Consider the following 57,671-nt stretch of genomic DNA (forward strand, 5'->3'; position numbering starts at 1 on the left):
GCTGCATGAAGGCCCCCAGCGGCCACTGGGGGTGGGCCTCAATTTACCCAAACACGGCAGAAATTATCCATACAAGTCGCGTCACTCGGACGGCCTTGTCAGGCCGCCGGTGCGCTCAGCGTTAACTTCACTGTGAACATTGCAGAACTTCACAAGATCCTTCACTCGAAGCTCTGGCCTTACGCTGGGGACGGTGAAAATTACAGGCACAGGCTTTCCGCAGATATGGATGTCACAATCACAAAATCTGGTCCATCCAAATGGGTAGTGAAAGTCCACGAAAGAGGTCAAGTAAACGAAGAGCGAAGCTTCTCGTCAGAGTCAGCCGCATGTGAAGAGGCATTGAAAATTGCAAGATCACAGTGAGAGCCGCAAAGCTAACAAGGCCAGGCACAGCGACGGCTTTTCCATTGCGGCTTCGCCTACATTCCAAAGCCGCGCGTGCTGGCGGCGTTAAAAGCCTTGCTCCGGTGTTCTTAGGTTTGGTGTTTGCCCTCTGCTCCGCCGGTTGCCGGCAGGCAGAAAACAGCCGTCAGTTGTTCAGCGGTGAAGATCGGTAATTCGGTTTTCTGGTTGCAGGGCAATCCGGCGTATCCATCGGGCAGTTTCCGCCCATTCAGTGTCCTGGTTCCTGGCGCCATGGGTCTTGCTGGTCCACAGTATCGGGAGTTGGCATTCGGGTTGGGTGCCGAAATGAATTACCGGGTAACCGGCATTTAACCAGTCGCATCAGGACGCGGCCTACGGCCGCTGGACGCCCATGACTGGGCGCCCCTGTGCTCAGCGTTATACGAGGAGATAGATGGGAACGATAGCTGAAGATATTGAGGCTCACGGGTGGCATTGTCTCTATGTTTTTGACCCGGAGGGAAAGCATTCTGATTTCGCCTACTCTATCGGCTTTGAGGAAAGCTATCGCCATCCTGAGATAATGATTTTTGGCCTAGGCAGAGACGTGTCTCACTCAATCCTCGCCGACATAGCGATGGATATTCAAAATGGCACAGTGTTTGAGCCCGGGACGAGAGTTCCAGATGTCATTGGCGGCGACTTCGACGTTTGCTTTCAATCGGTAAGGCCAGAAGCATTCGATGAGTATCTTGGAACTGCCGCGAATTACTATCAAAGACCGTTTCGAGCTCTGGTTATGTTCTGGCCAGACCAATTCAATGTTCTTCCTCAGGAAGACGGCTGGCAAGAAAATGATCAAGTTGAGGCTACGAAAATCGTATAACCAGGCCATGCACCGGATACCAAAACCTCTGCTTCGCGCCGGTTTTGTCACCGGTGATGGCGGGCGTTAAATGCCTAGAGGGATCTATGTCAGAGATAGCCAAAACTCCTGAGCCGCCGTATTACGCGGTCATTTTCAGTAGCCATCGCACCGAGGGTGACAACGGTTACGGGGAAATGGCAGACAGGATGGTCGAGTTGGCGGCATCCCAACCAGGTTTCTTGGGTATAGAGTCTGTGCGGGAGAATTTGGGTATCACGGTCTCTTACTGGGAAAGCCTGGAATCCATCACTAATTGGAAAAAGAACGCAGAGCATCGAGAAGCTCAGCGACTTGGCCATCAGAAATGGTACTCCAGCTTTCGGGTTCGTGTGGCAAGGGTGGAGCGTGAGTACGGCATTTAACCAAGCCAGGCACGGCGACGCCTACTACATTGCGGCTTCGCCTCCATTCCGTAGCCGCGCATGCTGGCGGCGTTAAGTGTCCGAGTTACCCACGAACAGTAGACACCTTCTATAGTTAGGGTGGCCCCTAGCACGGAGGTGCTCCATGAGCCGCAAGAAGACCCAAGCCTATACCGAAGAGTTCCGTCGGGAAGCCGTTCGCAGATCCGATCAACCTGGCAATACAGCAGCGTCGGTTGCCCGAGAGCTGGGTATTCATCCGGGCCAGATCTACAACTGGCGGCGTCAGTTCACTCGTTTATCCGACAAGCAGTTTAACAGCGTTGATGGCGTCGATTACTCCAAGGCCGAGAGCGAAGCCATACGCAAACTCCGGCGCGAGAACGACACTCTGAAAAAGGAAAATGAATTTCTAAAAAAGGTGTCTGCGTACTTCGCGAAGTCCCAAGAGTGAAGTACGCGCTGATTGCGCAATTCTGTCGGTGTTACACAGTGCGCCTGATGTGCCGGGTGATGGGCGTGTCAGCCAGCGGCTATTATCGCTGGAAACAGCGGCCGATCAGTCTCCGGGAGCAACGCCGGGCAGAGACGGAAGCAGCCATTATGGAGACCTACGAGAGTTTCAAGGCGCGTTATGGTGCCCCACGCATTGCCAGGGAGTTAACCGCCAGTGGCACACCCTGTTCGGTCAACTACGTTGCCGGGATCATGCGGGCAAAGGACATACGTGCCCGGAACGGCAAGGCGTTCAAGTACAGCGGCTCCTCAGAGGCAATGACCAACGTCGCAGACAACCTGTTGTGGCGTCAGTTTGCCGCTGAACGACCGAACCAGAAGTGGACGACAGACATCACCTATATCTGGGTGAGAGACCGCTGGCTGTATCTGGCCACCGTGATGGACCTGCACTCTCGCTACATCGTCGGGTGGTCACTGGACGTGAGTATGACCGAGACGCTGATCACCGATGCCCTGAGCATGGCCTATGGTCGCCGAGAGGTGAGCCCAGGGCTGATTGTGCATTCGGACCGCGGTGTGCAGTATCGCTCAACCGGTTATCAGGATTACCTGCGCTCAAAGGATTGTGTGCCCAGCATGAGTCGAAAAGGTAACTGCTGGGACAACGCGCCGATGGAATCGTTTTTCAGCCGACTGAAGGTGGAACTGGTCTACGCCGAGTGCTTCGATTCGATCACTGCGGCCAAATCCGCTATCTTCGAGTACATCGAAGTGTTTTATAACCGAAAGAGAAGGCACTCCGCTTTGGGCTATCTCAGCCCGGTGGAATATGAGCGCAGATGCACGTAACCGGGTGTCTATTTTTCGTGGGTAGGACCAAAATCAAGGCGAGAAATGAAAAATAGCCGAGCAATATTAGGTAAGTGTCGAATTATATTTTTTGACCTTGAATTCTACGTTCCGAAAAATAGCCGATCTAAAACAGGGCTCTGCTACAACCCATGGGACAAGAGTTGCAAAATATTGGGTGGCTCTTTTTTACTGGCAAACCCCGAGAAGGACTTCGGCATAACAGAGTCAGAGGTATACAAAAAAACAAAGTCTCTATGGCTTTGGGAGCACCGCTCCGAGAAAGAACTGTTGCAAAGAATACACAATATCCTCAAAGGCGCACATGAAATCGTGTGGAATGCCCATAATGGCGCAATCTCGCCAGTTCTTTGCGGCATCGGAATAACATCATCAGATATACCAATACTATTTGAGCTCTTTAAAAGATTTGGCATCCTAACTAATTCGGAAGCATTTACCTTTCAAAACAGCTTTAGAGTTATAGATCTATCCCAATTGTCAATTGCAACATTCAAAAACCAAAATAGCTTTCTTTATCCAAAAACTAAAAGCCATATTCTAAACAAATACATATCCGGCCTTAAATTTGCTTCCGGGAAAAGCGTATGGGAGCTTTACGAGTCTAAAGACTTTAAAAAAATTAAAGAAAGAGTTCTAAGCGAGGTCTACGCAACCCACCGTTGCTATGAATTGATCAAGTCAAATTTAGATAAATTCAAAACTCTAGAGCTAAGCCAAAAGAAACGTGAGAAGATTTTAAGAAAAATTCAAGCGGAAAATAGTGCTATTGATTGCTAACAATGCGCTCAACGCCTTTCGCCTCGCTCACTGGGCTTGCCAAAGCTATGGTTTTGGTCGCTTGTAAGCTTAATTGTTAGGTGTCATCTACATGGGATTAGAAATGAATATTGAAGATAGAGAATTTCTAGAAATAGTATCTAGCTCAACGTCTCGGTTCGAGCTGTGGCGGAAAGTACTAAACGCTACCAAGGTGAAAACATTGGTAGAAGTAGGCATATGGAAAGGGGATTTCGCCAAGGAAATTCTTGAGCAGTGTAAAAACATAGAAAAATATTACATGATTGATCCTTGGGCCACGCTGCCAGACTGGAATAAGCCATTTAATGTCGACACTAAAACTTTTGACGATGTTTATATGGAAGCCATGAGAAAAATAGATTTTGCGTCTGATAAAGTATTTGTGCTTAGAGGTAGGACCAAAGAAGTTATTGAAAAAATCCCTGATGAATCTCTCGATTTTGCATACATCGACGGTGACCATACTTTGAGGGGCATAACCATTGATTTAATTAAGTTATTCCCAAAAATAAAAAATGGCGGCTTTATCGCGGGTGACGACTTCGCCCCCAGCCCATGGCAGCACGATATTCGTTTTGAACCTACGCTTGTTTGCCCATTCAGCATCTATTTCGCGGAGGCGATGGATCTCCCCATTGTCGCTTTACCATTTAATCAATTTTTAATCCAGAAAAGTTCAAAGTCCTCATTTTGTTTTAAGGACATAACTGGGCAATACGATGATATATCTTTAAATAAGCTACCCCCACATTACAAATGGTCAGGAGTCAAAACAAGATTAAGTAAAGCCCTAAATACAATCGGCCTGATGAAAAAAGGTACCACCTCATAAAAGTCTCTAGCAGACGCGCCAAAGGCGCGCACAGCTGAGACTCAGCGTTGGGCACCAGGCATGGACACTGATCAGACAGCTCGAATAGCTCTTGAGGAACTGCGAAGGAGGGCCGCAGCTAGTGACGATGGTTTAAGGTACGCTGAGCGAGATCGGGCGATCCAAAATATGGATCTCTTGCTCAGTAACCCGCCAACTGATGGCGTAATGCGCCTGTCGTTGCCGACTGCCAACCTTCAAGAATTGGCGTTGGAGAATGGCTGGGGTGATGAGTATAACGAGCTGGCCTGTAAACTAGAGTCAGTGTTGGGTACTTCTTGGGGTGTAGGACTCTAGTCTCTAAATAAAGCATGAAAAATCAATCACATACGTTCCGGCCTTAGGGTCTTCCACCGGCCCCCTTTTCCGCTGCGCTCCAAGGCGGCCGCTTATCTTCGACGTTAGGCATATCCATGGATAGGTTCGCATTAAAGAAGAGTCGTTGGTACGCCGCTGAAATAATTGGCGAGGAGTTTGGCGCGGAAATCAGATCTTATTCCCCGATTCGGGTGGATGAAATCACGCCGAGAGGCAACCGCAGGTTCGAGGTGCAGTTTTATCATGCAAATTACCCTGAAGGCGTTCGCAATAAAGTTTACGAGCTTCAGACTCTTGAGCGTAGCAAGAATTTTGTTTTGGCGCGGTCGTCTCCTCATCAACCGACGCGTTGGCTACTCATTTATGCAATCACGGCCGAATGGCTCAACAAGCACTTTGGCGTTGCCAAGGACGAGGTGCTAGATGTCGAAACGTGGCTTGAGAGAAATGCCTAATCATTTGTTCCAGTTCGTTATGGGCTTAACGCGCCTCCACGGACGCCATAGTCGGGCACCGTTGTAAATCATCAGTGATATTGGAGCTAGGCAATAAGCACAGCGTCATCCGTAACTTTGTAAGCTACTCAGTGTTCTTCGTTGATTCGGCGAGACCAGTACCCGGCGAGGCTCTGTTTGAGGGGCTCTGGTTTGCCAACACCTTCGGACGGTTCTTCAAAGGATTTAATAATCGGCTGCACGGCAACCTATTTCCCACCGCTTCGCCGCTCCAGACCGGTGCGTGGGCCAGGCCTTGGCTAACCGTCAAACGGTCCGATGTTCCGGGATGCCTGTCGGAGCCGAAAGCCTCCGAACCCGCTCAAAATCCTCCTCCGTAAACACCCCGTTCACCCCGGAAATGGCCGCCAGTCTCATGCCGTGTTTCAGGCCCAATTTGTAGATGTCCCGAACCTTCTCCCACTCGATGTGGCGGCCGAGGGTGTAGTTCTCGAAGCGGCCTTCCAGCGCGAGCACGATGGTTTCGGCCAGGCAGGCGTAGGCGATGCCGGGCGGCAGGCCGATGTCCTTCATTTGGACCTGCCCGGGCAGTTCGATCTCGCCGGACTCGATGACGAGCACATCCGGGCGTTTGGCGACGTCTTCGGCGGGAATGTCCAGGGGCCGGGCCACGTCCGTGATCACGCACCCCGGTTTGACTTTCATGATGTCCAGAATGCGCTTGCCGGCGCCGGAGGTGGCGGTGACGACCATGTCCATGTCGGCGATGTCCCGGTCCGCCGAGGCGGCCAGATGCACCCGGGCGCCCGGGGTTTCCCGTTCGATGGTTTCCTTGAGCGTCAGCAGCTTGGCGGGCTCGGGCGAGGCGAGGTACAGGTTCTCTACGGCTTTCGCCAGTAACCGGGCACACACCGAACCAATGGCGCCGGTTGCGCCGACAACCATGGCGTTGCCGGCAAGCCGGCCGCTGTCACCGATACGCACCCGGCCGATACGCCTGGCGGCTTCGTGCGCGGCCCAGAGGGCGCCAGACGCGCTGTAGCTGTTGCCGGTGGTGATGGGTAAGGGCGCGCGTCGGGCGACGGTCACGCCGGCATCGCCCACCACTTTGGTGAACGCACCCAGCCCCATGATCTGCGCGCCCAGCGTCCTGGCCAGTCGGGCCGCGGCGAGCAGGCGTTCGTAGGTGAACTCCGGACGATGGGCCATGATTTCATGGGGCGTGCCGCCGACGGTAATCAGCCAGCCCTCGGCTTCGTCGCCGGTGGGCGAGCGGATGCCGGCGACTTTGGAGTAGACGAAGGGTGGGGTGTAGGCCACGGCTTTTTCCACCAGGTTCATGATTGGCCTGGGGGAAATCTCCGCAATCCAGTCCAACGGATGCGTCTTGGCGAGGTATTCCTGGGACAGGGGGTGAATCACAAAGGCGAACCGGTTGATCCGGCGATAGCCGTCCGGGTAGAGAATCCGGGGCTCGATGCCGGTGGCGTAGATGGCCAGAAGGTAGTCGTCGGCGCTCAATTGTTCCGGGCTTCGGGATCGTGTCGCGCAGATCAGCGCCTCGAGAACGTTCACGCCGACGGGGCGGCCGGCCAGCCACGGGCTGTCGTCCACCACCATGGCGACTTTGCGGGCTTTCAGCCAGGCCAGTGTGTCCCCGGTGACCCGGGAGGTCAGGACGGTCTTGCCGTCCAGGTCGAACTCCTTGAGGGCCTGCAACAGGTTCGGGGTGGCCACGATAACGTGAGATTCAGCGACGGCATGCCGTATAGCGCCGTCGGTCCATGGTTTGCCAAGGGTTCCCAGTAGGCTCTGCGAGAGTGTGTGGCGAATCCACTGAGTGGCGGGGCGTTCAAGCAGTTTGCCGGCAAACCGGGAATAGGTGTCCATCTGCCCGGGTGATGTGAGCAGCCGGGGGAGGCGGAAATCCAGCCAGGGGTTGGCGAAGGTCAGGTTGTCGGTGTATTCACTGAGCGCGCGGGCGATCGGTCCGCTGCTGCGGCCGTCCAGGATCAGTACCCGGGCGTTATCGAAGAAATGCCCCAGGGCGGTCTGCACGTGTCGGACCGCCCATTCCTGCAGCAGGCCGCGCAGGGCTTCTCCGGTGCCAATGCAGGCTTCCGGCGCCCGCTGTTTCAGGTAGGCGATGTTGGCGCTTCGGGTAGCAGGAAGGGTGCTGTTGGCGGTGTCCGGAATGCTCAGGCCGATGGCGTCCGCCTGGGCGCGCACGGTGTCCAGCAGTTGGCCGGCTTTTTCCAGGTCTCCGTCGGCGCCAAGGCAAATCACCTTGACGGCTTCACCGAGAAAGTCGGCTTCGAAGGAGTAATCCTCCCCGGACGATCCGAGACTGATGCTGGCGATGGTTTTCACGATAGTGCTCCGCCTATCGCAATTGGCTGACGGAGGCGAGCCGATAACCGCAGGGAGCGTTCATCTCCAAATGGCGTCGTCCTCTATGCGCCATGGAACCACCAAACGCCTGGTGGCGCGTTAATCTGGATCAAGTCGGCGACGACTTGTGGAACAACCTGGTGACGCTGAGAGGTGATTCGGGACAGGGGTCGTCGGCATACGTACAATGGGCTCGCCACCCTTCCAACCGGCGATTGGACCGCCATCATCTGGGCCGTGGGTGATGATTGCCGGCCCGGCATAGACTGTTGAAAAGGAAGAACTCATGGATGACTTCTGGAAGCCCAAGGCCTGGATTGCCGTTGTGTTGGGCGTGCTGCTCCAGCCGTTCACGTTCCTGTACGTGAATCGTTTGATGCTGTTCTGGATCTATTTTGCCGCGGTTGTGGTGACGGCGTTCATTGACTGGTCACTCGGCAGTTTTTGGGGACTGGCTTTCAGTGTGATTTGCCCTGTCCACGCGTATTTTTCGATCAGGCATTACGACCCATCGGCGCCACGACGCTGGTATTCCCGATGGTGGGGAATACCGGCCATCTATGGCGTTATCTTCTGTGCAATATTCCCGATCAGGGCCTTCCTGTACGAGCCCTTCACCATTCCTGCCAGCTCGATGGCCCCCACACTGAAGCCCGGTGACCGGATCATTGTCAGCAAGATGGGATACGGCCATTACGGGACGTTCGGCATAGAACTGACCGATGACGAATCCCGGGGCGGTCCACGCCTTGAGCGAGGAGGGGTGTACGCGTTCTATCCACCCCATAAATCCACGCCTTATGTGAAGCGACTGGTGGGGCTGCCTGGTGACCGGCTTAGGGTTGTCGACGGGCGTATCTCGATCAATGGCCAGGCGGTACGTGAGGAACTGGCCTATCACAACCGTCTGGGTAACGTTTTCCGGGAATCACTGGGCGATGAGTCCTATTTCGTCCAAAGGCTGGATTTCGGTGGTTCGCTGCCTCCGGTCCAGGTGGTTGTGCCGCCGGGGCGCTACTTCTTTCTGGGAGACAGCCGGGACAATTCGGCGGACAGCCGGATCTGGGGCTTTGTGCCAGCTGCGGACATCCTCGGTGAAGTGGTCTACGTGTTCTAGTATCGGATGTCTGTTCTCGTACATTGCAATGGTGCCTACGGCGCACATCTTCTCATCCTGCAAAGCCGTTTGGGATGCGCGGTTGGAGGAAGCGCCAACCAGGATTGGCTATTGAACCAACGGCGCACGGGCACCGTAGAAAATAAGCATCAGAAAGATACGATTTGTGCGGCGGCCAATGGTGATCAACCCGTGGCGCCGCGAAATTCAGCGTGACAAAGGCACTCCGAGATGACGATTTTTGAGGAACTTCGGGCCGACCATGACCGGCAGCGGGCGCTGGTTGATCAACTGCTGGCAACCAGCGGCGCGTCTGATGAGCGTGATCGCCTGTTTCTGAACCTGAAGAAGGCGCTTGAAGACCACGCGCTGGCGGAAGAGCGGTATTTCTACGTGCCGCTGATGCAGTTTGACGCCACGCAGGAAAAGGCCCGGCACAGTGTGGCCGAGCATCACGAGCTTGATGAGCTGATGGACGCGGTGTCCGACACCCGGCAGGATTCGTCCGCGTGGCTCGCGCACGCGAAAAACCTTGCCCACAAGCTACGGCATCATCTGGAGGAAGAAGAGCGAGAAGTGTTCCCCAGCGCCGGTAAGGTGCTGGGAGAGCACGAGAAAACGTCGCTGGGGTCGGATTACCGGAGCGAGATGGAGAAACGAACAGCGCCCTGACGCCGCAAAAGCCCGAGGCGTAACGCGTGCCAGCCGGACGCGCCATCGTGGCGCTCCGGTGCAGGGCTGTTATGCCGGTATCAGGGTGCTATCAGCCTGGATAGCGTGAAACCCACAACGATGTAGCCCCCCAGGCCCCAGAGTAATCGGGGCGAGAGCTTCCTGAAAAAGGCGCGGAACCATCGGCCGATGCTGTAGCGCTTCTGGTGGCCGCGAATGTCCCAGTACGCCGCATCCAGCGGGTCGGTGAATGTGTTCCTGGGGTCTTCGTACCGGCTGTGTTCTTTGGGCGAGCCCAGAATGAAAAACAGCAGCGCGCCGGGGAAGATGCAGCTGATGATCAGCATCGCGGTGGGCGTCACGCCCGCGTCGACACTGCGCTTCGTGGTAAAGGCGAAGAAGGAAACGATCGCCAGCAACATGGCGATGATGAAGATTGACGAATGGTAGCGGTTTCCGTGAAAGGCGTTCATGACGCCCTGAACGATGCCCAGGGTCGCCACCGTTCCGGACACAAGCACCAGAAAGGCAAACAACCATTCCAGGCGGGAGATACGGCCTTTGGACCTGGCCATCAGGCGGCCCAGCCACTTCCATCCCAGGCGATTGCTGCGCTCGATCTCGCTGGTATGGGCGGCGTCCAGCAGCAGGTAGAGGTTATCCATGGGCAGGCGAGGCACGTCCCGGAAGCCGGAACTCCAGCCGAAAACGCCATCCAGGGTGAGGAGAACCTGCCGGTCCACCGGGCAGGATTTCGGAGGCGCTGCCGAGACCATCCGCCAGATTACGGTAAGAACGTGGTCACCAATGGCATCCCGCACGTTCATGAATTCAAGGAGCGGATGATTCAGGAGCGCTTCGGCCGATTTGAACGCTGACGCGCTCCCAGCGGTTTGCTCGACGCAGGCGGCGAGTTCCTCGGCCAGCCGACGGACCTCCCTGCCATCCACCGGCTTGCGCTCCGCCGATACCGGTTGGGGCCGTGAGATTGGCTGCGGTTCCAGCTCAGGCTTGGGCTCGGCGGGACCGGGCTCAGCCGCAACGGGCTCCGCCGAAGGTCTGGGTGAGGATGAGGCAGGGGACGGCGCCACCGGCGAGGTTGTCGGGAAGCCTTCGTCGCGCGGCCGGGGGGCGGCGGCCCGCGACATCGCCATTTCGTAAGCCTGGCGCAGGGCCATGAACTCGTCCGGTTTTTCCTCGGGGTGACAGTCCTTTACGAGCCGGGCGTAGGCGGTTTTGATGGTTCGCTTATCGCTGTTCGGCGGGATGCCAAGATACTGCCAGGCGTTCACCACATCCCCCAGTGCCGACGGATGGCATCCAGTTGCTGTTCAACCTCGGTGCGCGCCACCTCTACCCGTTGTGTATCCTGGGAGTCCATGGCGTTTTCCAGCTGGACGATCAGGTCGCCGATGAACTGCCGCTGTTCACCGAGCGCCTCGGAGAACATCCGCTCCGCCTCCATCATGACCGCGATGTTGGCGCTGTCTTCCCTGGGGTGAAACTTGAGGGCGTCCAGACGGGCCAGGGCGGACGCAATCTCGCTGTCGGAAAGCTCGGTGGCGGTGTTCTGGATGATCAGCCGGTCCTTGACGCCGGTACTGGGAACGCTGGCCTGCACTTCGAGTATGCCGTTGATGTCATAGGTGAAACGGACATCGACCGCCTCTTCGGAAGCGGGCTTTGGCGGCACGGGAATGGTCATCTCGCCAATCTTGATGTTGTTTTTGACCAGCCGCTGCTCGCCCTGATAGATGTTCAGCTCAACCCGACGCTGGTTGTCGGTCACGGTGTAGAAACGATCGACCCGGCTGGCGGGAATCACCGTATTGCGTGGAATGAGCACGGAGAAAAAGCCGGATCGTGTGCCTTGCTCGAGGGTTTGGGCGGATTCGACGCCCAGGCTGAACGGGCAGACGTCCGTCAGCACGGTATCCCGAAGCGCCTGGTTGCGTTGTTTCAGGGCGGCTTGGATACCGGCCCCCATGGCCACCACCAGGTCGGGGTCCAGGTTGGCGGAGGGAATGCGGCCGAACATGCGCCCGATGGCGTTCTTCACCATCGGCATGCGGGAGGCCCCGCCCACGATGATGACGTCGTCAAATCCGTCGCGACTCAGCCCGGAATCCCGTACCGCTCGCTCCAGTGGGGCGCGAAGACGATCAAGCAACCCGGCACAATAGCCCAGGAAGTCGTCCCGGGTGACCGTCGTCTCCAGGACCTTGCCGCCAATGGAGGCGCTCACGTCAACCTGGGTGTCCTCGCACAGGGCCTGTTTCGCCTGATCGCAGACGCGGTACACGTGCGCCCGCTCTTCCCGGCTCAATTTCTGTGTGCCGAGCTGCCATTTGGCGAGCACCCCCGCAACCAGGGCCCGGGTGAAATCCTCGCCACCGAGGAAGCTGTCGCCGCTGGTGGCGTGTACTTCCAGCAGGTCGTCGAATTTCTCGAGAATGGAGACGTCCAGGGTGCCCCCGCCGAGGTCGACGACGATAAAGGTGCTCTCGTCCTTTTCCTCGCGCAATCCATAGGCCAGCGCGGCCGCCGTGGGTTCATTGATCAGCCGCTCGACGTTGAGGCCGGCCAGATGCGCGGCGGTCAGGGTGGCCTTACGCTGGTTGTTATTGAAGTAAGCCGGAACGCTGATGATGGCCTCGTCGACGGGTTCACCGAGGTAGGCTTCGGCGTCGGCTTTCAGCTGCTTGAGGACGAGTGCAGATAGTTCTTCCGCGGAATAGCTGGCGCCGTTCAGGGCCAGCCGCTCTGAGGTGCCCATCAAGCGCTTGAACTGGGAGGCCGTGGACTGGGGGTGGGTGACCAGGCGATCCTTGGCGGGCCGGCCAAGGAGCACGTTGCCGCTTTGATCCACGCTGACCACGGACGGGGTCAGCAGCTCGCCGAGGGCGTTCGGAATAATGACCGGTCCGTCGTCCCTCCAGATACTCGCCAGGCTGTTGGTGGTGCCCAAATCAATTCCGATGACTGCCATTGGTCTTCCTTGATGTTTACGGTCATAACGCCATCTCCCTGGCCCGGGCCCGGCAGACGCTCGGTGTAGTAAACCACGATTCGGCGGGCGGTGATGGGGCCCACGTCAAATCTCGTGGCCGGCCACGCGACGCAAAAGCGTCAGATCCGCGCGGTCTAACCGAGGCGGCTTAGGCCGTTTTTATCCGCCCCCGCCGAACCAACAGCACCAGCGCCAGCGCCGCCAGCGCCCCCATCACCACCGCAAAGCTGATCCCGCTTGCTTTGAGGCCGATGACCGTCGACATCACCCCGAGGCCAATCACCGGCACTGAAATGGCGATGTAGGCCACGATGAAGAACGCGGAGGTGACGGCCGCTTTCTCCGTCGCCGGGCTCGCCGCAGCGATGGCGCCCATGCCGGCGCGGAACGCAATACCCTGGCCCATGCCGGCAATGACGGCGCCGGCCAGGAACAGGGCCAGGGACTGGATGTTTATGCCCAGGGCGATGGGAACCACGCCGACCATCAGCGTCACGCAGCCCAGGGGCAGGCGCAGGCGAAGCGGCAGGCTGCCCTGCAGGAACTGGCCCAGGGTGGAGGCGATGAAGATGCTGCCGGCCACCAGGCCGATCAACAGCCGGTTCTCATAGCCCATCACTTTGCCCATCATCGCGGGGGCGATGGAGGTGAAAAAGCCGCAGATGGCGAAGCCGGCAAACCCGGCAATGGCGGCCGGGATGAACACGCCACGGACCTCGGGGGGCACGCTCAGGCGCTGGATCGACAGCGTCGGACGAGCCGGTTTCGACACCGTCTCCGGCGCCGCCCAGATGCAGCCCACGGCCAGCAACGCCATCGCGATATGAACCAGGTAGGTCAGGTGCAGCGGCGAGGGCAGGTACTGGGAAAGGGCACCCGCCAGCATGGGCCCGAGCCCCAGCCCGCCCATGTTCGCCGCCGTGGCAAAGAACGTCGCCCGCTCCCGCCAGTGGGGCGGGGCGAGTTCCAGAACCGCCACGGTGGCCGTGCCGGTGAAGATGCCGGCGGACAGCCCGGAAAGCACCCGTCCGACCAGAATCATCGCCAGCCCGTTGGCCTGCCAGAACACCAGGTCACTGACGATGGAGCAGGCCAGACCAGCGAACAGCAGGGGCCGCCGCCCCAGCTGATCCGACCAGCGGCCGGTCAGCACCAGGGCCGCAATCACGCCACCGGCGTAGGCCGCAAAGATGATGGTGATCATCAGCTCGGAGAACCCGAATTTGCCCTGATACATGGGGTACAGCGGGGTCGGCATGGTGGTGCCGATCATGGTGACGCTGAAGGTGAAGGCGGCACCCAGGAAAATGAGCAACGGTAACCAGGGATTCGTTTTGGAAGCGGCCATGGATGCGTTCCGTTGGAGTTGATCGGAAGGTGGCTAACGGTATCAGATACGTTGGGCGGAATCTAAGCGCTCTGCTCTGAACCGATCCACGAAGCGTATTGCATTCCAAACCCGGACGTTCGGTCCACGGTCCACCACATGAGGGTGTATGAAACGGTTTCTGGCCTCGGCCCTGCTGCTCAATCTCCTGCTGATTGCGCTCTCGCTTCCGGCGTACCCCCAGGTGCCACTGGTCGCCGCCGAGGCGATTCTGCTGATTGGCGTGTGCCTGTGGCTGCCCCCCGGGCGGCCGGGCGTCGTCGTGCGGCTGGCTCTCGGGCTGGTGTATGTTCTGCTGGCGCTTTTCAGTGCAGCGGACGCGCTGATCCGCGAGAGTCTGGCGCGCCCTCTAAATCTGTACCTGGACGCCGGGCTGGCCGGCGCGGTGGTCAACCAGTTCACGGCGAACCTGGGCCCGGTGCTCTCGGTACTGGTCGCAGTGGTGCTGATTGCAATGTTGCTGGCGGTGGCCGGGCTCCTGGCCTGGCTGCTCAAGGGGCTGGCCCACGCGCCCCGGAACCCCCGATGGCTGGCGCCGTTACTGGTGCTGCTGGCGATCGTCCTCACGCTGCTGCCGCCTGGGCGGCAACCGCCCGGCGTGGCCTCCACCGCCTGGGCGTTTGGCGAGCGCCAGGTGCACCTGGCGGAGGGCAGCGCGGCCGCGACCCGGGCATTCGCCGAGCAGCTGGCCCGGCGCGACCGTAACGGCCAGGACCAGCCCGTGCCGCTGGTGGGCCTGGGCAACGCGGACGTGGTGCTTGGGTTTATCGAATCCTATGGCATGACCAACCTGCTGGATGACCGCTACCGGCCGCTGATTGAGCCCCGCCTGAACCAGATGCAACAGGCGCTGGACGAGGCCGGCCTGCAGGTGGTCTCCGGCCGCTTGCGGGCGCCGGTGCAGGGCGGGCAGTCCTGGCTCGCCCACGCCACGCTGTTGAGCGGTCTGTGGGTAAACAGCCAGCTGGATTTTGACACCCTGCTGGCCACCGGCCGCACCACGCTGATTGATGACTTCAAGGCCACCGGCCACCACACCGTGGCGGTGATGCCCGCCATTACCGGCCCGTGGCCAGAGGGAGACCGGCTGGGCTACGACGAGATCCACGACGCGGCCCACATGGACTACCAGGGGCCGGCCCTCAACTGGGTGACCATGCCGGACCAATACACCTGGACCTGGTTCGATCGCACGGTCCGGCAGCCCTCACAGGCCCCGGTATTCGCGGAACTGGCGCTGATCAGCAGCCACGCCCCCTGGGTGCCCATCCTGCCGGTTCTGGATGACTGGTCGGAGATTGGCGACGGCCGGGTGTTCGAGCCCTGGCGCAACAGCGGCGAGGCCCCGGTCAGCCTCTGGAAGGATTACGATCGGGTGCGGGATCACTACGTCCGGAGCATCGACTACGCGCTGAATGTGGTGACCGGCTACGCCACCCGCCATGTGGATGGCCAAACGCTGCTGATCATTCTCGGTGACCATCAGCCGGCGCCGCTGGTGACCGGCGACAACGCCACCCGAGACGTGCCGGTGCACATCATCAGCGGCGATCCCGATTTGCTGGCGCCGTTTGTGGGGGGCGGTGCCGATGGCCAGCCCGGGCTGCCGTCGTTCCGCGCCGGCACGTTTCCCGAGCTCAGCACCGAGGGGGTGCCCATGGACCGGTTCCGTGGGTTCCTGCAACAGGCGTTCGGGGCAACGCAAGGGCGCTGAGCGCTGGGACTAGCCCGCCTCACCCACGAAGCGCTGGCGCCCGGCCGCGAGGCCAAACCCGAGGGCCGCCAGCGCGATCACGACCATGAACACCCCGGCCGCCTGCCAGTCGCCAAAGGCGCCGTGCAGCACGCCCAGCATCAGCGGGCCGCCGGCGGCCAGGGTGTAGCCCACGCCCTGGGCCATGCCGGACAGGCGGGCGGCGGTCTCGTGGTCCCGGGCCCGGACGGCCAGCAGGGTAAGGGCGAGGCTGAAGGTGGCGCCCTGGCCCAGGCCGAGCACCACGGCCCAGACCCAGACACCGCCGATGGGGGCAAACACGCAGCCCGTCAGGCCAGCGCCGGTGAACAGCACCGCCAGGGCAATCATGGCGCGCTGGTCCCGCATGTGGCTGCTGATCCAGGGCGCGGCGATAGCGGCGCCGATCTGCAGCAGGATGGACACGGACAGCGCCAGGCCGGCGTCCACCGCCGACAGGCCCCGGTCCTGCAGGATGGTGGGCAGCCAGCCGAACACGGAGTAGGCGAGGGACGACTGCAGGCCCATGTACAGGGTGACCTGCCAGGCCAGCGGGTCTCGGAACAGCGACCGCTCGGGCCGGTTGACCGGCTTTGGCACGTGCTTGCCGTCGAGCTGCCACCACCACAGGGCCACGGCCACCCAGGCGGGCAGGGTCCAGAACGCCAGCGCCAGCTGCCAGCGGCCATCGAACATCAGACGCAGGGGTTCGGTGGCGCCAGCGGCGGCCGATGCCCCCAGGCAGAGCGCCCCGGTATAGCAACCGGTGAGCAGGCTGGCGTGGCGGGCAAAATCCCGTTTGACGACGCCGGGCAGCAGCACCCCCATTACGCCGATACAGCCCCCGGCCACCAGCGTGCCCGCAAACAGGCCGACGGTGCCGGTGTAGGGCCGCAGCAGCAAGACAGCGCCCAGCAGGGCCGTGGCGGCGAGTACCGTCCGGTCCACCCCCAGCCGCCGGGCCAGGATGGGCGCCAGGGGCGCGCACAGCCCGAGGAACAGTACCGGCAGGGTGGTCAGCACGCCCTGGCCGAAGGACCCCAGGCCCAGCCCCTCGCCGATGCGGTTCAGTACCGGCGATACGCTGGTCAGGGCCGGGCGCAGGTTGAGCGCCACCAGCAGGATGCCGGCGAGAGCGAGGGCGGCCGAGGGTACGCGGGTGGTGTCGGAGATCTGGGTCATGGTGTCACGCAGGAACGGGGGTTGTCGGATCGCGAACGGTCAGTTACGAAGCTAACGACCATACAGATTGCGCGGTCGGCGCGGAAGAGGATGGGTTGTTGTGGGTGACCTTTTATCAGACCATGTCGTACATCCTTGAAATCGAGCGATCCGCCGGCACAGGCCGGCGCAGCATTCAGGAACACCATGACCCCGGACCACAACGATCTCTGGTTCCTGCCCCTGGGCGGCACCGGCGAAATCGGCATGAACATGAACCTCTACGGCCACGACGGCCAGTGGCTGATGGTGGATTGCGGCGTCACGTTCCCCCGGCCCGGCCGGGTGGTAGCGGACGGCACCGTGCACCGGCGCGGGGAACCGCCCGTGCAGATGGCGGACCCGGCGTTCATCGCCGACCGCCGGGAGCAGTTGGCCGGGCTGATCATTACCCACGCCCATGAAGACCACGTGGGCGCGGTGCCCTACCTGTGGCCGCTGCTCAAGTGCCCGGTGTACACCAGCCGCTTCACCGCCGAGATCCTGCGCCGCAAGCTCGCCGAGTTTGGTTTGCTGGGGCAGGTGCCTATTCACGTGGTGGACGTGCATGAGCGCCGGACCATCGGGCCGTTTGAGGTGGAATGGCTGGCCCTGACTCACTCCATCCCCGACCCCAACGCCCTGATGATCCGAACCACCGCCGGTAACATTTTCCACAGCGGCGACTGGAAACTGGACGACGCGCCCCTGGTGGGCCACGGCTACACCCCGGACACCTTCCGGGCGCTGGCGGAGGAAGGCGTGGCGGCCATGGTGTGCGATTCCACCAACGCCACCGTGCCCGGCCACTCCACCTCCGAGGCGGTGCTGGAGAAGGGCCTGCTGGCAGCTACCGAGGGCGCCCCGGGACGGGTGATCGTTGCCTGCTTTGGCAGTAACATCGCTCGCCTGCACACCCTCGCCAGCGTGGCCCGCGCCACCGGCCGGTACATGGGGCTGCTGGGCCGCTCCCTGATCAACATGAGCCAGGCCGCCCGGGCGGCGGACCTGTGGAACGCGGACGACCACCTGATCAACCCCTCGCACCTGGGCTACCTGCCCCGGCACGAAGTGCTGGCCGTGGCCACCGGCAGCCAGGGCGAGCCGCGCACGGCGCTGCGCCGCCTGGCTGCCGGCACCCATCCGGACGTGGAGCTGGAGGCGGGCGATCGGGTGATCTTCAGCGCCCGCGCCATTCCCGGCAATGAGGACGCCATCGAGGCGCTGATCGCCAACCTCCAGGCCCAGGGCGTGGAGGTGATCACCGCCGAGGCCGCCGACCTGCCCATTCACGCCTCCGGGCACCCGGCCCAGGACGAGCTGCGGGCCATGTACCAGTGGGTCCGGCCCCAAGTGGCCATTCCGGTGCACGGCGAGGCGGAACACATGGACACCCACGCCCGGCTGGCCCGGGACTGCGGCGTGCCCCGCGCCTTGCTTGGCCGCAATGGCGACCTGTTCATGGTGCGCCCGGTGCCCGGCATGCGCCGCCAGGCGGCGCCGGTGGGCCGGATTGGCTACGAGCGGGGTGAGCTGGTGCCGGTGGCCAGTGGCCCGGCGCTGATCGAGACGGACTGACCTGCTGAGACGGCAGAACCTGCAACAAGGAAGCCCACGATGAGTGAGAACCGCGGACTGATCTTTGCCTACGAACTGGACGGCCACGGCGGCGGCCGCGCCCTGGACATGGACGGCGTACGGGCCTGGCGCCCGGGCGCCGGCCCGCTCTGGGTACACCTGGATTACACCGGTGAGGACGCCGTCGACTGGCTGGACAACCACAGCGGGCTGGACCCGCTGATGGTGCAGGCGCTGACCGCCGTGGAAACCCGTCCCCGGAGCCTGGTGCATCGGGACGGCCTGCTCGGCATCCTGCGGGGGGTCAACCTGAACCCGGGGGCGGACCCGGAGGACATGGTGTCCATCCGCTTCTGGCTGGACGCCGACCGCATCATCACCCTGCGCCACCGACGCATCATGGCCATCGACGATCTGCGCCAGGCGGTGGCGGCGGGCGAGGGCCCGGCCAGGCCGGGTGAGTTCCTCTCGGAGCTGGCGGACCGCCTGGTCGGGCGGGTGGCCACGGTGATTTCGGAACTCGACGACACCACCGATGAATTGGAAAGCGAGGTAGTGGCGGATCAGACCACCGCGCTGCGCCAGAACATTGCCGACGTTCGCCGGGTGGCCATCGCCCTGCGCCGGTACCTGGCGCCCCAGCGGGACGTCATGGCCCGGCTGCACACGGAAAAGGTCGACTGGCTGGATGAGACCGAACGCCTGCGACTGCGGGAAGTGGCAGACCGCACCACCCGCTTTGTGGAAGACCTGGACGCCATCCGCGAGCGGGCCTCGGTGACTCAGGAAGAACTGAACGGCCGCATTGCCGAGCGCATGAACCGCACCATGTACATTCTCTCCATCGTCGCCGGCATCTTCCTGCCCCTGGGCCTGCTCACCGGCCTGCTGGGCATCAACGTGGGCGGCATCCCCGGCACCGACAACCCCTGGGCGTTCAGTATCTTCTGCGTGCTGCTGGTGGCGCTGGCGGCGGTGCAGGTCTGGGTGTTCCGGCGCAAGCATTGGATGTGAGCGCCACCATGAGCGGGCCAACCGGGAGTCGTGCCACATGACCATGCCGTTGCTGGCCGGCCTCTGGGGCCTGATTGCCGGCGCCGCCCTGGTGCTGGGTTCGCTGATCGCCTATTTCTTCCGGATTCCGCGCCGGGTGACGGCGGCGGTGATGGCGTTCGGCAGCGGGGTGCTGATTTCCGCGCTGGCGTTCGAGCTGATGGACGAGGCGTTCCAGCGCGGCGGCATGGCGGCCACGGCGGTGGGCTTTCTGTCCGGTGCCGCGGTCTACACCGCCGCCAACCTGGTACTGGCCCGCCTTGGGGCCCGGCACCGCAAGCGCTCCGGGGAGCAGCAGCCGTCCGAGCAGGAGGACGCCGGCAGCGGCCTGGCCATTGCCCTGGGCGCGCTGCTCGACGGCATCCCCGAATCCATCGTGATCGGCCTGAGCATGGTGGAGGGCAGCGCCGTCAGCCTGGTGACGGTGATCGCCATTTTCCTGTCGAACATTCCGGAGGGGCTGTCCAGCACCGCCGGCATGAAGCAGTCCGGCCGGCCCGCCGGCTACATCTTCGGGGTGTGGGGTGGCATTGCGCTGCTGTCCGGCGTGGCGGCGGTGCTGGGCTACACGGTGTTCCGGGATTTCTCGCCGGAGGTGATCGCCGCCACCACGGCGGTGGCGGCCGGGGCCATCCTGGCCATGCTGGCGGACACCATGATCCCGGAAGCCTTCGAGGAAACCCGGGACCTGGCCGGGCTGATCACCGTGGCCGGGTTCCTGGTGTCGTTCCTGCTCAGTAAATCCCTGGGCTGAGTCAGCCGGCCCGGTGAGCGGCGGCCCGGGCCGCGTGCAGCTTCTGGTAGCTCTCGATCAGCCGCTGGTGTTTCTCCAGGCCCTCCAGGGCCGGGCTGGTGGGCGTGAGGCCGTGGAACCGCACGCTGCCGTCCACCGAGCCGACCACGTCCGCGATCCGCGCCTCGCCGAACATCCGCCGGAAATTGGCCAGGTAGTCGTCCAGCACCAGGTCCTCGTCCAGGGTGACTTCCAGCACCGCCTGCATGGCCTGGTAGAACAGGCGGCGGTCCACGGTGTTGTCGTTGAACTGCAGGAACATCTCCACCCGCTCCAGGGCCTCTTCGTGCTCCCCCAGGGCCAGGCAGATCAGCAGGCCCAGTTCCAGAATGGTGAGCTGGCCCCAGACGGTGTTCTCGTCGAATTCGATGCCGGTCAGGGTGATGATGGTCATGTACGGGTCCAGCTCGGCCTCGTCCAGCCGGGCCAGCAGGTCCGCCAGCGCGTCGTCGTCCAGCCGGTGCAGGTTGAGGATGTCCTCCCGGAAGGCCAGGGCCATGTTGGTGTTGTCCTCGATCAAATCCTCCACCGGGTAGATCTCGGAGTAGCCGGGCACCAGGATGCGGCAGGCCGGCGCGCCCAGATCGTCGTACACCGCCTGGTACACCTCGTGGCCCAGCTCGTGCAGGATGCCCAGCAGGGTGTCCGCCTCCTGCTCGTTGCTGCCGGAGAAATCCCAGTCGCAGAACGGGTGGTCCGCCCGGGCGCTGAAAAAGCGCCAGGACACCACGCCGCTGGAATCGATGAAGTGTTCCACGAAGTTGTTCGGCTCGGTCACCGCCAGCGAGTTGAAGGTGGGCGCCGGCAGATCGTTCAGGCCCTCAAAGCTGCGGCCCTGCAGCAGCTCGGTCAGGCTGCGCTCCAGCGCCACATGGAAGCTCGGGTGGGCGCCGAAGGAGGCGAACACGCCGCCGGTCTTCGGGTTCATCAGGGTCACGCACATCACCGGGAAGCGCCCGCCCAGGGAGGCGTCCTTCACCAGCACCGGGAAGCCCTGTTCTTCCAGCGCCTTGATGCCCTCCACGATGTGCGGGTAGCGGGCCAGCACCTCGTCCGGCACGTCCGGCAGGGCCAGTTCCTGCTCCAGGATCTCCCGCTTCACCGCCCGCTCGAAAATCTCCGAGAGGCACTGCACCCGGGCCTCGGCCAGGGTGTTGCCGGCGCTCATGCCGTTGCTCAGGTACAGGTTTTCAATCAGGTTGGAGGGAAAGTACACCGTCTCGCCGTCGGACTGGCGCACGAAGGGCAGGGCGCAGATGCCCCGCTCCGGGGTGCCGGAGTTGGTGTCGTACAGGTGGCTGCCGAGCAGGTCGCCGTCCGGGTTGTAGATGGCCAGGCAGTGCGCGTCCAGCAAGCCGTCGGGCAGTTCGCCCTCCGGCCCGGGCTGGAACCAGCGCTCGTTGGGGTAGTGCACGAACTCGCTGGCGGCGATCTCCGGGCCGAAGTACTGGTCGTTGTAGAAGAAGTTGCAGTTCAGGCGCTCGATGAATTCCCCCAGGGCCGAGGCCAGCGCCGCTTCCTTGGTGGCGCCCTTGCCGTTGGTGAAGCACATGGGGGAGGCGGCGTCGCGGATGTGCAGGGACCACACGTGGGGCACGATGTTGCGCCAGGAGGCGATCTCGATCTTCATGCCCAGGTTGGCCAGCAGCCCGCTCAGGTGGGCGATGGTCTGCTCCAGGGGCTTGTCCTTGCCTTCGATGTAGGTGGCCGCGCCCTCGGCCGGCGGCGTCATCAGCAGGGCCTGGGCGTCTTCGTCCAGGTTGTCCACCACCTCGATCTGGAACTCGGGGCCGGTCTGAACCACCTTCTTGACGGTGCAGCGGTCGATGGAGCGCAGGATGCCCTGGCGGTCCTTGTCGGACAGGTCCTCGGGCAGCTCCACCTGGATGCGGAAAATCTGCTTGTAGCGGTTCTCCGGATCGACAATATTGTTCTGGGACAAGCGGATGTTGTCCGTGGGGATGTCTCTCGCGTTACAGTACACCTTCACAAAGTAGGCCGCGCACATGGCGGAGGACGCCAGGAAATAGTCGAACGGGCCGGGCGCCGAGCCGTCCCCCTTGTAGCGTACAGGCTGGTCGGAGATGACGGTGAAATCGTCGAACCGGGCCTCGAGCCGAAGGTTGTCGAGATAGTTGACCTTGATTTCCATGAGCGCGTTACCGGATAGCGGAGAGTGAACCTATGAGCGGGATTCGGGGGATCGACGAGGTGATCCCCGACGTGCGGGATGGTCTCACAAAAACCGAACGGACGATACTTTACGTCCTGGACCAGACCCGCCGGGAGCTGGGCGGCCGGGACGTGCCCACGGTGATGCTGTACGGGCGTGTGCTGGAGCACGTGAACCTGTCCGAGCAGGAGCTGCACGTCTATCTGGACCGGCTCGGCGTAAGAGGCAATGGCCGGGGCTGAGCCCCGCCACCAAACGACCCTGATGTGATGACGGAGACACCGCCATGAGCGAACAAGAACAACCCCGCCCGCCGTTTCCCCCGTTTGACGCCGAGTCCGCCGCCCGCAAGGTGCGCATGGCGGAGGACGCCTGGAACACCCGGGACCCTGAAAAAGTAGCCCTCGCTTACACCCCGGACAGCGTCTGGCGCAACCGCGCCGAGTTCCCGCAGGGCCGGGCGCAGATCACCGAATTCCTGCGCCGCAAGTGGGCCCGGGAGCTGGAGTACCGGCTGATCAAGGAAGTGTGGGCGTTCCACGAGAACCGCATCGCCGTGCGCTTTGCCTACGAATGGCACGACGATTCCGGGCAGTGGTTCCGCTCCTACGGCAACGAGAACTGGGAGTTCACCGACACCGGTTTCATGAAGCGGCGCTTCGCCAGCATCAACGACCTGCCCATCGACGAATCCGAGCGCAAGTTCCATTGGCCTCAGGGCCGCCGGCCGGACGATCATCCTGGCCTGTCGGACCTCGGCCTTTGAAGCCTTCCGCCGGACCGCGCTGATATGGATATCCGCCAACTGCAATACCTGGTGGCCCTGGACGAGGTTCGCCACTTTGGCGAAGCCGCCAGCCGGTGCCACGTCAGCCAGCCGGCGCTGTCCATGCGCCTGCGCCAGCTCGAGGAAGAGCTGGGGCTGACCCTGGTGAACCGGGGCCACCGGTTCGGCGGCTTTACCGAGGAAGGCGAGCGCATCCTGGCCTGGGCCCGGGCGGTGCTGGCGGCCCACGACGGCCTCTACGCGGAAGCCTCCGTGTGCCGGGGCCAGCTGGTGGGCACGTTGCGGGTGGGCATGGTGCCGCTGGCGGGTTTCGAGCCGATCCCCCTGCTGCGGCAGTTCGCCGCCCGCCACAGCGACGTGCGCTACGAGCTTAAATCCCTGAGCAGCGAGGAAATCCTGGCGGGCCTGGACACCAACCGGCTGGATCTCGGGTTCGCCTACGTGGATACCCGCCACGAGCACAAGTACGAGCTGCTGGAAGTGGCGGACACGGAAATGGGCCTGCTGTTCAACCGCGGCCGGTGGGCGCTGAACGGGCCGTCCCTGGCCTGGGAAGACCTGGAAAACCTGCCCCTGGGCATCCTCAGCAAGGGCATGCATTTCCGGCAATCGGTGGACCACGCCCTGCGCACCGCCGGGGTGACCCTGACCCCGCTGGTCGAAACCGACTCGGTGGAATTCCTGATCCAGTCGGTCAGCGCCGGCCTGTGCTGCGCGGTCATGCCCATCGGCGGCGGCCTGGATCAGCGGGACGAGGCCCTGCAACTGCTGCCCATCGCCAACAGCCATACCCTGGCGCCCCTGTGCCTGGCCATGCGCCGGGACGCCCCCGCCTCCGCACTGGCCCAGGCGCTGTGCGAGTTTGTGAAAGATCGGCTGGCGTTAGCGATCGATCACTAACGATCAGTAGTGCTTATCAAACGATTCTATTTATTGATTTCACAGTTATGAATGGCCGGCGTACTCTGTGCACCATTTGACCAATCTGGTTGCTCACAGGGGGAATGCCATGGCCCACGTATCCGAGCCCACACCCGTCTCCACGCCCAAGTTCGAACCTTACCGCGGCCCCGCCGCTGGCTGGGGCGCGCTGCGCAGCGTCGCGGCCTACTGGCTGGACAGCAAGCAGCCGATCAAGAACCTGCGGGCGTTGCTGAAAACCAACCAGCACGGCGGCTTTGACTGCCCGGGTTGCGCCTGGGGCGACGACCCGAAAGGCGGGCGCATCCAGTTCTGTGAGAATGGCGCCAAGGCCGTCAACTGGGAAGCGACCAAGCGCCGGGTGGACCGGGACTTTTTCGCGCGCTACACGGTGCGGGAGCTGAGCCAGTTCAGCGACCACTGGCTGGAATACCAGGGCCGGCTGACCGAGCCCATGCGCTACGACGCCGCCACCGACCGCTACCAGCCGATCAGCTGGGACGACGCCTTCGCCCTGGTCGCCGAGCACCTGAACGGGCTTGAGAGCCCCGACCAGGCCGAGTTCTATACCTCCGGGCGGGCCAGCAACGAGGCAGCGTTCCTGTACCAGCTGTTCGTGCGCAGCTACGGCACCAACAACTTCCCGGACTGCTCCAACATGTGCCACGAGGCCAGCGGCGTGGGCCTGGGCCAGAGCATCGGCACCGGCAAGGGCACGGTCACCTTCGACGACTTCGCCGAGGCGGACGCCATTTTCATCTTCGGCCAGAACCCGGGCACCAACCACCCGCGCATGCTGGCACCGCTGAGTGAGGCGGTGCGCCGGGGTGCCCAGGTGGTCTGCTTCAACCCCCTCAAGGAGCGGGGCCTGCAGCGCTTCCAGGACCCCCAGGCCATCCACGAGATGTTGCGCAACGGCTCCGAGGCCACCAACACCGTGTTCTTCCGGCCCGCCCTGGGCGGCGACATGGCGGCAGTGCGGGGCATGGTCAAATGCCTGATCCAGTGGGACGACGAGGCCCGCGCCCGGGGCGAGGCGCCGGTGCTGGACGACGCCTTCCTGGGCGAGCACACCGACGGCCTGGCCGCCTACAAGGCCGTGGTGGCCGCCACCCCCTGGGAACACATTGAACGCCAGAGCGGCCTCAGCCGCGACGACATCGAGATGGCCGCCGGCATCTACCGCAAAGCGGAAAAGGTAATGCTGTGCTGGGCCATGGGCATTACCCAGCACCGGCACTCCGTGGCCACGGTGCAGGAGCTGGTGAACCTGCAACTGCTGCGGGGCAACATCGGCCAGCCCGGCGCCGGCCTGTGCCCGGTTCGGGGCCACAGCAACGTGCAGGGCGACCGCACCATGGGCATTGATGAGAAGGCCCCGGCCTGGCTGCTTGACGCCCTGGAGCGGGAGTTCGGCATCGTGGCGCCGCGCCGGCCCGGCCACAACACCGTGGAGGCCATCGCCGCCATGGCGGACCGGCGCGCCCGGGTGTTCATCGGCCTCGGTGGCAACTTCGCCCAGGCCACCCCGGACACCGAGCTGACCCACCAGGCCCTGGCCAACTGCGATCTGACCGTACAGATCAGCACCAAGCTCAACCGCAGCCACCTGATTACCGGCAAGGACGCGCTGATTCTGCCGTGTCTGGGCCGCACCGACATCGACCAGCAGGCGAACGGCCCCCAGGGCGTGACCGTGGAAGACTCCTTCAGCATGATTCACGCCTCCTACGGCCAGCTGGCGCCGCTGTCGGGCCAGATGCGCTCCGAGCCCGCCATAATCGCCGGCATCGCCAAGGCCACCCTGGGCAACCGGCCGGTTGACTGGGATGCGGCCGTGGCCGATTACAACGTCATCCGGGACCTGATCGCCCGCACCATTCCGGGCTTTGAGAACTTCAACGAACGGCTGGCCCAGCGCGGCGGCTTCTACCTGGGCAACCCGGCCCGGGAGCGCCACTGGAATACCCCGGCGAAGAAGGCGCTGTTCACACCCAACCCGCTGCCGGAGGACCTGGTGCACGAGCGCATCCGTGCCAGCGGCCAGACCCCGGACCTGATCCTGCAGACCCTGCGCTCCCACGATCAGTACAACACCACGGTGTACGGCCTGAACGACCGCTACCGGGGTGTGACCGGCCAGCGCAAAGTGGTGTTCATGAACGCCGACGACATCCGCCGGCTGGGACTGACCGAGGGCGCTCGGGTGGACATCACCTCGCTCTGGGAAGACGGCCGTGAGCGCCGGGTGACCGGCTTCAAAGTACTGCCCTACGACGTGCCCGCCGGCCAGGCCGCCGCCTACTACCCGGAGACCAATCCGCTGGTGCCGCTGGAGAGCTATGGGGAAGGCAGCGCCACGCCCACCTCCAAGTTCCTGGCGGTGCGCCTGGCGCCGAGTGAGGTCCAGGACGACGTCCGCCTGCTGGCGGCGGGGTAAGCGCGGCCAGCGGTACCGATCGCCGAGTCCCCGGGCGTAAGGGCCCCGCTCTCCGCCCGGGGCTGTTGTTTCGGAAAAATAGGCACTATGCTGAGGACAAGTGGCAATGCCTGTCGATCGGTAGGAATCGGAATACCCCGTTGAAACACGACACAGTGGATCTCAACAGCCTGTTTCCCGGGCTGATTCACCAGTTGCTCGATCCCGTGTTCGTGGTCGACCGCAACGGCTGTATTGTCTTTGTCAGTGAAGCCTGCGAGGCCATGTTTGGCTACACGGCGGCGGAGATGATCGGTCAGCCGGTGCTGGGTTATTTGCACCCGGACGACCTGGAGCGCACGCAGGCGGTGGTCCGGGGCGTGATGAGCGGGCAACCGCACATGAACTTCGAGAACCGGTACCTTCATCGGGACGGCCGGGTGGTCAACGTGCTCTGGTCGGCCCGCTGGCTGCCGGAAGCGCAAGTCCGGCTGGCGGTCGCCCGTGACGTCACCTCCCTGCGCCGCGCGGACCAGATTCGCGACGCGCTGTACCAGATATCCCAGTCCGCCCACGCGGCGGAATCGCTGCGTGCCCTGTGCCAGGAAATCCACCGGGTGATTGGCGGCCTGTTTTCCTCGGACGCGCTCTACCTGGCCTTCTACGACGCCGACAACGGGCAGATCTCCTACCCGTATCTCTCGGTACGCCGTGGAGACAGTTGGGTGGCCGGGCCGCTGCAGGACGGCACCGCCCTGGCGGCGGTGATCCGCACCGGGCAGCCAGTGCTCTCGGTGGCAGACCCGGAGCGGCCAGGGCTGGGCCTGGCGCCGGACGAATTGGACGAGCCCGTGCACAACTGGCTGGGGGTACCCCTGGAAGCCAGGGGCCGGGTTCTCGGGGCCGTCGTGATGGAGAGCCGGGCCCTTGGCGAGCGGTATTCCACGGAAGACCGGGATCTGCTCCAGTTCGTGGCCACCCAGTTGGCCACCGCCGTGGAGCGCAAGCACGCCGAGGATGAGCTGAGGCACATGGCCCACCATGACCCGCTCACCGGCCTGACCAACCGCTCGCTGTTCCGGGACCGCCTGGAAACCGCGCTGCGCCAGGCCCGCCGGCAGAACGTTCGGCTGGCCCTGCTGTACCTGGACCTGAACGGGTTCAAACAGGTCAACGACACCCGGGGCCATGATCGGGGTGACCAGCTACTGTGCGAGGTGGCCCGCCGGCTGGAGCGAACCACCCGAGAAGCGGACACCGTGGCTCGCATGGGCGGCGATGAATTCACCGTGCTGCTCAACGATGTCAGCGATGAGGCGGCCGCCCGGGCTACCCTGGAGAAAATCCGCGCAGCGCTGAGTGCGCCCCTGACCCTCGCGGGCGAGCCGGTCCGCATCGACAGCGCGATTGGCCTGGCGCTCTACCCGGACGACGGCGATACGGCGGAGGCGTTGTTGCGGGCGGCAGACGCGGATATGTACCAGATGAAACGTGACGTCGCGGCCACCGCCGTGGCCCACCAGTAACGCAACGGGAGGCAGCACAGTGAGTGAAGCGCAGTTGGTGTGGGGTGTGGTGTTTGGCGCCATTGGCTTTGCGTTCTCCCTGTACGGTACCCGCCAGAAAGCGGTGATTCCCTTCCTCGCCGGCCTCGGTCTCATGGGGGTGCCCTACCTGATCGCCAACGTTTATGCGCTGGTGGCGGCCGGCGTTGTGCTGATGGCCCTGCCGTACTTTGTGCGGTTATAGTCACACCCTCATTGCCCGTCTCTCCGACGTGGCCCCGCCTCCCTTGTTGCCCAGTGGATCCTTGCCCTCATGACAGAATACTTTGTCCAGGCGTTCATTTACCTGCTCGCCGCCGTGGTGGCGGTGCCGCTGGCCCAGCGGCTGGGGCTTGGCTCGGTGCTGGGCTATCTGGTGGCGGGTGTGGTCATCGGCCCGGTGGCCGGGTTTGTCGGCCAGGAAGCCTCTACCATCCAGCATTTTGCCGAGTTTGGCGTGGTGATGATGCTGTTCCTGGTGGGCATGGAGCTGGACCCGAAGGCCCTCTGGGCCATGCGGGTGCGCCTGCTGGGCCTGGGTGGCCTGCAGGTGTTGCTGTCGTCACTGGCGGGCCTGGGCATCGGCCTGGGGCTCGGGCTGGCTTGGCAAACCGCGCTGACCGTCGGTTTTATCCTGGCGCTGTCGTCCACCGCTATCGTGCTGCAGACCCTGAACGAGAAAGGCCTGGGCAAGACCGAGGGCGGCCGCAGCGCCTTCTCGGTGTTGCTGTTCCAGGACATCGCCGTCATTCCCATGCTGGCGCTGATCCCGCTGCTGGCGGTGGGCGGCGGTGGCAATCCCGAGGCCAGCCATGACGGCGGGCTGAGCCTGGTGGCCGGGTTGCCCGCCTGGGGTCACGGGCTGGTGGTGGTGCTGGCGGTGGGCGGCGTGATTGCCGGCGGTTACTACCTGGGCCGGCCCCTGTTTCGCTACGTGATCCAGGCGGGTCTGCGGGAAGTGTTCACCGCCACCGCGCTGATGCTGGTGATCGGCATTTCCGCGCTGATGAGCCTGATCAACCTGTCCCCGGCCCTCGGTGCTTTCCTGGCCGGCGTGGTGCTGGCCAACAGCGAGTTCCGCCATGAGCTGGAAGCCAACATCCAGCCGTTCAAGGGGCTGCTGCTGGGCCTGTTTTTCATCACCGTCGGCGCCGGTATCGATATGGGGGTTCTGGTCTCCAGCTGGGGCGCCGTGCTGGCCCTGGTGCTGGCGGTGATTGTGGTCAAGGCGCTGATTCTCTGGGCTCTGGCGCTGATCTTCGGGGTGCGGGGCAGCAACGGCTGGCTGTTCACCCTGGGCCTGGCCCAGGCCGGTGAGTTCGGCTTTGTGCTGCTCAACTACAGCGTGCAGAATCGCGTGCTGGATTCGGACCTGTCCCAGCTGCTGTCCCTGGTGGTGGCGCTGTCGATGTTCCTGACGCCGCTGCTGTTCATCGCCTACGACCGCATCGTGCTGCCCTGGTACCGGCGCTCCACCAACGCCGCCGAGCGGGAGGCGGACGCCATTGAGGAGCAGGCGCCGGTGATCGTGGCCGGTGTCGGCCGGTTCGGCCAGATTGTCTGCCGCCTGCTGCGGGCCAACAACATTCCCGCCGTGGTGCTGGACCATGAAATCGAGCAGATCGAGAACGTCCGGCAGATCGGCCTGAAGAGCTACTTCGGCGACGCCAGCCGGCCGGACCTGCTGGAAACCGCCGGCATCGCCGAGGCCCGCCTGCTGGTGGTGGCCATCGACGACCGGGACCGGGCGGTGGCGATGGTGGAGCACGTCAAGCAGTTCCACCCGGGCGTCTGGGTGCTGGCCCGGGCCTTCGACCGGGGCCACGGCTACCGGCTGCGCCAGGCCGGCGCCGATGACGTCATCAGCGAGACCTACCATTCAGCGCTGGAACTGGGTGGCCACGCCCTCACCGCCATGGGGGTTCACCCCATGCGTGCCCGGCAGATGACCTGGGCGTTCCTGGACAACGAGCGGGCCCATGAGGACGAACTGTTTGAAGCCTGGAAGGACATGCGCGATGGCTTCAGCCCCCGCTACAGCGAGTTGTTCATGAAGCTTGAGGAAGCCCTGAGCGGCGCCATGGACAAGGATTGGGGCGAACCCAGGCAGGAGGATGTGCCGGTGTGGACGCCACCGTCGTCACCCACTACCACCAGCCACGACGCTTGAAGAACCACACCAGCCCGCCGGTCATGGCGATCATCAGCCCCCACACCATCGGGTAGCCGTAGCGCCAGTGCAGCTCTGGCATGGCCCAGGGGCTGTCCGGGTTCTCGAAGTTCATGCCGTACACCCCCACCACGAAGGTCAGCGGGATAAACACCGTGGCGATGATGGTCAGCACCCGCATGGTCTCGTTGGTTTTCTGGCTGATGCTGGAGAGATAGATGTCCAGCATGCCGGTGGCCATGTCCCGGAAGCTTTCCAGCAGTTCGATGATCTGCACGCTGTGGTCGTGGCAGTCCCGGAAATAGATCAGTGTGTCCGGGTGGATCAGCGAGTCCTCCAGGCGCATCAGGCTGGTCATCACTTCCCGCTGCGGCCACAGCACCCGCCGCAGGAACAGCAGCTCCCGTTTCAGGTGGTGCAGGTCCGAGAGGGTCTGCTGGCGGGGTTTCTCCAGCAGCTCAATTTCCATGGTCTCGAGGGTGTCGCCGAAGCTTTCCAGCACCGGGAAGGCGGAATCCGTGATCAGGTCCATCAGAGCGTACAGCAGGTAGTCGATGCCCCGGGTGGCGAAGCGCCGGTTGTTGGGCTGGCGCATACGCTTGCGCACCGGCTCGAACGGGTCCTCGTCCAGCGGGCACAGGCAAATCAGGTAGTTGGTGCCCACAAACAGGCTGACCTGAACCACTTCCAACCGGCCGTCGGTCATCATCGGCATGGCGGCGATCAGGAACAGCTGGTCGTCGTACAGTTCCATCTTCGGCCGCTGGCCGCTGTTGAGCACGTCTTCCAGGGCCAGGTCGTGCAGGTCGAACATGTCCCCCAGGGTGCGCAGGGTGTTCACGTCCACGGCGCCGTTCACCTGGATCCAGGTTTTGGTGTCCCGCTCCAGGTAGGCCTGGCATTCCTCCGGGGTGGCCAGGCGTTCCTCTTCCACGGTGTCTTCGGTGTAGTCGATCAGGTGAATGGACACCGGCTGGGTGGCGGGCGCCGCCGACACCAGGGTGCCCGGCGCCGTGCCGGGGGCGTGGTAATGCTTGCTGAAGTAGGCCATTGAGTTGGTCTGAACTCCTGAAAGATCGGTGCGATCGAGCTTGGGGGGAGCGCCCCAGGGGGACGGCCTGTCCAGAACACGCTGTAAATACGCCCCTGTACGCTCGGCCTCCGCCATCCCTGGCGGAGGACGGTTCTGGACAGGCCGTCCCCCTGGGGCACCGAGCCCCGATTGGCTTCAAAGTAGCACAAACAGGAGGCGGCAGAACGCCCCGCGAATTTGAAATCCCGCCGCGCTTTCGGTAGCCTTTATTTTTATTGAACGTTCAATCAATAAAACGACGCCGAGATTGTCATGCCGAAAGTGGGAATGAAAGACACCCGTCGCCAGCAGCTGATCGACGCCACCATGGCGTCTATCGCCGAGCTGGGGATGCAGAACACCACCATTGTGAGCATCAGCAAACGGGCCGGGCTGTCCTCCGGCATCATCGCCCACTATTTCGGCGGCAAGCAGGGGCTGATTGAAGCCGCCCTGCGATACCTGCTGGACCAGCTCGGGCGGGAGCTGCGGGAGCGGCTGGCGCGCACCGACCGGACCCCGCGCCAGCGTCTGGACTGCATCATCGAGGCGAACTTCTCCGAGTTCCAGCGCTCGGCGCTGGCCGCCAAAACCTGGCTCAGTTTCTGGGCCCGCTCCATGCACGAGCCCGGACTCAAACGGCTGCAGCAGATCAACAACGCCCGGCTGTACAGCAATCTGCGTTACGCCTTTGCCCAGGCGCTGCCGCCAGAGGAAGCCACAGAGGCGGCCCGGCAGACCGCCGCCATGATCGACGGCTTCTGGCTCCGCAGTGCCCTGAGCGTGGACCCCGCCGAGAGCTTTGAAGCCGGCGAGCGCCTGTGCAAACGGTTTGTCCACGAGACGCTCGCCGCCGCCCGGGCCTGAGCCCGGCGCCAGCCCCATCGTTACCGGCCCACAAGGCCAGAACCCATTTGACCGAGGTGATCCCCCGTTATGTCCAACGCTTTGCCTATTGTTCAGAACTTCGTGCACGGCCGCTTCCTGGCCAACGGCAACGGTGAAACCTTCCCCGTGGTGAATCCCGCCACTGGCGAGGTGATCTACCACGTGGAAATCGCGGATGAATCCGTGCAGCAGGCGGCCATTGAAAGCGCCCGCGCCGGCTTTGCCGAGTGGTCCGCGATGACCGCCATCGAGCGCAGCCGGATTCTGCTGAAAGCCGTGGCGCTGCTCCGGGAGCGCAACGACGAACTGGCGGCGGTGGAAGTGCGCGACACCGGCAAACCCTGGCAGGAAGCGGAAGCGGTGGACGTGGTCACCGGCGCCGACGCCATCGAGTTCTTCGCCGGCTTGGCGCCGTCCATCGAGGGCAACCAGCAGGACCTGGGCGGGGACTTTTACTACACCCGGCGGGAGCCGCTGGGCATCTGCGCCGGCATCGGCGCCTGGAACTACCCGATCCAGATCGCCTGCTGGAAATCCGCGCCGGCCCTGGCCTGCGGCAATGCCATGATCTTCAAGCCCTCCGAGGAAACCCCGATGGGCGCGGTGAAGCTGGCGGAAATTTTCATCGAAGCGGGCGTGCCGGCGGGCGTGTTCAACGTGGTGCAGGGCGCCGCCGAGGTGGGCCAGTGGCTGACTCACCACCCGGACATCGCCAAGGTCTCGTTCACCGGCGAGGTGGCCACCGGGAAGAAGGTGATGGCCGCGGCCGCGACGTCCCTGAAAGACGTGACCATGGAGCTGGGCGGCAAGTCCCCGCTGATCATCTTTGACGATGCCGATCTGGAGAATGCTATCTCTGCGGCCATGGTGGGCAACTTCTACACCCAGGGCGAGATCTGCACCAACGGCACCCGGGTGTTCGTGCACGAGGACCTGTACCCACGCTTTATCGAACGCCTGCTGGAGCGCACCCGCAAGAACATCCAGGCCGGTGACCCGATGAACCCGGCCACCAACTTCGGCGCGCTGATCTCGAAGAAGCACCAGGACCTGGTGCTCAGCTACATCGCCAAGGGCCTGGCCGAAGGCGCCACCCTCAGCCACGGCGGCCGGGCGTTCGAGCCGGACGATTCAAAAGGCGGCTACTTTGTGGAACCCACCATTTTCACCGACTGCACCGACGACATGACCATCGTGAAGGAGGAGATCTTCGGGCCGGTGATGTCCGTGCTCACCTTCGCCGATGAGGACGAGGTGATCGCCCGGGCCAACAACACCGACACCGGCCTGGCCGCCGGCGTGTTCACCAACGACCTCCGCCGGGCGCACCGGGTGATTCACCAGATCCAGGCGGGCATCTGCTGGATCAACAGTTACGGCGCCTCGCCGGCGGAAATGCCGGTGGGCGGCTACAAACTCTCCGGCATTGGCCGGGAAAACGGGCGCGAGACCCTGGCGCACTACACCCAGATCAAGTCGGTGTACGTGGGTATGCAGGACATTGACGCCCCGTTTTGAGCAGCCACCACAAAGGCCCTGCTGCACTGAACTGCCGCGTTGCGCGGTACTCGAAAGCTCACCTACCTAAAGGTAAGCCTCGCTTTCTGCGCTCCGTGCGCCTTGCATTTCAGCGCATCAGAACCTTTCTGGCGGCTGCTGAGTGAAAAGAGGATGTGTATGAAAGAAAACCACTACGACTACATCATTGTGGGCGCGGGCTCGGCCGGTTGTGTGCTGGCCAACCGCCTCACCGAGGACGGCGACAAGCGGGTATTGCTGCTGGAGACGGGCGGCAGCGACAAGAGCATTTTCATCCAGATGCCCACCGCCCTGTCCATTCCCATGAACACCAAAAAATACGCCTGGCAGTTCGAGACCGAGCCGGAGCCGTATCTGGACAACCGCCGCATGCACTGCCCCCGGGGCAAGGTGTTGGGGGGCTCGTCCTCCATCAACGGCATGGTGTACGTGCGCGGCCACGCCCGGGACTTTGACGAGTGGGCCGCCGAGGGCGCCACCGGCTGGCATTACGACAACGTGCTGCCCTATTTCAAGAAGGCGGAGACCTGGGTGTTCGGCGGCGATCCCTACCGGGGCGGCGATGGCCCGCTCGGGGTCAACAACGGCAACAACATGCAGAACCCGCTGTACCGCGCCTTCATTGAAGCCGGCGTGGACGCGGGCTATCTGGAAACCGACGACTACAACGGCGCCCAGCAGGAAGGCTTCGGCGCCATGCACATGACGGTGAAAAACGGCCGCCGCTGGTCCACCGCCAACGCCTACCTGCGCCCGGCCATGGACCGCCCGAACCTGACCGTGGTCACCCACGCCCTGGTGCACAGGGTGTTGCTCGGCGGCGCCGACGGCAAGACCGCCACCGGCGTGCGCTACGCCCAGGGTGGCCGGGTGCAGGAGGCGTTCGCGGACGGCGAGGTGATCCTGTCCGCCGGCTCCATCGGCTCACCCCACCTGCTGCAGCTCTCCGGCATTGGCCGCCGGGATGTGCTGGAGCCGGCGGGTATTGAGGTAAAGCACGAGCTGCCGGGGGTGGGCGAGAACCTCCAGGATCACCTGGAGTTCTACTTCCAGTTCCGCTGCACCCAGCCGGTGTCCCTGAACGGCAAGCTGGACTGGTGGAACAAGCTGAAAATCGGTGTGCGCTGGCTGCTGCGCAAGGATGGCCTGGGGGCCACCAACCACTTTGAATCCTGCGGCTTTATCCGCTCCAAGGCGGGGGTCGAATGGCCGGACCTGCAGTACCACTTCCTGCCGGCGGCCATGCGCTACGACGGCCGCGAGGCCTTTGACGGCGACGGCTTCCAGCTGCACATCGGCCACAACAAGCCGAAGAGCCGGGGATTCGTGCGGGTGCAATCCGCCGATCCGACCCAGCCGCCGCGCATCCGCTTCAACTACCTGCAGCATGAAGCGGACCGGGAAGGTTTTCGGGACTGCGTACGGCTCACCCGGGAGATCATCCACCAGCCGGCCATGGACCGCTTCCGGGGCGAGGAAATCCAGCCCGGCGCGGGCGTGCAGACCGACGAGCAGATCGACGCCTTCGTGCGCCAGGCCGTGGAGAGCGCCTACCACCCGTCCTGCTCCTGCAAGATGGGCACCGACCCGCTGGCCGTGGTCGGCCCGGACACCCGGGTGCATGGCCTGCGTAACCTTCGGGTGGTGGACTCGTCCATCTTCCCGACCATCCCCAACGGCAACCTGAACGCGCCCACCATCATGGTGGCGGAACGGGCGGCTGATCTCATTCGGGGCCGCGAGCCCCTGCAACCGCTGGACGTGCCGGTGCTCATGGATGACCAGTGGCAGAACCGCCAGCGCCCGGGCCAGCCCCGGCGCGCCGCCCGCGTCCAGTCCGAAAAACAGGCCGCGCTGGAAGCGGCCCATAACGAACAGGAGTACAGCGCATGAACCTTTGGCTATCGGCGGGCATGCTGTTTACCTTTGCCGCCATTCTTTTCGTTCTCTATCGCTGGTGGGATATGCGGTGCATCGGCACCACGCCGGTGCGCACCCTGACCTTCATCGCCATTCTGTTTACCTCTGGGCTGGACGTGGGGCTGATCATGTTTCCGCTCACCGAGTTCGGCAGCTACGCCAACCTGTCCGCCAACCCGGAGTACGGCTTTGCCAACCCGCTGGCCATTGAGTTCGGCTTCTGGGCGTTCCTGATCTGGGGCTTTTATTTCCTCACCTGCTTTTACTTCTGCATCATCGAGCCCCGGGTGAAGTTCTTCGAGCTGCCCTGGGTGAAGCTGGTCAACAACGTGGTGATCATCGGCACCTGCGCCTTCACCGCCTACCTGCTGCTGGTGAACCTGCCCTGGTATCTGCCCCAGGTGGGCGACGGTGAATCCGTGGTGCCGCTGTTCTACGGCATCGTATTCGTGGCCATTGCCCTGGCGGTGTACTCCAGCTCCCGGCTGAAATACGTGCGGGTGCTGAGCCTGGGTTCCAGCGTGCTGTTCATCGCGCTGATTGCCGGCATGTGGCTGCGGGCCTTCGTGCTGAGCAAGGGCGCCCCGGACGACTTTTTCGGCACGGCCGGCCTGCTGGGGGCCTATTTCACGAACCTGGACCAGTTCCTGCTGCCGATGAACGACTACCACGCCTTCTACCTGTTCTGGTGGTTCTCCTGGAGCATCATGATTGGCCAGTTCACCGCCCGGTTTGTCAGTGGCATCCGCACCTGGCAGCTGCTGGTGGCCATGCTGGTGGTACCGTCCATCGCCATCGGCGTGTGGTTTACCGTGCTGTACCAGTACTACGCCCAGGGCCTGCATGTGGCGACCTTCACCAACCTGGCGATGATCACCGTGGGGGTGCTGATGGTGGTGAACTCGCTGGATTCGCTGATCCGCCTGTACACGGACAACCTGAACCTGACGCCTCAGCGCCTGGGCCGGGTGAACTATTTCGTGTTCAACCTGGTGGCCATGATCGGCCTGACCCTGCTGTTCCGCCTGGATTTCCTGCGCATCCAGTGGGTGGGCGCGTTGGTGATTGGCCTGTATTTCGCCTGCTTCGGCTACATCCTCTGGCAGCGCCGGGCCGAGGTCACGGCCATCAACGGGTCGCCCCGGGAAAACCGTCTGGATTTCAAGAAGATTGAAGTTGCCGGATAAGGCCCCATCTTGAACGTAGCGGATTCATGAAGCGGATAGGAGATAGACAGTACCTATCCCTTCTTTGTGAATTATCAATTTTAACGAAGGTGGCAGACCGCTTAAGGTATGCTCCGACTTTTCAGCAACCCTTGAACTCATCCACAGGAGTTATCGAATGGGCATCATCAACAGCGAAATCAAACCGTTCAAAGCGACCGCCTTCAAAAACGGCGAGTTTGTCGACATCACCGAAGCGGACGTGAAAGGCAAGTGGGCCGTGTTCTTCTTCTACCCGGCCGACTTCACCTTCGTGTGCCCGACCGAGCTGGGCGACGTGGCCGACAAGTACGAAGAGTTGCAGAAGCTGGGCGTGGAAGTGTTCTCTGTGTCCACCGACACCCACTTCACCCACAAGGCGTGGCACGACACCTCTGAGACCATCGGCAAGATCCAGTACTACATGGTGGGCGACCAGACCGGCACCATCACCAACAACTTCGGTGTGATGCGTGAAGGCCAGGGCCTGGCGGACCGCGCCACCTTCCTGATCGATCCGGACGGCATCATCCAGTCCGTTGAGATCAGCGCCGAAGGCGTTGGCCGTAACGCTGACTACCTGATGGACAAGGTCAAGGCCGCCCAGTACGTGCGCAAGCACCCGGGCGAAGTCTGCCCGGCCAAGTGGAAAGAAGGTGAAGAGACCCTGGCTCCGTCCCTGGACCTGGTCGGCAAGATCTGATCCCGCTGACGCGCGATCCAGGGGGCGGGCAGCAGGCCTGCCCCCGCACGATCTTTCAGCAAACCCCGGCGTGACCGGGGTTTGTTGCGTCTGGAAGGTGGGGTTTGTTGGCCACCGTGGCTCAGAGCCGGGCCAGGATGGCCTCGGCGCTGCTCTGGTCCAGGCCCTGGGGGTCAATGGCCAGGTGCTCCACCACGCCGTCGTTCACAATCATGGCGTAGCGCTGGCTGCGAAGCCCCATCTGGGCGGCGGTGCGGTCCTGGGTCAGGCCTACGGCCCGGGCGAAGTCCCCCAGCCCGTCCGCCAGCATCACCAGTTCTTCCGCGTTCTGGGCCTTGCCCCAGGCGTCCATCACGAAGGCGTCGTTCACCGAGGTACACACGATGCGGTCCACGCCTTTGGCGCGGAGTTCGTCCGCCTTGACCACGAACCCCGGCACGTGGGCGGCGGAGCAGGTGGGGGTGAAGGCGCCGGGGACGGCGAACAGCACCGCCCGCACGCCCTTGAACAGGTCCCCGGTGCGCACCGGCTCCGGGCCTTTCTCGCCCATGGTGCGCAGTTCAATGTCCGGCAGTCGGTCGCCGATCTGGATGGCCATCGTTTGTCTCTCCTGATGGGTGGTCTCTGGGTAGGGGTGAACATCCGTTATACGCCGCCCGCCGCCCCGGGACCAGTCGCCGGGCTCCGGAGTTGCCGCCACCTCAGCCCGCGGTGCAGCCACCAACCACCCTCCCGGAGCCAGAGCACAGAGCTGGCCACCCCGGCACACACCAGCCAATCCGACGGCGCCAGTGGCACCGTGGAGAACGCCCGCTGGAGCGGCGGCACGTAAACGACCGCCAGTTGCAGGCCAAGGGACAGTGCCACCGCCCCCCACAGCCACCGGTTGCGGCCCAGCCCCCTGGTGAGGCTGTGGTGGCCGGCCCGGGCCACAAACACCGTGCACAGGGAAAAGCACACCAGCGTGGTGAACACCAGGGTGCGGGTGTAGGCCTGTGGGTCCTGGCCGGCGGCGCCGGAAAACCAGTCTCCGGTGACCCAGCCGCCGGGCAGGCTGGCGTCCAGCACCCAGAGACTGCCGACGGCGGTAACCGCGCCCAGCCAGAGCACTTCCAGCCAGAGCACCCCGGTCATGACGCCCTCACGGCGCGAACGGGGCGGCCGGGTGAGGGCGTCGCCGATGCCGATGCCGGGGTCCAGGCCCAGGGCCAGGGCCGGTGCGCCGTCGGTGACCAGGTTGATCCACAGGATCTGGGTGGCCAGTAAGGGCAGGGCCATGCCGTCGCCGTTCGCCGCCAGCCCGAGGGGGCCGGCCAGCAGAAGGCCGCCGAACATGGTCAGCACCTCGCCGGTGTTGGTCGCCAGCAGGTAACGCAGAAACGTGCGGATGTTGTTGAACAGGACGCGTCCTTCCTCCACGGCGGCCACGATGGTGGCGAAATGATCGTCCGCCAGCACCATGTCCGCGGCCTCCCTGGCCACGTCCGTGCCCTTTTTGCCCATGGCAATGCCGATGTCGGCGGCCCGAAGGGCTGGAGCGTCATTCACGCCGTCACCGGTCATGGCCACGATGTCGCCGTTGGCCTGCAGGGCCCGAACGATGCGCAGCTTGTGCTCCGGATTCACCCGGGCAAACACCGAGACGTCGGCCAGCCGGGCGCGCAGGGTGGCGTCCGGCATCCGGTCCAGTTCGGCGCCGGTGACGGCGCTGTGGCCGTCGCCGATGCCCAGCTGCTGGCCGATCACCGCCGCGGTGACCGGATGATCACCGGTGATCATCAAGGGCCGGATGCCGGCCGCCCGGGCCTGGGCAACGGCGTCCCGGGCCTCCGGCCGTGGCGGGTCCATCAGTCCGATCAGCCCGATAAACACCAGTTCCGATTCCAGGTGGTCACCGGCGCCGTTGGCCTCCAGGACGCTGGCCGGTAGCGCGCGTGATGCCACGCCGAGGGAGCGCAAGGCTTCCGCCGCCAGCGCATCGTTGAGGGCCAGCAGCTCGGCCCGCCGCCCCGGGGTCAGCGGCCGGGTTCCGTGGCCAATGCGCTCCCGGGTGCAGCGACCGAGCAGCACATCCGGTGCACCCTTGGTGAACACATCCACAAAATTGCTGTCGTCCGCCCGGCGGTGGACGGTCGACATCAGCTTGCGGTCGGAGGAAAACGGCACTTCGCCCACCCGGTCTGCGCTGCCATCGTTTCGGGCGTCGGTCAGGCCGGCGGCACGGGCGGCGATGATCAGCGCTGCTTCGGTGGGGTCACCGACGATCTGCCAGCCGTCGTTGTCACGGGTGGCGGTGGCGTTGTTGGCCCGGTCACCCACCGTCAGGGCCTGTTCCAGTTCGAGCCGGAGCAGGTCCGCCAGGGTGCCGGAGGCGGTGCCGTCGTCCCGGAGATCCACCCGGCCGCTGGCGGTAACCACCGTGCGCACGGTCATCTCGTTGAGGGTGAGGGTGCCGGTTTTGTCGGAGGCAATCACGTTGGCGCACCCGAGGGTTTCGACGGCGGCCAGGTGGCGCACGATGGCCTTGCGCCGGGCCATACGCTGCACGCCCAGGGCGAGCACGGTGGTGACCACCGCCGGCAGCCCCTCGGGCACCGCCGCCACCGCCAGGGCTACCCCCAGCACCAGCGCGTCCAGCGCCGCGCTCAGGCCGCGCCCGTCCGACAGCGCCAGCAGCGTCGCCACCAGCACCAGTGCCAGCCCGGAGACTCCGAGGCCGAGGGTACGCCCGAGCCGGGCCAGATCGGTTTGCAGTGGGGTGGTGTCCGGCGGCGCGTCGGCCAGCAGGCCGGCAATCCGGCCCATTTCGGTGGCCATGCCGGTGGCGGTCACCACCGCCAGGCCCCGGCCGTAGGTGACGCTGGTGCCGCCAAAGACCATGTTCTGCCGATCGCCCAGGGCGGCATCACCGGCGATCGTTTCCGGCTCCTTGGCTTCCGGCAGGCTTTCCCCGGTCAGCGAGGCCTCGGCGGTCTGCAGCGCCACGGAGCTCAGCAGCCGGCCATCGGCGGCCACGGTGTCGCCCTCCTCCAGCACCAGCAGGTCCCCCACCACCACCGAAGCCGCGTCCAGCTCCCGGACAACCCCCTCCCGGGTGACCCGGGCGCGGGCCGCGGCCATCTGGCGCAGGGCGGCAATGGCGCGCTCCGCCCGGGCCTGCTGGACAATGCCCATGGCGGCGTTGATCACCACAATGCCGAGAATGGCCAGGGCTTCGTAGGGCCAGGGCAGGTCTGGCTCCAGCCACCAGGCGAACGCGGATATGACCGCGGCGAGCAGCAGGATCAGGATCATCGGGTCGGTGCACTGGGCGATCAGCCCGCGCAGAAGGGGCGGCGGCTCGGTGCTCGCCAACCGGTTGGGCCCGTCCCGCTCCAGGCGGGCCAGGGCCTCGGACTCGGTCAGGCCCAGCCGGGCATCGGTGGCCAGCGCGGCGACCACGTCATCGGCCGGCAGCCGGTAGGCGGCGGGCAGGGCGGGGCTCTCCGGGCGTGGACGCATCCTGTCTTCCTTGGCCGATCCGGCTGAAAGGGTCTGTTACTCAGACGGTACTTTCAGTGTAGCCGGCGCGGGCCAGAACAGGATGACCGGGATCAGCCGTTGGCGTCGGGCGCGCCGTACCGGGTGCCGCGGGCCTTGAGACGGTAGAACTCCTCGACCACCGCCGCCATGGCCTCGGCGCAGTAGGGCCGCAGGCCGGAGACGACCAGGCGTTTGGTGACCGAGCCGACGGGGGCGCCATGATTGTGCAGATGGTAGTCCAGGGTGACGTTGCCGCGCTTGCCGTTGGCGTCCAGCCGGGCGCTGTCCATGACCAGCTCCGGAGCGTCCAGAACCGCGCCGGCGTCGCCGGCACCGGCATCCGGGTCGTCCAGTGCCAGGCTCATGCTCTCGTACATGATCATCGGGCGGTCCGGGTTGAACATCACGCCCTCGGATTCCATCAGCGGCTTCAGGGTGTGGGGGAAGTTCTTGCCGGAGGCGGCCACGTAGCAACGGACAAAGGCTTCAATGGCCGTCGGGTCGTTCACCACGTCGCCGTCCCGGGTCACGTCCAAATAGACCTTGTCGGCGCCGTTGTCCACGGTCAGGTGCCCGTCGCTGCGCTCGGTAAAGTTCAGGGGCACGTCGGCGCCCACCAGGCTTCGAAACTCGAAGGTCATGCGCCGGGACAGGCCAAACCGGTCGAGCACCAGGGCAAACAGGAGATCGCCGGGCACGCAGAAGCGCCGGGCATCCGGATCGTGGATGGGGTTGAAATCGCCCGCGATCTCTTTGGCAAACTGGCTCGCCTGGAGCGCGGAAACCTGGACGTTGCCGTCCTGGAGGGTGTGGAAACGGTCTAGAAACATGCCTGACGGGGTTCCGTTCGTCCGGTGATACTGGGATAACGCACCATCATACGGTGATGGCTGCCCCCTGGGTATGCGCATTTGGTCCACTATGGGGTGGGAGATATCCACCGGGACGGGCGGTTTTATAGGGCATACCTATCAATCGTTTTAGGGCAATTAATTTGAGCGTTAAACTGACAAGCCGTATCGTTCGCGTCATCCAACGAATTCCGGTGGACGCCCGGCGACGCTGACGTTGCCTCGCGCCCCGACACCCTTACCCGTTCCGACAGGAGATTGCCCACATGCTGGACGCCAACATCAAGCAACAGCTCAAAGCCTACATGGAGAAGCTGAAGCAGCCTATCGAGCTGGTGGCCGCCTACGACGACAGCGCCAAATCCCAGGAGCTGAAGGCGCTGCTCGACGAGATCGAGCCGATGTCCGATAAGATCAGCGTACGCACCGAGACGTCCGACGACGTGCGCCGGCCGTCCTTCGCCATCGCCCGGGTGGGGACTGACATCGGCGTTCGCTTTGCCGGTATCCCCATGGGCCACGAGTTCAGCTCCCTGGTGCTGGCGCTGCTGCAGGTGGGCGGCCATCCGTCCAAGGCGTCCCAGGACGTGATCGAGCAGATCCAGAACCTGGATGGGGACTTCGAGTTTGAAACCTACTTCTCCCTGTCCTGCCAGAACTGCCCGGACGTGGTGCAGGCGCTGAACCTGATGAGCGTTCTGAACCCGAGGATCCGCCACACCGCCATCGATGGCGCCCTGTTCCAGGACGAAGTGGAACAGCGGGAAGTGATGGCGGTGCCGAGCGTGTACCTGAACGGCGAGCCCTGGGGCCAGGGCCGGATGACCCTTGAGGAAATCGTGGCCCGCCTGGATACCCGCTCTGATGAGAAAGAAGCCGAGAAGCTGAACCAGAAAGACCCGTTCGAGGTGCTGGTCATCGGCGGTGGCCCGGCCGGCTCCGCCGCCGCCATTTACGCGGCCCGCAAAGGCATTGCCACCGGCATTGCCGCCGAGCGTTTTGGTGGCCAGGTGGCGGACACCATGGGCATCGAGAACCTGATTTCCGTGCCCTACACCGAGGGCCCGAAGCTGGTGGCGGCCATGGAGCAGCACGTCAAGGAATACGACGTGGACATCATGAACCTGCAGCGGGCGGAAAAACTGATTCCGGCGGCGCAAAAGGGTGGCCTGCACGAGGTGCGCCTGGCCAACGGCGCGTCCCTGAAGGCGCGCTCCGTGGTGCTGTCCACCGGTGCCCGCTGGCGCCAGCTGGGCGTGCCCGGCGAGGACGAGTACCGCAACAAGGGCGTGGCCTACTGCCCGCACTGCGACGGCCCGCTGTTCAAGGGCAAGCGTGTGGCGGTGATCGGCGGCGGTAACTCCGGCGTGGAGGCGGCCATCGACCTGGCGGGCATTGTCGGCCACGTGACCGTGCTGGAATTCGCCGCCGAGCTGAAGGCCGATGACGTGCTGCAGAAGAAGCTGCACAGCCTGAAGAACGTGGAGGTAATCACCGCCGCCCAGACCACCGAGATTGTCGGTGAGAACGGCAAGGTCAGCGGCCTGGCCTACACCGACCGGAACTCCGGTGAGAGCCACCACGTAGCCCTGGAAGGCGTGTTCGTGCAGATCGGCCTGGTGCCCAACACTGAGTGGCTCAAGGGCGACATCGAGCTGAGCCAGTACGGTGAGGTCATCGTCAACGACCGCAACGAGACCTCCATCCCCGGGGTGTTTGCCGCCGGCGATGCCACCACGGTGCCGTACAAGCAGATCGTGATTTCCATGGGAGAAGGCTCCAAGGCCGCGCTCAGCGCCTTTGATTACCTGATCCGGAACTCCGTGGAGTAACGATCTGCCCGGTTGTCGATGCAGGGCGGGTTTCGGGCCGGGGTGCCGGCCCGGATTGGAGAAATGGCCGCCATTGAGCCAGACTGTGGCGTGATGCAGGCCTATCGGAACGGATGATGGCAGACGTATTCAAGCGGCACCGGATCACTTCGCGGGGGTCCGGTGGCCAAGTGGTGGTATTCGCCCACGGATTCGGGTGCGATCAATTGGTGTGGTCGGATGTCACGCCCGCTTTTGAGGCCGACTACCGGGTCGTCACCTTTGACCACGTCGGTTGTGGCCTGTCCGATCGGCGAGCGTACCGGCCGGAGCGGCACGGTTCCCTGAAGGGTTACGCCCTCGATCTGCTCGACGTCATCGACGCGGTCACCGATCAGCCGGTGGTGCTGGTGGGCCATTCCGTCAGCGGCACCATCGGGCTACTGGCGTCCATTCTGCTGCCTGACCGGTTCCGACACGTGGTCGCGGTAAACCCGTCGCCCCGATACACCAACGACGGCCAGGGCTACGTCGGCGGTATGGAGACGGCCGATGTGGAGGCCATGCTGGAGCAGATGGAAGTGGATACCCAGCACTGGGCCGATACCCTGGCGCCGCTGGTGATGGAAAACGCTGACCGCCCGGAACTGACCGAGCGGCTGACCCGCAGTTTTCTGTCCACCGATCCGGACCTGCTTCGGGCGTTCGCCCGCACCGTGTTCCTGAGCGACGTCCGTCACGAATTGTCCCGCGTGACGGTGCCTGTGGATATCTTCTATAGCCTGTCCGATGCGGTGGTGCCCGTGTCGGCGATCAACTACCTGGCCCGGCGCCTGCCGGACGTGGAATGCACGTCCCTGGACGCGTCCGGCCATTACCCGCAGCTGAGCGCCCCGGAGGAACTGATCCGGAAGCTCCAGCAGGTGTTCCGGCGCCGGCTGACGCCCGCGCCCTAGTGTCCCGTCTGGCCGCTCAGACGGCCCGGTCGAATCCCTCCAGCACGTTCACGACGTTGACGCCAATGGCGTCCACGTCGTATCCCCCTTCCATGGTGAACACCGTTGGCAGCCCCAGCCGGGCCAGCCGCTCGCCCAGTTGCAGGTAGTCCGCCGAGGTGAGCTTGAAGAAGGAAATCGGGTCTTCCTCGAAGGTGTCCACGCCCAGGGCCACCACCAGCGCGTCCGGCGCAAACCCGGCAATGCGCTCGCAGGCGGTTTCCAGGCCCTGGCTCCAGACGGCCCAGGGCGTACCGGGCGGATACACCAGGTTGAGGTTGAAGCCTTCCCCGTCGCCTTCGCCGGTTTCGTCCTCAAAGCCCAGGAAGTGGGGGAACACCAGGTCCGGGTCGCCGTGCAGGCTGAGGGTCAGCACGTCCGAGCGGTCATAGAAGATGGCCTGGGTGCCGTTGCCGTGGTGGAAATCCACGTCCAGTATGGCCACCCGGCCGTAGCCCTGGTCCCGGAAGGCCTGGGCGACGATGGCGGCGTTGTTGAAAAAGCAGTAGCCGCCGAACAGGTCGGCGTGGGCGTGGTGGCCAGGTGGGCGGCACAGGGCGAAGGCGGCCCGCTCGCCGTTGGCGACGAGTTTCTGGGCGGTCAGGGCCACGTCCGCCGAGGCGCAGGCAGCCTCCCAGGTGCCGTCGGAAATGGAGGTTTCCGCCGCAAAGCTGTAAAAGCCCAGCCGCCCGTCGATGTCCAGTGGCACCCGGTGGCGCATGCCCCGGCCGGCCCAGACCGCAGGAATCGCCTCCCCGGGCTTGCCGGCGGCCTGCCAGTCGCGCCAGCAGGTTTCCAGAAAAGCGACGTAATCCGGGGTGTGCACCCGGCGCACCGGGTCCAGCCCGAAGGTCTCCGGCGCCAGCACCTCGCCGATTCCCTGGCCCCGCACCCGCGCCAGGATGGTTTCCGCCCGGGACGGCTTTTCATGAGGTGCAATCAGCTGGCCGCCGTCCAGTTCCGTGCGGACGTTGCGGCGGCTGTGCAGGGGAGAGAAGATGGTTTTCATGGGGCGCTCTCGGGTCTTGTGGGGGCCTGGTGTCAGGCGGGGCAGGTCCATTCAGGCCAGTTACTGTGACATAGAGGCCAGGCGGGCTCAAACTGACTCAAACAACCGTTTGCCGGGTGCGGTCTGGCCAATTTCCCCGGTCGAGCCGCTGGGCTAAGGTGGCCCCAGAGTCCAGAACAACGATGGACAGCCCGGTTCCGGAGGAACAAGCATGAGTTCGCAACATTTTGATGTCCTGATCATTGGCGCCGGCGTGTCCGGCATTGGCATGGCCTGCCACCTGACCCGGGAATGCCCGGGCAAGCGCTTTGCCATCCTCGAGCGCCGCCAGTCCCTCGGCGGCACCTGGGACCTGTTCCGGTACCCGGGCATTCGCTCCGATTCGGACATGTTCACCTTTGGCTACAGCTTCCGGCCCTGGACCGGCGGCAAGATTCTGGCGGATGGCGCGTCCATCAAAAATTACGTGCAGGAAACCGCCCGGGAGTACGACGTGGAGCGCCACATCCGCTTTGGCCACGCGGTGCGCACCGCCAACTGGTCCAGCGAGGATCGGCAGTGGACGATCACCGCCGAGAACGAACAGACCGGCGAGACCCACACCTTCACCGCCAGCTTCATGGTCGGCTGCACCGGATACTACAACTACGACAAGGGCTACAAGCCTGACTTCCCCGGCGAGAGCGAGTTCAAGGGGCAGATCGTGCACCCCCAGCACTGGCCGGAGAACCTGGATTACGCCGGTAAGAAGGTGGTGGTGATTGGCAGTGGCGCCACCGCCATCACCCTGGTGCCGACCCTGGCGGAAACCGCCGGCCATGTGACCATGCTGCAGCGCTCGCCCACCTACCTGATGCCGCTGCCGTCCACCGACAAGGTGGCCATGGGCCTGCAGAAGCTGCTGCCGGAAAAGCTGGCCTACAAGCTCACCCGGGCCCGCAACATCTCCGTGGCGCGGCTGCTGTATCAGCGCTCCCGCAAGAGTCCGAAGGCCATGCGCCGGCTGTTCCTGTCGATCATCCGCCGGCAGCTCGATGGCAAAGTGGACATGCGCCACTTCACCCCGGACTACAACCCCTGGGACCAGCGCCTGTGCGTGGTCAAGGACGGCGATCTGTTCGACTCCCTGAAGGCGGGCAAGGCCTCCATCGCCACCGATCGCATCGACCGCTTTACCCCCGAGGGCATTCGCCTGGCCTCCGGCGAGACCCTGGAGGCGGACATCATCATTCCCGCCACCGGCCTGGACATCCAGATGCTCGGCGGCATTCAGCCGACGGTAAACGGCCAGCCGATCGTGATGCGGGACAAAGTCATCTACAAGAACGTGATGGTGGAGGGCGTGCCCAACGCCGGCATGATCTTCGGCTACACCAACATTTCCTGGACCCTGAAGGTGGACATCACCGCCGAGTACCTGTGCCGGCTGTTCAACCTGATGGACAAGCGCGGCTACCACACCGTGGTGGCCCGGGACACCGAGAACAGTCTGGGAGAAGACACCATCCTCGGCTCCCTGAGTTCCGGCTATGTCCGCCGGGCGGACGACCGCCTGCCGCGCCAGGGCACCCACGGCCCCTGGAAATCCAACCAGAACTATCTGGAAGACGTGAAAACCCTGCGCTTCGAGCCGATCGAGGATGGCTACCTGGAGTTCGATGGCAAACGCATCCACCAGAGCAACGCGCCGGCCCGGGGCCTGTTCCGGCCCCTGCGCTCGGCCCTGTTCGGCTCCTGAGCCCGCCGTTTCCCGGGCTATGCGCATAAAGGCGGATGGCCCGGGCTAGGTAGCTTCCTTATGATGGCGCAAACCCCCATAAGGACGCCGCCTTGCACACCTTCCGATCCCTGCTGGCTTACCTGGCGCTGGCCGCCGCCGTGCTTGCCCTCTTGCCCGGCATGGCGACCCTTGGGGCGTTCGCGGTGGGGCTTGCGGTCATCCTGGGCTGGCGGGAGCTGCGCCGGGTGCCCCGTGCGGTGTTTCTGGTGGCCATGGCGGGGCTGGTCTACAGCGTGCTGTGGAATCCCTCCCTGCTGTCCGATGCCACCGGCAATGTCACCCGCCTGGCGGGCCTGATCCTCTCCGTGATGCTGCTGTCTCACGTGCTGGGCCGCACCGACGATCTGCGGCGCCTGTCCGCCAGCCTGTTTGGCGGTCGCCCTACCGGGCGCTATCTGAGCCTGGCGTTTGGCACCGCGCTGGTCTCCATTCCCCTGAATTTTGGCTCCGTAGCCGTGGTGGGCAGCCTGGTGGCGGACCGCATTCACCGGCACGGGGATTCCGCCGCCACCCGCAACGCCACCCGGGCGGTGCTGCGGGGCTTTGGGACCACGCCCACGTTCTCGCCGCTGTCGATTTCGGTGGTGCTGACGCTCACCCTGCTGCCGGGCCTCGGCAGCCTGACGCTGCTGTCCCTGGCGCTGCCGTTTGCGGTGGTGATGCTGCTGGCGGGCCTGATCTGGCGGGAGCCGGAGCCGGCGGCAGACGATCAGGGTATCCCTGCCGGCGCCGGGCCCTGGCTGCGGTTTGGCGGATTGATCCTCGGGATCTGCCTGGGGGTGTTCCTGCTCAGCCATCAATACGGCCTGAACTATGGCCACGCGGTCACCTTGAGCTGCCTGGCGGCGGTGATCGGCGGCCGGTTGCTGGCCTGGAGCCGGCGCCAGAATCCGCCGCTGGCGAACATGGCGCCGGTGAGCAACGAGCTTGCCATTGTCGGCGGCTCGGCGTTCATCGGCTCGGTGATCAGCGGCGTCGTGCTCGGGCACATCGAGGGTGACCTGGCGCTGCCCGCCTGGGGCTGGGCGGCCCTGGCGGCAGCGGTGCCCTGGGTGTACTTTCTGGCGGGCGTGGCCGGCATCAACCCGATTGTCATTGGCACCCTGGTGGGGGGCATCCTGGGCTCGGTCTGGCCCGGGGCCGCGCTGATTGGCCTGGGGCTGGGTATGGTCACCGGCTGGGGCATCACCGCGTTCGGCACACCGTTCGCCGCCAACGCTCTGATCATGGAGCGCCTGACCGGCTACCGGGCCATGGACGCCTCGTTCTTCTGGAGCCTGCGGCTGTCCCTGTGTGGCCTGTGCCTGGCCAGCCTGCTGGCGGCGGGGCTGACGGTCGGCCTGGTCTGAATCCGGCCGACGGGCCGGGCTTGCCAGTAAATACCTATGGCCAGCCTGGCCGGGCTCTGTTACTGTGCCCGGCATCCTGCCTCTAGGGATTCCGCAGTTCCCGGCTCACGCCGCCTTGCGATCACTTCATACGACCTGTCAGAGGACGTCCCGCCGCCCCGCGTGCGAGACCGTAGTCGTCATTTTTCCATGAGTTGTCATGGCTTCTGCCCGCATTCGCCGATCGCCGGTGTTCGTGGAGGCAGATCTAATCAAGAGTTTTCACACTATGAGTTTTTCTTCCCTCGGCTTATCCGAGCAACTGGTTCGTGCCACCGCCGACCAGGGTTATGAAACCCCGTCTCCCATCCAGCTCCAGGCCATTCCCGCGGTCCTGTCCGGCAAGGATGTGATGGCCGCCGCCCAGACCGGCACCGGCAAGACCGCCGGCTTTACCCTGCCGCTGCTCCAGCGCCTGGGCGCCAACCCGCGCACCGGCAAGGGCCCGCGGGCGCTGATTCTGACCCCGACCCGGGAACTGGCCGCGCAGGTGCACGACAGCGTCGCCCTGTACAGCAAGTACCTGCCCACCAAGTCCGCCGTGGTGTTCGGTGGCGTCAAGATCAACCCGCAGATGATGAAGCTGCGCAAGGGCCTGGACGTGCTGGTGGCGACACCGGGCCGGCTGATGGACCTCTATCAGCAGAACGCCGTGCGCTTCAACGAAGTGGAAATCCTGGTGCTGGACGAAGCCGACCGCATGCTGGACATGGGCTTTATCCGGGACATCAAGAAAATCCTGGCCCTGCTGCCGGCCAAGCGCCAGAACCTGCTGTTCTCCGCCACCTTCTCCAGCGAGATCCGCACCCTGGCCGAAGGCCTGCTGAACAACCCGGTACAGGTGGAAGTGGCCGCCCGGAACACCACCGCCGAGACGGTCAACCAGTCCGTTTACCCGGTGGATCAGAGCCAGAAGAGCGCGCTGCTGAGCAAGCTGGTGCGGGACGAGAACTGGGACCAGGTGCTGGTGTTCACCCGCACCAAGCACGGGGCCAACCGTCTGAGCCAGAAGCTGGAGAAGGACGGCATCACCGCTGCCGCCATCCACGGCAACAAATCCCAGGGCGCCCGGACCCGCGCGCTGGCGGAATTCAAGGACGGCGCCGTGCGGGTGCTGGTGGCCACCGACATCGCGGCCCGCGGCCTGGACATCAAGCAACTGCCCCGGGTGGTGAACTTCGAGCTGCCGAACGTGCCGGAGGACTACGTGCACCGGATCGGCCGGACCGGCCGGGCAGGTGAGCGGGGCGTGGCCCTGTCCCTGGTCAGCGCGGACGAAGGCAAGCTGCTGGCGGGCATTGAGAAGCTGATCAAGAAGACGCTGCCGCGCACCCAGGTGGACGGCTTCGAGCCGACCAACCGGCTGCCCGACAAACCCCGTGCGAAAGCCGATCCGTCCAAGGCGCGTCGTCGCCCGGCCGGACGTTCCGCCAGCGGCGGTAACAGTCGTGGTGGTAACAACAGTGGTGGTAACAACGGCGCCGGCCGCCCGGCCGCCCGTTCATCCGGCCGCCCGGGCGGGCGTTCCGGTGGCCGTTCCGCCAGCCGGCAAGGCTAACGGAACACGCCGGAATCAAGTCGGATCGGTGCCGTTGGCGCCGGCCGGTGATTCCGGCAGGAACACGTCGCGGATGGTCAATGCCTGGCCGTCCGCGTCCTGAACCGCCACCGGCCGGATCGGCCGGCCGGTGGCCCGGTCCCGCAGATCCAGCGGTGCCGATGGCTCCGCCGGATTCCACTTATCCCCCCACTGGCGCAGGGCAATCACCACCGGGAACAGATCCCGGCCCTTGTCGGTCAGCCGGTACTCAAACCGGGACCCGTGCTCACCCACGTCCACTTTCTTCAGTACGCCGTTATCCACCAGCTTTGCCAGCCGGTCGCACAGGATGTTGCGGGCGATGCCAAGCTGTTGCTGGAAATCGACAAACCGACGGGTGCCGTACATGGCGTGCAGCACAATCCGGAGGGACCACCAGTCGCCCACTTCGTTGAGGGCGCGGGCGACGGAGCATTGGGAATCGTCAAAACGTTTTCTGGCCATGTCCGGAAGTGTACCTAAAAGGGTTGCATCATAAAACCAGATTGAATAGGGTTGCATAACGAAACCAGATTAGGGAGTCCTACCGTCATGAGCATGAACCTCGGTCCGATGTTTGAGCCGTTTGAACTGAACCACCTCAAGCTCCGCAACCGTGTGGCGATGGCGCCCATGACCCGCAAATTCTCCCCGGGCGGCGTGCCCGGCGAGAACGTGGAAGACTACTACCGGCGCCGGGCGGAAGCCGGCATCGGCCTGATCATCACCGAAGGCACGACCGTGAATCACCCGGCCGCCAGCGCCTACCCGGACGTGCCCCATTTTCACGGCGATGACGCCCTGGCCGGCTGGAAAAAGGTGGTGGATGCGGTGCATGAGGCCGGCGGCGCTATCTTCCCTCAGCTCTGGCACGTGGGCGCGGTGCGCCAGGAAGGCACCGAGCCGAATCCGACCGTACCGGGCTACAGCCCGTCCGGCCTGTTTGCGCCGGGCAAGCCCAACGGCAAGGCGATGACCAAAGAGGACATCCAGGACGTGATCACCGCGTTCGGCGATGCGGCCCAGGACGCCAAGGCCCTGGGCTTTGACGGGGTGGAAATCCACGGCGCCCACGGCTACCTGCTGGACCAGTTCCTGTGGGAAGGCACCAACCAGCGGGACGACGAGTACGGCGGCAGCATGGAGAACCGGCTGCGGTTCGTGGTGGAAATCGTTGAGGAAGTCCGCCACCGGGTGGGCCCGGATTTCCCCATCATGCTGCGGTTCTCCCAGTGGAAGCAGCAGGATTACGAGGCCCGTCTGGCGAACACCCCGGACGAGTTGGCGGCGTTTCTCAAGCCGCTGGTGGACGCCGGTGTGGATATTTTCCACGCCTCCACCCGCCGTTTCTGGGAGCCGGAGTTTGAGGGCTCGGATCTGAATCTGGCGGGCTGGACCCAGAAACTGACCGGCGTACCCACCATGTCCGTGGGCAGCGTGGGCCTGACCGAAGACTTTATCAGCGGTACCTTCGCCAGCAAGAAAGAGGCGGTGGAAAAGGCCGGCATTGACGAGCTGGTGGAGCGCATGAATCGGCATGAGTTCGAGCTGATTGCGGTTGGCCGGGCCCTGCTGCAGGACCCGGAATGGCTGACCAAGGTGCGGGACGGCCGCCTGGATGATCTGGCGCCGTTCGCCAAGAAGTCGCTGTCCACCCTTTACTGACGGACACCGTTGTGAGGTTTACCGGCGCCGGCGAGGCTGGCGCCAACAGGTTGTGATCGGAGGGGGGACCTTCCCACTGTGCCGCAGCGCCTGCCGGGCTGCGGCTTTTTTTTGCCTTGGCGATCGGCCTCTGGCAAGCCCCACCTGACGGCCCCTGCCGGGACGGTCTATGCTGAACAGATCACTCGCATCGACATGGGGGAACACCAGCCAATGACCAGTACCGGTGTAGTGCTCACCGGTGGCGGCGCCCGCGCCGCCTACCAGGTGGGCGTACTGCGGGCCATCGCGGACATGTACCCGGCCTGGGAATACCCGTTCCAGGTGATCGTGGGTACCTCGGCCGGGGCCATCAACGCCATGGCAGTGGCGGGCAGCCAGGGCCGCTTCCGCCACAGCATTGATCACCTGGAGGCGCTCTGGTCCGATCTGACCATGGACCAGGTGTTCCGGTCCGACCCGTTCAGCATGATGCGCAACGTGACCGGCATCGCCCGGCACATGCTGAGCCGGCCGTCCGAGGGTGGTCCGGTGTCGTTCCTGGACAACCGTCCCCTGCGCAAACTGCTGGAGCGGGAAATCGATTTTCCCCGCATCAAGGCGACCCTGGAGGCGGGACACATCGATGCGGTGGGTCTGAACGCCTGCGGCTACGGTACCGGGCGCAACCTGTGCTTTTTCCAGGGCCGGGACGACATCACCAGCTGGAGCCAGGGCCAGCGGGCCGGTACCCGCACCGAGCTGACGGTGGACCACGTGTTGGCGTCCTCAGCGATTCCCACCCTGTTTCCGCCGGTGCGCATTCACCGGGAGTATTTCGGCGATGGCGTTACCCGGCAGATGGCCCACATCAGCCCGGCCCTGCGCCTCGGTGCCCGAAGAGTGCTGGTGATTGGCGTCAGCGCCAACCAGAGCACACCGCCGAAGCGCCACCGGCAGGACACGGTTCCCTCCATGAGCCAGATCCTGGGGCAGGTGTTCAACGGCATGTTCCTGGACACCCTGGAGTACGACATCGAGCGCACCCAGGTGATCAACCAGTTGCTGGCGCTGATACCGCCGGAACGGCTGGCGGAGGCCAACCTCGACCTGCACCCGGTGGATATCCTGGAAATTTCCCCGTCCGAGCCCATCGACGAGCTGGCGGCGCCGCACCTGGGGGCGCTGCCGTCGGTGCTGCGGACCCTGACCGGTGACCACGAAGCCAGCGCCCACGGCACCGGCAATGGCAGTGGCAACCTGGCCAGCTACCTGCTGTTTGAGCCCGCGTTCTGCCGCAAGCTGATCGAACTCGGATACCGGGACGGCCAGAACCAGGCGAAGCAGGTGAAGGCGTTTTTTGCCGATCCGCCCTCCTGATGGCCCTGAACGCGTCCCGCCCGGGGGCCGGCAGAAACGGTAACCTTAAGGTTCGGTTAATTGGAAACCGATAGACTCCCCAGCCAAATGCAGACGGACTCATAGCAGGACCATGGCTTTTACTTCTGATCGTTCCGACGCCGCCTCTCGCGGGCATGCGTTTTCCCTGAAGCCCCAGTGGCTGGTGCTGATGGCGGCGCTGATGTTCACCGCCTTCTACAACGCACCGTTCTACCACGCCATCCAGGACTACATCGGCTTTGACCAGCCCCTGTTGATGATCAAGCTGGTGGTGCTGTTGCTGCTGGTGAATCACTTCATCATTGGCCTGTTCTCCGTGCGCTTTGCCCTGAAGCCGGTGCTCGTCTTCCTGTTTCTGGCCGGCGCCGCCAGCACCTACTTCATGAACGCCTACGGCGTGCTGATCGATCGGGACATGCTGCAGAACGCCATGGAGACCGACGCCGGCGAAGTGGCTGGCCTGCTCAACGTGTCCATGCTCTGGCACGGCCTGCTGTATTTCGTTCTCCCCGTGGCCATCCTGTGGCGCATCCAGGTGCGCTGGCCCCGGGGCTTCCGACAGCTGGGAGTGTGGCTGATTCCGCTGGCGCTGGATCTGGTGCTGGTGCTCGGGCTGGCGCTGACCAGCTACGACGAAATGGCCTCCACCTTCCGCAACCACCGGGACATCAAAGACCTGGTGGTACCGGTTAGCGGCGTGTCGGCCCTGGCGGGGCTGGCGGGCAAGGCGGTGGCCTCCGAGACGCCGCCGTTCCGCACGGTGGGCGAGGACGCCGCCGTGAGCCCGACCGTGGCCGAGCGGGGCAAACCCAACCTGGTGCTGTTCGTGCTGGGGGAAACCGCCCGGGCGGACCATTTCGCCATCAACGGCTATCCCCGGGACACCACGCCCGAGCTGAGCCGCCTGGCCAGCGAGCCGGATTCGGGGCTGGTGAACTTCCCGAAGACGTCTTCCTGCGGCACCGCCACGGCGTTCTCAGTACCCTGCATGTTCTCCTGGACCACCCGGGACAACTACGACGAAGTGGACGCCAAGAACAGCGATAACCTCCTGGACATCATGGCCCGCGCCGGCATCGATACCCTCTGGCTGGACAACCAGTCCGGCTGCAAGGACATGTGCAACCGCATTCCCCACGACAAGCCGGACGATCCCGCGCTGTGTGCCGACGGCGACTGCCACGACGAGGCGCTGGTCACCTCGGTGCGCAAGCGGCTGGCGGGCAAGGCGCCGGAGGATCGGTTCATCGTGCTGCACGAAATGGGCAGCCACGGGCCGGAATACTACAAACGCAGCCAGCCCTCGGAGAAAGCGTTCAAGCCCGAGTGCCGCAGCAACGAGCTGCAAAGCTGCGATTTGCAGACGATCATCAACGCCTACGACAACAGCATCCGGGTGACCGACGACACCCTGGGCAAGGCGGTGAAGCTGCTCAAGTCCCTGTCCGACCAGTACAACACGGCGCTGGTGTATGTGTCCGACCACGGCGAATCCCTGGGGGAGAACGGGCTTTACCTGCACGGCATTCCCTACATGATCGCGCCGGATGAGCAGACCCACGTACCCATGGTGATGTGGTTCTCCGATGGCTTCGCCTGGGCCAACAACCTCGACCGGGCGTGCCTGGCGAGAGAAGCGCAGAAGCCCACCAGCCACGACGCCCTGTTCTCCTCCCTGCTGGCCATGATGAACGTGAAGACCAGCGCCCGGACGCCGGATCTGAACCTGTTCCGGAGCTGTCGCAGCGGCTGATTCTTCCGGGACCCATTTGCGTTTTGGTGGGCATCGCCAATACTGATAGGACGCGATGTCATTCCGGGCCAGGGGTCCCTGATGAAGCTCTTCCACTGCAGCCGCTGCGCTCAGCGCCTTTATTTCGAGAATACCCGTTGCACCCGATGCCAGGCTGAGCTTGGCTTCTGCCCCGATCGTATGGCGCTGCTGGCCCTTGAACGAGAGCCGGCTCAGGTTGGGCAAGGTGGCACGGTCTGGCAGGACCTGCGCTCGGGCGACCGCTTCCGGCGCTGCGACAACGGCGTGCGGCACGATGCCTGCAACTGGCTGGTACCCGCCACTGCCCCCGATGCCCTGTGTGCCGCCTGCCGGCTGAACCGGACCATCCCCGATCTTTCCCAGCCCGGCCACCGGGACCGGTGGAACCGTCTTGAAACGGCCAAGCGCCGGCTGCTGTATTCCCTGCTGCGCCTGAATCTGCCCTGCAACGCCGCCAACGGCGTTGACGGCCTGACCTTTGATTTCCTGGCGGACCAGCCGGCGAGCTTCAGCGAGCGCGGGCGGGTGTTGACCGGCCATGCCGGCGGGCGCATCACCATCAACGTGGCGGAAGCCGACCCGGTGGAGCGCGAACGCCTGCGTGATCAGATGGACGAGCCCTACCGCACCGTGCTGGGGCATTTCCGGCATGAATCCGGGCACTACTACTGGGACCGTCTGATCCCAAACGGCCCCTGGCTGGACGATATCCGCTGGCGATTCGGGGACGACCGCCAGGATTACGCCAGTGCCCTGGACCGATACTATCGCAACGGGCCGCCGCCGGACTGGCCGCAGGCCTTCGTCAGCGCTTACGCGGCCAGCCACCCCTGGGAAGACTGGGCGGAAACCTGGGCACATTACCTGCATATGGTCGACACGCTGGAAACCGCGTGGCAGTTCGGCCTGACCATCGACGTGCGGGATGAAGCGGGGCCGTCCCCGTCGGAGAGTTTTGACCCCTACACCGCCATGCCGTTCGATGCCCTGATTGCCCGCTGGCTGCCCCTGACCCAGGCGCTGAACAGCCTCAACCGCAGCATGGGCCACGACGATGCCTACCCGTTTGTGCTGGCGGGCCCGGCGATCGACAAGCTGCATCTGGTGCACGACCTCATCCATCAAAGCGGATAGGCAAGGCCGGCGAAGACCGGCGACAGAGAAGGACGAACAACACCATGAAAAAAAACCAGCCGATCGACTGGAAGAGCTACGATCCGGGCGCGTTCTTTGACGAAATGGTGGCGGGACCGAACCAGCCGCGTCCCGTTTCCCATGCCATCACCGAGTACCTGGCCGGGCTCGACTCGGAGGAAATCCAGTCGCGCCAGCAGGCGGCCGAGCTGGCAATCCTGGAAATGGGCGTCAGTTTCACCATCTACAGCGAGGGCGAGAACATCGACCGGGCCTGGCCGTTCGACATCATTCCCCGGGTCATTCCCCTGAGCGAATGGACCACCATCGAGCAGGGCCTGGCCCAGCGCCTGACCGCGCTCAATATGTTCATCAACGACATCTACAACGACCAGAATATCGTCAAGGACAAGGTGATTCCCAAGTACGTGTTCGCCAACTCCAAGAACTTCCGCGAACAGTGCCGGGGCTTTACCCCGCCGCTGGGTGTCTGGGCCCATATCTGCGGCTCGGACCTGGTGCGGGATGCGGACGGCACGGTCTACGTGCTGGAAGACAATCTCCGGGTGCCCTCCGGCGTCTCCTACATGCTGGAGAACCGGCAATTGACCAAGCGGGTGTTTCCGGAGCTGTTCGAGAACACCAGCATCCTGCCGGTGGACGACTACACCAACCAGCTGTTCGACATGCTGGCGTCCATTTCACCCCGGCCCCAGGACCACCCGAAGATCGCGGTGCTCACTCCGGGCATCTTCAACTCGGCCTACTTCGAGCACTCCTACCTGGCCCAGCGCATGGGCGCCGAACTGGTGGAAGGGGCCGACCTGGTGGTGGGCGACGACGACTGCGTGTACATGCGCACCATCGAAGGGCTGGAGCGGGTGGATGTGATTTACCGGCGCATCGACGACGACTTCCTCGATCCGGAGGTGTTCCGTGAGGACTCCATGCTCGGGGTGCCCGGGCTGATGCGGGCCTGGCGCAGCGGCAATGTCGGGCTGGCCAACGCGCCCGGCGCGGGGGTGGCGGACGACAAGGTGATCTACACCTACGTGCCGGACATGATCCGCTATTACCTGGATGAGGAGCCGATCATT

General features: G+C 64.0%; 47 protein-coding genes and 1 pseudogene (1 of these 48 running past the window's edge). 35 read left to right on the forward strand and 13 right to left on the reverse strand.

Annotation, left to right across the window (positions count from 1 at the left end; translation table 11 throughout):
• Nucleotides 1-802: 802 nt before the first annotated feature.
• From V3388_RS00005 to V3388_RS00035, 7 genes are all read left to right on the forward strand, one after another.
• Nucleotides 803-1,234: a DUF4262 domain-containing protein gene (locus tag V3388_RS00005; protein WP_336365463.1), complete on the forward strand. Its 432-nt coding sequence runs from the start codon at nucleotides 803-805 to the stop codon at nucleotides 1,232-1,234.
• Between the two features lie 86 nt (nucleotides 1,235-1,320).
• Entirely contained in the window at nucleotides 1,321-1,638 is a 318-nt protein-coding gene (locus tag V3388_RS00010) for an antibiotic biosynthesis monooxygenase family protein (protein ID WP_336365464.1), read from the forward strand.
• A gap of 145 nt (nucleotides 1,639-1,783) precedes the next feature.
• Nucleotides 1,784-2,092 carry a transposase gene (locus V3388_RS00015; protein ID WP_336365465.1) on the forward strand — a complete coding sequence of 103 codons (309 nt, stop codon included), beginning with the start codon at nucleotides 1,784-1,786 and terminating at the stop codon, nucleotides 2,090-2,092.
• Nucleotides 2,089-2,946: an IS3 family transposase gene (locus V3388_RS00020; RefSeq protein WP_336365466.1), complete on the forward strand. Its 858-nt coding sequence runs from the start codon at nucleotides 2,089-2,091 to the stop codon at nucleotides 2,944-2,946. The genes V3388_RS00015 and V3388_RS00020 overlap by 4 nt, the downstream gene beginning before the upstream one ends.
• Before the next feature lie 45 nt (nucleotides 2,947-2,991).
• On the forward strand, nucleotides 2,992-3,747 hold the full coding sequence (locus V3388_RS00025) for a hypothetical protein (protein ID WP_336365467.1): 756 nt from the start codon (nucleotides 2,992-2,994) through the stop codon (nucleotides 3,745-3,747).
• Nucleotides 3,748-3,850: 103 nt separating this feature from the next.
• On the forward strand, nucleotides 3,851-4,600 hold the full coding sequence (locus V3388_RS00030; protein ID WP_336365468.1) for a class I SAM-dependent methyltransferase: 750 nt from the start codon (nucleotides 3,851-3,853) through the stop codon (nucleotides 4,598-4,600).
• A gap of 452 nt (nucleotides 4,601-5,052) precedes the next feature.
• A complete protein-coding gene (locus tag V3388_RS00035; RefSeq protein WP_336365469.1) occupies nucleotides 5,053-5,412 on the forward strand; it encodes a hypothetical protein in 360 nt (119 codons plus the stop codon).
• 128 nt (nucleotides 5,413-5,540) lie between these two features.
• On the opposite strand, the pseudogene V3388_RS00040 reads toward V3388_RS00035, so the two are convergent.
• Nucleotides 5,541-5,627: pseudogene (locus V3388_RS00040) on the reverse strand (type II toxin-antitoxin system YoeB family toxin); the annotation flags it as partial.
• A gap of 91 nt (nucleotides 5,628-5,718) precedes the next feature.
• Complete coding sequence (locus V3388_RS00045; RefSeq protein ID WP_336365471.1) at nucleotides 5,719-7,782, reverse strand: dehydrogenase; 2,064 nt, start codon at nucleotides 7,780-7,782, stop codon at nucleotides 5,719-5,721.
• A 307-nt stretch (nucleotides 7,783-8,089) separates the two neighbouring features.
• Between V3388_RS00045 and lepB the strand changes: the two genes are divergently transcribed.
• Both lepB and V3388_RS00055 read left to right on the forward strand, forming a co-directional pair.
• A complete protein-coding gene (gene lepB, locus V3388_RS00050) occupies nucleotides 8,090-8,920 on the forward strand; it encodes a signal peptidase I (RefSeq protein WP_336365472.1) in 831 nt (276 codons plus the stop codon).
• A gap of 231 nt (nucleotides 8,921-9,151) precedes the next feature.
• Complete coding sequence (locus V3388_RS00055) at nucleotides 9,152-9,592, forward strand: hemerythrin domain-containing protein (protein WP_336365473.1); 441 nt, start codon at nucleotides 9,152-9,154, stop codon at nucleotides 9,590-9,592.
• Between the two features lie 80 nt (nucleotides 9,593-9,672).
• Here the strand turns inward: V3388_RS00055 and V3388_RS00060 are convergent, their stop codons facing one another.
• From V3388_RS00060 to V3388_RS00070, 3 genes are all read right to left on the reverse strand, one after another.
• On the reverse strand, nucleotides 9,673-10,884 hold the full coding sequence (locus V3388_RS00060) for a DUF805 domain-containing protein (protein ID WP_336365474.1): 1,212 nt from the start codon (nucleotides 10,882-10,884) through the stop codon (nucleotides 9,673-9,675).
• A complete protein-coding gene (locus tag V3388_RS00065) occupies nucleotides 10,881-12,581 on the reverse strand; it encodes an Hsp70 family protein (RefSeq protein ID WP_336365475.1) in 1,701 nt (566 codons plus the stop codon). Before V3388_RS00065 ends, V3388_RS00060 begins: the two co-directional genes overlap by 4 nt.
• Before the next feature lie 169 nt (nucleotides 12,582-12,750).
• Nucleotides 12,751-13,950 (reverse strand): MFS transporter, encoded by a 1,200-nt coding sequence (locus tag V3388_RS00070; protein WP_336365476.1) that lies wholly within the window; start codon nucleotides 13,948-13,950, stop codon nucleotides 12,751-12,753.
• 148 nt (nucleotides 13,951-14,098) lie between these two features.
• Between V3388_RS00070 and V3388_RS00075 the strand changes: the two genes are divergently transcribed.
• Complete coding sequence (locus V3388_RS00075; RefSeq protein ID WP_336365477.1) at nucleotides 14,099-15,703, forward strand: sulfatase-like hydrolase/transferase; 1,605 nt, start codon at nucleotides 14,099-14,101, stop codon at nucleotides 15,701-15,703.
• A 9-nt stretch (nucleotides 15,704-15,712) separates the two neighbouring features.
• On the opposite strand, the gene V3388_RS00080 is transcribed toward V3388_RS00075, so the two are convergent.
• The gene (locus V3388_RS00080) at nucleotides 15,713-16,903 is read right to left on the reverse strand and encodes a CynX/NimT family MFS transporter (RefSeq protein ID WP_336365478.1); all 1,191 of its coding nucleotides are present in this window, start codon (nucleotides 16,901-16,903) and stop codon (nucleotides 15,713-15,715) included.
• 186 nt (nucleotides 16,904-17,089) lie between these two features.
• Between V3388_RS00080 and V3388_RS00085 the strand changes: the two genes are divergently transcribed.
• The 3 genes from V3388_RS00085 to V3388_RS00095 are packed head-to-tail and all read left to right on the forward strand — an operon-like array spanning nucleotide 17,090 to nucleotide 20,306.
• A complete protein-coding gene (locus V3388_RS00085; protein WP_336365479.1) occupies nucleotides 17,090-18,499 on the forward strand; it encodes a ribonuclease J in 1,410 nt (469 codons plus the stop codon).
• Nucleotides 18,500-18,538: 39 nt separating this feature from the next.
• Complete coding sequence (locus V3388_RS00090; RefSeq protein WP_336365480.1) at nucleotides 18,539-19,513, forward strand: zinc transporter ZntB; 975 nt, start codon at nucleotides 18,539-18,541, stop codon at nucleotides 19,511-19,513.
• A 37-nt stretch (nucleotides 19,514-19,550) separates the two neighbouring features.
• Nucleotides 19,551-20,306 carry a ZIP family metal transporter gene (locus V3388_RS00095; protein ID WP_336365481.1) on the forward strand — a complete coding sequence of 252 codons (756 nt, stop codon included), beginning with the start codon at nucleotides 19,551-19,553 and terminating at the stop codon, nucleotides 20,304-20,306.
• A gap of 1 nt (nucleotide 20,307) precedes the next feature.
• Here the strand turns inward: V3388_RS00095 and V3388_RS00100 are convergent, their stop codons facing one another.
• On the reverse strand, nucleotides 20,308-22,497 hold the full coding sequence (locus V3388_RS00100; protein WP_336365482.1) for an OsmC domain/YcaO domain-containing protein: 2,190 nt from the start codon (nucleotides 22,495-22,497) through the stop codon (nucleotides 20,308-20,310).
• A gap of 32 nt (nucleotides 22,498-22,529) precedes the next feature.
• Here V3388_RS00100 and V3388_RS00105 point away from each other — a divergent pair, with 32 nt between their 5' ends.
• The 7 genes from V3388_RS00105 to V3388_RS00135 all read left to right on the forward strand — a co-directional run bounded on the left by V3388_RS00105 (nucleotide 22,530) and on the right by V3388_RS00135 (nucleotide 30,359).
• A complete protein-coding gene (locus tag V3388_RS00105) occupies nucleotides 22,530-22,760 on the forward strand; it encodes a hypothetical protein (RefSeq protein WP_336365483.1) in 231 nt (76 codons plus the stop codon).
• Nucleotides 22,761-22,804: 44 nt separating this feature from the next.
• The gene (locus tag V3388_RS00110; protein WP_336365484.1) at nucleotides 22,805-23,284 is read left to right on the forward strand and encodes a nuclear transport factor 2 family protein; all 480 of its coding nucleotides are present in this window, start codon (nucleotides 22,805-22,807) and stop codon (nucleotides 23,282-23,284) included.
• A 24-nt stretch (nucleotides 23,285-23,308) separates the two neighbouring features.
• Nucleotides 23,309-24,205: a LysR family transcriptional regulator gene (locus V3388_RS00115; RefSeq protein WP_336365485.1), complete on the forward strand. Its 897-nt coding sequence runs from the start codon at nucleotides 23,309-23,311 to the stop codon at nucleotides 24,203-24,205.
• 109 nt (nucleotides 24,206-24,314) lie between these two features.
• Entirely contained in the window at nucleotides 24,315-26,666 is a 2,352-nt protein-coding gene (locus V3388_RS00120) for an FdhF/YdeP family oxidoreductase (protein WP_336365486.1), read from the forward strand.
• 140 nt (nucleotides 26,667-26,806) lie between these two features.
• Nucleotides 26,807-28,171 (forward strand): diguanylate cyclase domain-containing protein, encoded by a 1,365-nt coding sequence (locus tag V3388_RS00125; protein ID WP_336365487.1) that lies wholly within the window; start codon nucleotides 26,807-26,809, stop codon nucleotides 28,169-28,171.
• A 19-nt stretch (nucleotides 28,172-28,190) separates the two neighbouring features.
• Complete coding sequence (locus tag V3388_RS00130; RefSeq protein WP_336365488.1) at nucleotides 28,191-28,394, forward strand: hypothetical protein; 204 nt, start codon at nucleotides 28,191-28,193, stop codon at nucleotides 28,392-28,394.
• A 69-nt stretch (nucleotides 28,395-28,463) separates the two neighbouring features.
• Entirely contained in the window at nucleotides 28,464-30,359 is a 1,896-nt protein-coding gene (locus V3388_RS00135; RefSeq protein ID WP_336365489.1) for a monovalent cation:proton antiporter-2 (CPA2) family protein, read from the forward strand.
• On the opposite strand, the gene corA is transcribed toward V3388_RS00135, so the two are convergent.
• Nucleotides 30,337-31,410: a magnesium/cobalt transporter CorA gene (corA, locus tag V3388_RS00140; protein ID WP_336365490.1), complete on the reverse strand. Its 1,074-nt coding sequence runs from the start codon at nucleotides 31,408-31,410 to the stop codon at nucleotides 30,337-30,339. The two genes, V3388_RS00135 and corA, sit on opposite strands and share 23 nt — an antisense overlap.
• Nucleotides 31,411-31,704: 294 nt before the next feature.
• Here corA and betI point away from each other — a divergent pair, with 294 nt between their 5' ends.
• The 5 genes from betI (at nucleotide 31,705) to ahpC (ending at nucleotide 37,686) form a co-directional block, all read left to right on the forward strand.
• Nucleotides 31,705-32,298 (forward strand): transcriptional regulator BetI, encoded by a 594-nt coding sequence (gene betI / locus V3388_RS00145; protein ID WP_336365491.1) that lies wholly within the window; start codon nucleotides 31,705-31,707, stop codon nucleotides 32,296-32,298.
• Nucleotides 32,299-32,367: 69 nt separating this feature from the next.
• Nucleotides 32,368-33,837, forward strand: coding sequence for a betaine-aldehyde dehydrogenase (betB, locus tag V3388_RS00150; protein ID WP_336365492.1), 1,470 nt, complete (start codon nucleotides 32,368-32,370; stop codon nucleotides 33,835-33,837).
• 159 nt (nucleotides 33,838-33,996) lie between these two features.
• Nucleotides 33,997-35,751: a choline dehydrogenase gene (gene betA / locus V3388_RS00155; RefSeq protein ID WP_336365493.1), complete on the forward strand. Its 1,755-nt coding sequence runs from the start codon at nucleotides 33,997-33,999 to the stop codon at nucleotides 35,749-35,751.
• Nucleotides 35,748-36,965: a BCCT family transporter gene (locus V3388_RS00160; RefSeq protein WP_336365494.1), complete on the forward strand. Its 1,218-nt coding sequence runs from the start codon at nucleotides 35,748-35,750 to the stop codon at nucleotides 36,963-36,965. The genes betA and V3388_RS00160 overlap by 4 nt, the downstream gene beginning before the upstream one ends.
• Before the next feature lie 157 nt (nucleotides 36,966-37,122).
• Complete coding sequence (gene ahpC, locus V3388_RS00165; RefSeq protein WP_336365495.1) at nucleotides 37,123-37,686, forward strand: alkyl hydroperoxide reductase subunit C; 564 nt, start codon at nucleotides 37,123-37,125, stop codon at nucleotides 37,684-37,686.
• Nucleotides 37,687-37,807: 121 nt separating this feature from the next.
• On the opposite strand, the gene V3388_RS00170 is transcribed toward ahpC, so the two are convergent.
• The 3 genes from V3388_RS00170 to V3388_RS00180 form a co-directional block, all read right to left on the reverse strand.
• A complete protein-coding gene (locus tag V3388_RS00170; protein WP_336365496.1) occupies nucleotides 37,808-38,284 on the reverse strand; it encodes a peroxiredoxin in 477 nt (158 codons plus the stop codon).
• Nucleotides 38,285-38,331: 47 nt separating this feature from the next.
• On the reverse strand, nucleotides 38,332-41,187 hold the full coding sequence (locus V3388_RS00175; protein ID WP_336365497.1) for a cation-translocating P-type ATPase: 2,856 nt from the start codon (nucleotides 41,185-41,187) through the stop codon (nucleotides 38,332-38,334).
• A 92-nt stretch (nucleotides 41,188-41,279) separates the two neighbouring features.
• The gene (locus V3388_RS00180) at nucleotides 41,280-42,038 is read right to left on the reverse strand and encodes a DUF3581 family protein (RefSeq protein WP_336365498.1); all 759 of its coding nucleotides are present in this window, start codon (nucleotides 42,036-42,038) and stop codon (nucleotides 41,280-41,282) included.
• Nucleotides 42,039-42,325: 287 nt separating this feature from the next.
• Between V3388_RS00180 and ahpF the strand changes: the two genes are divergently transcribed.
• Nucleotides 42,326-43,891, forward strand: coding sequence for an alkyl hydroperoxide reductase subunit F (ahpF, locus tag V3388_RS00185; protein WP_336365499.1), 1,566 nt, complete (start codon nucleotides 42,326-42,328; stop codon nucleotides 43,889-43,891).
• A gap of 116 nt (nucleotides 43,892-44,007) precedes the next feature.
• Nucleotides 44,008-44,826: an alpha/beta fold hydrolase gene (locus V3388_RS00190; RefSeq protein WP_336365500.1), complete on the forward strand. Its 819-nt coding sequence runs from the start codon at nucleotides 44,008-44,010 to the stop codon at nucleotides 44,824-44,826.
• 16 nt (nucleotides 44,827-44,842) lie between these two features.
• Here the strand turns inward: V3388_RS00190 and V3388_RS00195 are convergent, their stop codons facing one another.
• Entirely contained in the window at nucleotides 44,843-45,874 is a 1,032-nt protein-coding gene (locus V3388_RS00195) for a histone deacetylase family protein (protein WP_336365501.1), read from the reverse strand.
• 211 nt (nucleotides 45,875-46,085) lie between these two features.
• Here V3388_RS00195 and V3388_RS00200 point away from each other — a divergent pair, with 211 nt between their 5' ends.
• The 3 genes from V3388_RS00200 (at nucleotide 46,086) to V3388_RS00210 (ending at nucleotide 50,600) form a co-directional block, all read left to right on the forward strand.
• Complete coding sequence (locus V3388_RS00200; protein WP_336365502.1) at nucleotides 46,086-47,612, forward strand: flavin-containing monooxygenase; 1,527 nt, start codon at nucleotides 46,086-46,088, stop codon at nucleotides 47,610-47,612.
• Between the two features lie 92 nt (nucleotides 47,613-47,704).
• Entirely contained in the window at nucleotides 47,705-49,003 is a 1,299-nt protein-coding gene (locus tag V3388_RS00205; RefSeq protein ID WP_336365503.1) for a hypothetical protein, read from the forward strand.
• Between the two features lie 268 nt (nucleotides 49,004-49,271).
• The gene (locus V3388_RS00210; protein WP_336365504.1) at nucleotides 49,272-50,600 is read left to right on the forward strand and encodes a DEAD/DEAH box helicase; all 1,329 of its coding nucleotides are present in this window, start codon (nucleotides 49,272-49,274) and stop codon (nucleotides 50,598-50,600) included.
• Between the two features lie 15 nt (nucleotides 50,601-50,615).
• On the opposite strand, the gene V3388_RS00215 is transcribed toward V3388_RS00210, so the two are convergent.
• Nucleotides 50,616-51,086 carry a winged helix-turn-helix transcriptional regulator gene (locus V3388_RS00215; protein WP_336365505.1) on the reverse strand — a complete coding sequence of 157 codons (471 nt, stop codon included), beginning with the start codon at nucleotides 51,084-51,086 and terminating at the stop codon, nucleotides 50,616-50,618.
• An 87-nt stretch (nucleotides 51,087-51,173) separates the two neighbouring features.
• Between V3388_RS00215 and V3388_RS00220 the strand changes: the two genes are divergently transcribed.
• The 5 genes from V3388_RS00220 to V3388_RS00240 all read left to right on the forward strand — a co-directional run.
• Nucleotides 51,174-52,286, forward strand: coding sequence for an NADH:flavin oxidoreductase (locus V3388_RS00220; protein WP_336365506.1), 1,113 nt, complete (start codon nucleotides 51,174-51,176; stop codon nucleotides 52,284-52,286).
• 213 nt (nucleotides 52,287-52,499) lie between these two features.
• On the forward strand, nucleotides 52,500-53,645 hold the full coding sequence (locus tag V3388_RS00225) for a patatin-like phospholipase family protein (RefSeq protein ID WP_336365507.1): 1,146 nt from the start codon (nucleotides 52,500-52,502) through the stop codon (nucleotides 53,643-53,645).
• Between the two features lie 112 nt (nucleotides 53,646-53,757).
• Complete coding sequence (locus V3388_RS00230) at nucleotides 53,758-55,419, forward strand: phosphoethanolamine transferase (protein ID WP_336365508.1); 1,662 nt, start codon at nucleotides 53,758-53,760, stop codon at nucleotides 55,417-55,419.
• 81 nt (nucleotides 55,420-55,500) lie between these two features.
• A complete protein-coding gene (locus tag V3388_RS00235) occupies nucleotides 55,501-56,574 on the forward strand; it encodes a zinc-binding metallopeptidase family protein (protein WP_336365509.1) in 1,074 nt (357 codons plus the stop codon).
• A 44-nt stretch (nucleotides 56,575-56,618) separates the two neighbouring features.
• Nucleotides 56,619-57,671: the 5' portion of a circularly permuted type 2 ATP-grasp protein gene (locus V3388_RS00240; protein ID WP_336365510.1), read on the forward strand. It continues 408 nt past the right edge of the window; 1,053 of the gene's 1,461 nt are visible here — the first part of the coding sequence; the start codon lies at nucleotides 56,619-56,621; its stop codon lies off the right edge, out of view.

Origin of the sequence: Marinobacter sp. C2H3 (assembly GCF_037080155.1) — a bacterium.
In the GTDB taxonomy this organism is placed as follows: Bacteria; Pseudomonadota; Gammaproteobacteria; order Pseudomonadales; family Oleiphilaceae; genus Marinobacter.

Bases quoted from the DNA above. Each gene is read 5' to 3' on its own strand.
- V3388_RS00005 (WP_336365463.1), top strand. From the start codon at position 803: ATGGGAACGATAGCTGAAGATATTGAGGCTCACGGGTGGCATTGTCTC.
- V3388_RS00010 (WP_336365464.1), top strand. From the start codon at position 1,321: ATGTCAGAGATAGCCAAAACTCCTGAGCCGCCGTATTACGCGGTCATT.
- V3388_RS00015 (WP_336365465.1), top strand. From the start codon at position 1,784: ATGAGCCGCAAGAAGACCCAAGCCTATACCGAAGAGTTCCGTCGGGAA.
- V3388_RS00025 (WP_336365467.1), top strand. From the start codon at position 2,992: ATGAAAAATAGCCGAGCAATATTAGGTAAGTGTCGAATTATATTTTTT.
- V3388_RS00030 (WP_336365468.1), top strand. From the start codon at position 3,851: ATGAATATTGAAGATAGAGAATTTCTAGAAATAGTATCTAGCTCAACG.
- V3388_RS00035 (WP_336365469.1), top strand. From the start codon at position 5,053: ATGGATAGGTTCGCATTAAAGAAGAGTCGTTGGTACGCCGCTGAAATA.
- lepB (WP_336365472.1), top strand. From the start codon at position 8,090: ATGGATGACTTCTGGAAGCCCAAGGCCTGGATTGCCGTTGTGTTGGGC.
- V3388_RS00055 (WP_336365473.1), top strand. From the start codon at position 9,152: ATGACGATTTTTGAGGAACTTCGGGCCGACCATGACCGGCAGCGGGCG.
- V3388_RS00065 (WP_336365475.1), bottom strand. From the start codon at position 12,581: ATGGCAGTCATCGGAATTGATTTGGGCACCACCAACAGCCTGGCGAGT.
- V3388_RS00070 (WP_336365476.1), bottom strand. From the start codon at position 13,950: ATGGCCGCTTCCAAAACGAATCCCTGGTTACCGTTGCTCATTTTCCTG.
- V3388_RS00075 (WP_336365477.1), top strand. From the start codon at position 14,099: ATGAAACGGTTTCTGGCCTCGGCCCTGCTGCTCAATCTCCTGCTGATT.
- V3388_RS00080 (WP_336365478.1), bottom strand. From the start codon at position 16,903: ATGACCCAGATCTCCGACACCACCCGCGTACCCTCGGCCGCCCTCGCT.
- V3388_RS00085 (WP_336365479.1), top strand. From the start codon at position 17,090: ATGACCCCGGACCACAACGATCTCTGGTTCCTGCCCCTGGGCGGCACC.
- V3388_RS00090 (WP_336365480.1), top strand. From the start codon at position 18,539: ATGAGTGAGAACCGCGGACTGATCTTTGCCTACGAACTGGACGGCCAC.
- V3388_RS00095 (WP_336365481.1), top strand. From the start codon at position 19,551: ATGACCATGCCGTTGCTGGCCGGCCTCTGGGGCCTGATTGCCGGCGCC.
- V3388_RS00100 (WP_336365482.1), bottom strand. From the start codon at position 22,497: ATGGAAATCAAGGTCAACTATCTCGACAACCTTCGGCTCGAGGCCCGG.
- V3388_RS00105 (WP_336365483.1), top strand. From the start codon at position 22,530: ATGAGCGGGATTCGGGGGATCGACGAGGTGATCCCCGACGTGCGGGAT.
- V3388_RS00110 (WP_336365484.1), top strand. From the start codon at position 22,805: ATGAGCGAACAAGAACAACCCCGCCCGCCGTTTCCCCCGTTTGACGCC.
- V3388_RS00115 (WP_336365485.1), top strand. From the start codon at position 23,309: ATGGATATCCGCCAACTGCAATACCTGGTGGCCCTGGACGAGGTTCGC.
- V3388_RS00120 (WP_336365486.1), top strand. From the start codon at position 24,315: ATGGCCCACGTATCCGAGCCCACACCCGTCTCCACGCCCAAGTTCGAA.
- V3388_RS00135 (WP_336365489.1), top strand. From the start codon at position 28,464: ATGACAGAATACTTTGTCCAGGCGTTCATTTACCTGCTCGCCGCCGTG.
- corA (WP_336365490.1), bottom strand. From the start codon at position 31,410: ATGGCCTACTTCAGCAAGCATTACCACGCCCCCGGCACGGCGCCGGGC.
- betI (WP_336365491.1), top strand. From the start codon at position 31,705: ATGCCGAAAGTGGGAATGAAAGACACCCGTCGCCAGCAGCTGATCGAC.
- betB (WP_336365492.1), top strand. From the start codon at position 32,368: ATGTCCAACGCTTTGCCTATTGTTCAGAACTTCGTGCACGGCCGCTTC.
- betA (WP_336365493.1), top strand. From the start codon at position 33,997: ATGAAAGAAAACCACTACGACTACATCATTGTGGGCGCGGGCTCGGCC.
- V3388_RS00160 (WP_336365494.1), top strand. From the start codon at position 35,748: ATGAACCTTTGGCTATCGGCGGGCATGCTGTTTACCTTTGCCGCCATT.
- ahpC (WP_336365495.1), top strand. From the start codon at position 37,123: ATGGGCATCATCAACAGCGAAATCAAACCGTTCAAAGCGACCGCCTTC.
- V3388_RS00170 (WP_336365496.1), bottom strand. From the start codon at position 38,284: ATGGCCATCCAGATCGGCGACCGACTGCCGGACATTGAACTGCGCACC.
- V3388_RS00175 (WP_336365497.1), bottom strand. From the start codon at position 41,187: ATGCGTCCACGCCCGGAGAGCCCCGCCCTGCCCGCCGCCTACCGGCTG.
- V3388_RS00180 (WP_336365498.1), bottom strand. From the start codon at position 42,038: ATGTTTCTAGACCGTTTCCACACCCTCCAGGACGGCAACGTCCAGGTT.
- ahpF (WP_336365499.1), top strand. From the start codon at position 42,326: ATGCTGGACGCCAACATCAAGCAACAGCTCAAAGCCTACATGGAGAAG.
- V3388_RS00190 (WP_336365500.1), top strand. From the start codon at position 44,008: ATGGCAGACGTATTCAAGCGGCACCGGATCACTTCGCGGGGGTCCGGT.
- V3388_RS00195 (WP_336365501.1), bottom strand. From the start codon at position 45,874: ATGAAAACCATCTTCTCTCCCCTGCACAGCCGCCGCAACGTCCGCACG.
- V3388_RS00200 (WP_336365502.1), top strand. From the start codon at position 46,086: ATGAGTTCGCAACATTTTGATGTCCTGATCATTGGCGCCGGCGTGTCC.
- V3388_RS00210 (WP_336365504.1), top strand. From the start codon at position 49,272: ATGAGTTTTTCTTCCCTCGGCTTATCCGAGCAACTGGTTCGTGCCACC.
- V3388_RS00215 (WP_336365505.1), bottom strand. From the start codon at position 51,086: ATGGCCAGAAAACGTTTTGACGATTCCCAATGCTCCGTCGCCCGCGCC.
- V3388_RS00220 (WP_336365506.1), top strand. From the start codon at position 51,174: ATGAGCATGAACCTCGGTCCGATGTTTGAGCCGTTTGAACTGAACCAC.
- V3388_RS00225 (WP_336365507.1), top strand. From the start codon at position 52,500: ATGACCAGTACCGGTGTAGTGCTCACCGGTGGCGGCGCCCGCGCCGCC.
- V3388_RS00230 (WP_336365508.1), top strand. From the start codon at position 53,758: ATGGCTTTTACTTCTGATCGTTCCGACGCCGCCTCTCGCGGGCATGCG.
- V3388_RS00235 (WP_336365509.1), top strand. From the start codon at position 55,501: ATGAAGCTCTTCCACTGCAGCCGCTGCGCTCAGCGCCTTTATTTCGAG.